59 protein-coding genes and 2 tRNA genes (1 of these 61 only partly in view) are annotated in these 54,684 nt (G+C 58.6%); 41 read left to right on the forward strand and 20 right to left on the reverse strand.

Features of this window, described 5'->3' with window-relative positions:
- Both ACIPIN_RS19530 and thiI read right to left on the reverse strand, forming a co-directional pair.
- Positions 1–258, reverse strand: a 258-nt coding sequence (locus ACIPIN_RS19530) for a GTP-binding protein (protein WP_401121054.1), incomplete at its 3' end; no start/stop codon positions are given.
- 139 nt (positions 259–397) lie between these two features.
- Entirely contained in the window at positions 398–1,852 is a 1,455-nt protein-coding gene (thiI, locus tag ACIPIN_RS19535; protein WP_401121056.1) for a tRNA uracil 4-sulfurtransferase ThiI, read from the reverse strand.
- A 330-nt stretch (positions 1,853–2,182) separates the two neighbouring features.
- On the opposite strand from thiI, the gene glnA reads away from it, so the two are divergent.
- The 6 genes from glnA (at position 2,183) to ntrC (ending at position 8,550) form a co-directional block, all read left to right on the forward strand.
- Positions 2,183–3,589 (forward strand): glutamate--ammonia ligase, encoded by a 1,407-nt coding sequence (gene glnA, locus ACIPIN_RS19540; RefSeq protein ID WP_401121058.1) that lies wholly within the window; start codon positions 2,183–2,185, stop codon positions 3,587–3,589.
- A gap of 132 nt (positions 3,590–3,721) precedes the next feature.
- Complete coding sequence (locus ACIPIN_RS19545) at positions 3,722–4,285, forward strand: chorismate mutase (protein WP_401121060.1); 564 nt, start codon at positions 3,722–3,724, stop codon at positions 4,283–4,285.
- A gap of 102 nt (positions 4,286–4,387) precedes the next feature.
- On the forward strand, positions 4,388–4,891 hold the full coding sequence (locus ACIPIN_RS19550; protein ID WP_401121063.1) for a DUF4124 domain-containing protein: 504 nt from the start codon (positions 4,388–4,390) through the stop codon (positions 4,889–4,891).
- A complete protein-coding gene (locus tag ACIPIN_RS19555; RefSeq protein ID WP_401121065.1) occupies positions 4,888–5,514 on the forward strand; it encodes a DUF4124 domain-containing protein in 627 nt (208 codons plus the stop codon). The genes ACIPIN_RS19550 and ACIPIN_RS19555 overlap by 4 nt, the downstream gene beginning before the upstream one ends.
- A 517-nt stretch (positions 5,515–6,031) precedes the next feature.
- Entirely contained in the window at positions 6,032–7,117 is a 1,086-nt protein-coding gene (gene glnL / locus ACIPIN_RS19560; RefSeq protein WP_401121067.1) for a nitrogen regulation protein NR(II), read from the forward strand.
- Positions 7,114–8,550, forward strand: coding sequence for a nitrogen regulation protein NR(I) (gene ntrC / locus ACIPIN_RS19565; RefSeq protein WP_401121069.1), 1,437 nt, complete (start codon positions 7,114–7,116; stop codon positions 8,548–8,550). Before glnL ends, ntrC begins: the two co-directional genes overlap by 4 nt.
- Positions 8,551–9,109: 559 nt before the next feature.
- Here the strand turns inward: ntrC and ACIPIN_RS19570 are convergent.
- Positions 9,110–9,550 (reverse strand): hypothetical protein, encoded by a 441-nt coding sequence (locus ACIPIN_RS19570; RefSeq protein ID WP_401121070.1) that lies wholly within the window; start codon positions 9,548–9,550, stop codon positions 9,110–9,112.
- On the opposite strand from ACIPIN_RS19570, the gene ACIPIN_RS19575 reads away from it, so the two are divergent.
- Positions 9,549–10,004, forward strand: coding sequence for a tRNA (cytidine(34)-2'-O)-methyltransferase (locus tag ACIPIN_RS19575; RefSeq protein ID WP_019691309.1), 456 nt, complete (start codon positions 9,549–9,551; stop codon positions 10,002–10,004). The genes ACIPIN_RS19570 and ACIPIN_RS19575 overlap by 2 nt on opposite strands.
- 132 nt (positions 10,005–10,136) lie before the next feature.
- Here ACIPIN_RS19575 and secB read toward each other — a convergent pair whose 3' ends face one another.
- The 3 genes from secB to ACIPIN_RS19590 are packed head-to-tail and all read right to left on the reverse strand — an operon-like array spanning position 10,137 to position 11,345.
- Entirely contained in the window at positions 10,137–10,619 is a 483-nt protein-coding gene (gene secB / locus ACIPIN_RS19580) for a protein-export chaperone SecB (protein WP_401121072.1), read from the reverse strand.
- A gap of 56 nt (positions 10,620–10,675) precedes the next feature.
- Positions 10,676–10,930: a glutaredoxin 3 gene (grxC, locus tag ACIPIN_RS19585; protein ID WP_401121074.1), complete on the reverse strand. Its 255-nt coding sequence runs from the start codon at positions 10,928–10,930 to the stop codon at positions 10,676–10,678.
- Between the two features lies 1 nt (position 10,931).
- Entirely contained in the window at positions 10,932–11,345 is a 414-nt protein-coding gene (locus ACIPIN_RS19590; protein ID WP_401121076.1) for a rhodanese-like domain-containing protein, read from the reverse strand.
- Between the two features lie 152 nt (positions 11,346–11,497).
- On the opposite strand from ACIPIN_RS19590, the gene gpmI reads away from it, so the two are divergent.
- From gpmI to ACIPIN_RS19615, 5 genes are all read left to right on the forward strand, one after another.
- Positions 11,498–13,027 (forward strand): 2,3-bisphosphoglycerate-independent phosphoglycerate mutase, encoded by a 1,530-nt coding sequence (gene gpmI, locus ACIPIN_RS19595; RefSeq protein ID WP_401121077.1) that lies wholly within the window; start codon positions 11,498–11,500, stop codon positions 13,025–13,027.
- Between the two features lie 265 nt (positions 13,028–13,292).
- A complete protein-coding gene (locus ACIPIN_RS19600; RefSeq protein ID WP_401121079.1) occupies positions 13,293–14,585 on the forward strand; it encodes a murein hydrolase activator EnvC family protein in 1,293 nt (430 codons plus the stop codon).
- Positions 14,586–14,619: 34 nt separating this feature from the next.
- Positions 14,620–15,939: a S41 family peptidase gene (locus ACIPIN_RS19605; RefSeq protein ID WP_401121081.1), complete on the forward strand. Its 1,320-nt coding sequence runs from the start codon at positions 14,620–14,622 to the stop codon at positions 15,937–15,939.
- Position 15,940: 1 nt separating this feature from the next.
- Positions 15,941–16,741 (forward strand): divergent polysaccharide deacetylase family protein, encoded by an 801-nt coding sequence (locus ACIPIN_RS19610; protein ID WP_401121082.1) that lies wholly within the window; start codon positions 15,941–15,943, stop codon positions 16,739–16,741.
- Between the two features lie 106 nt (positions 16,742–16,847).
- Positions 16,848–18,101, forward strand: coding sequence for a trypsin-like serine peptidase (locus tag ACIPIN_RS19615; protein ID WP_401121085.1), 1,254 nt, complete (start codon positions 16,848–16,850; stop codon positions 18,099–18,101).
- Here the strand turns inward: ACIPIN_RS19615 and ACIPIN_RS19620 are convergent.
- The 7 genes from ACIPIN_RS19620 to ACIPIN_RS19650 form a co-directional block, all read right to left on the reverse strand.
- Positions 18,082–18,837, reverse strand: coding sequence for a substrate-binding periplasmic protein (locus tag ACIPIN_RS19620; RefSeq protein WP_401121087.1), 756 nt, complete (start codon positions 18,835–18,837; stop codon positions 18,082–18,084). The two genes, ACIPIN_RS19615 and ACIPIN_RS19620, sit on opposite strands and share 20 nt — an antisense overlap.
- A gap of 66 nt (positions 18,838–18,903) precedes the next feature.
- On the reverse strand, positions 18,904–19,674 hold the full coding sequence (hisF, locus tag ACIPIN_RS19625; RefSeq protein ID WP_123424013.1) for an imidazole glycerol phosphate synthase subunit HisF: 771 nt from the start codon (positions 19,672–19,674) through the stop codon (positions 18,904–18,906).
- Positions 19,675–19,684: 10 nt separating this feature from the next.
- Positions 19,685–20,422 carry a 1-(5-phosphoribosyl)-5-[(5-phosphoribosylamino)methylideneamino]imidazole-4-carboxamide isomerase gene (gene hisA / locus ACIPIN_RS19630; protein ID WP_262112468.1) on the reverse strand — a complete coding sequence of 246 codons (738 nt, stop codon included), beginning with the start codon at positions 20,420–20,422 and terminating at the stop codon, positions 19,685–19,687.
- A 42-nt stretch (positions 20,423–20,464) separates the two neighbouring features.
- The gene (locus ACIPIN_RS19635) at positions 20,465–20,722 is read right to left on the reverse strand and encodes a DUF2164 domain-containing protein (protein WP_071552372.1); all 258 of its coding nucleotides are present in this window, start codon (positions 20,720–20,722) and stop codon (positions 20,465–20,467) included.
- The gene (gene hisH, locus ACIPIN_RS19640; RefSeq protein WP_123582057.1) at positions 20,722–21,360 is read right to left on the reverse strand and encodes an imidazole glycerol phosphate synthase subunit HisH; all 639 of its coding nucleotides are present in this window, start codon (positions 21,358–21,360) and stop codon (positions 20,722–20,724) included. The genes ACIPIN_RS19635 and hisH overlap by 1 nt, the downstream gene beginning before the upstream one ends.
- Positions 21,360–21,953 carry an imidazoleglycerol-phosphate dehydratase HisB gene (gene hisB, locus ACIPIN_RS19645; RefSeq protein ID WP_019691294.1) on the reverse strand — a complete coding sequence of 198 codons (594 nt, stop codon included), beginning with the start codon at positions 21,951–21,953 and terminating at the stop codon, positions 21,360–21,362. Before hisB ends, hisH begins: the two co-directional genes overlap by 1 nt.
- Positions 21,954–22,180: 227 nt before the next feature.
- Positions 22,181–23,842 (reverse strand): OFA family MFS transporter, encoded by a 1,662-nt coding sequence (locus ACIPIN_RS19650; RefSeq protein WP_401121092.1) that lies wholly within the window; start codon positions 23,840–23,842, stop codon positions 22,181–22,183.
- A gap of 274 nt (positions 23,843–24,116) precedes the next feature.
- Between ACIPIN_RS19650 and ACIPIN_RS19655 the strand changes: the two genes are divergently transcribed.
- The 5 genes from ACIPIN_RS19655 to ACIPIN_RS19675 all read left to right on the forward strand — a co-directional run bounded on the left by ACIPIN_RS19655 (position 24,117) and on the right by ACIPIN_RS19675 (position 28,341).
- Positions 24,117–24,515: an acetyl-CoA sensor PanZ family protein gene (locus tag ACIPIN_RS19655; RefSeq protein ID WP_401121094.1), complete on the forward strand. Its 399-nt coding sequence runs from the start codon at positions 24,117–24,119 to the stop codon at positions 24,513–24,515.
- Positions 24,516–24,597: 82 nt separating this feature from the next.
- A complete protein-coding gene (locus ACIPIN_RS19660; RefSeq protein WP_401121096.1) occupies positions 24,598–26,829 on the forward strand; it encodes an AsmA family protein in 2,232 nt (743 codons plus the stop codon).
- Complete coding sequence (gene mutY, locus ACIPIN_RS19665) at positions 26,826–27,893, forward strand: A/G-specific adenine glycosylase (RefSeq protein WP_401121098.1); 1,068 nt, start codon at positions 26,826–26,828, stop codon at positions 27,891–27,893. The genes ACIPIN_RS19660 and mutY overlap by 4 nt, the downstream gene beginning before the upstream one ends.
- Positions 27,890–28,162 carry an oxidative damage protection protein gene (locus ACIPIN_RS19670; RefSeq protein ID WP_401121100.1) on the forward strand — a complete coding sequence of 91 codons (273 nt, stop codon included), beginning with the start codon at positions 27,890–27,892 and terminating at the stop codon, positions 28,160–28,162. The genes mutY and ACIPIN_RS19670 overlap by 4 nt, the downstream gene beginning before the upstream one ends.
- A 103-nt stretch (positions 28,163–28,265) precedes the next feature.
- Positions 28,266–28,341 (forward strand) — tRNA-Phe (locus tag ACIPIN_RS19675).
- Positions 28,342–28,421: 80 nt separating this feature from the next.
- Here ACIPIN_RS19675 and ACIPIN_RS19680 read toward each other — a convergent pair.
- Positions 28,422–28,877 carry a carboxypeptidase regulatory-like domain-containing protein gene (locus ACIPIN_RS19680; protein WP_401121102.1) on the reverse strand — a complete coding sequence of 152 codons (456 nt, stop codon included), beginning with the start codon at positions 28,875–28,877 and terminating at the stop codon, positions 28,422–28,424.
- A 242-nt stretch (positions 28,878–29,119) separates the two neighbouring features.
- On the opposite strand from ACIPIN_RS19680, the gene ACIPIN_RS19685 reads away from it, so the two are divergent.
- The 3 genes from ACIPIN_RS19685 to ACIPIN_RS19695 are packed head-to-tail and all read left to right on the forward strand — an operon-like array spanning position 29,120 to position 30,998.
- Entirely contained in the window at positions 29,120–30,085 is a 966-nt protein-coding gene (locus tag ACIPIN_RS19685; RefSeq protein WP_401121105.1) for an alpha/beta fold hydrolase, read from the forward strand.
- Positions 30,086–30,122: 37 nt separating this feature from the next.
- Complete coding sequence (locus ACIPIN_RS19690) at positions 30,123–30,539, forward strand: hypothetical protein (protein ID WP_401121108.1); 417 nt, start codon at positions 30,123–30,125, stop codon at positions 30,537–30,539.
- A gap of 6 nt (positions 30,540–30,545) precedes the next feature.
- Complete coding sequence (locus tag ACIPIN_RS19695; protein WP_401121111.1) at positions 30,546–30,998, forward strand: hypothetical protein; 453 nt, start codon at positions 30,546–30,548, stop codon at positions 30,996–30,998.
- 78 nt (positions 30,999–31,076) lie between these two features.
- Here ACIPIN_RS19695 and gabP read toward each other — a convergent pair whose 3' ends face one another.
- The gene (gene gabP, locus ACIPIN_RS19700; RefSeq protein WP_401121113.1) at positions 31,077–32,468 is read right to left on the reverse strand and encodes a GABA permease; all 1,392 of its coding nucleotides are present in this window, start codon (positions 32,466–32,468) and stop codon (positions 31,077–31,079) included.
- A 555-nt stretch (positions 32,469–33,023) separates the two neighbouring features.
- Here gabP and ACIPIN_RS19705 point away from each other — a divergent pair.
- The 7 genes from ACIPIN_RS19705 (at position 33,024) to ACIPIN_RS19735 (ending at position 39,187) form a co-directional block, all read left to right on the forward strand.
- Positions 33,024–33,797, forward strand: coding sequence for an ABC transporter ATP-binding protein (locus ACIPIN_RS19705; RefSeq protein WP_401121116.1), 774 nt, complete (start codon positions 33,024–33,026; stop codon positions 33,795–33,797).
- A 13-nt stretch (positions 33,798–33,810) separates the two neighbouring features.
- On the forward strand, positions 33,811–34,566 hold the full coding sequence (locus ACIPIN_RS19710; protein WP_401121118.1) for an ABC transporter substrate-binding protein: 756 nt from the start codon (positions 33,811–33,813) through the stop codon (positions 34,564–34,566).
- A gap of 78 nt (positions 34,567–34,644) precedes the next feature.
- Positions 34,645–35,340, forward strand: coding sequence for an ABC transporter permease (locus ACIPIN_RS19715; protein WP_401121120.1), 696 nt, complete (start codon positions 34,645–34,647; stop codon positions 35,338–35,340).
- Positions 35,337–36,026, forward strand: a complete 690-nt coding sequence (locus tag ACIPIN_RS19720; protein ID WP_071552393.1) for an ABC transporter permease — start codon at positions 35,337–35,339, stop codon at positions 36,024–36,026. Before ACIPIN_RS19715 ends, ACIPIN_RS19720 begins: the two co-directional genes overlap by 4 nt.
- Positions 36,007–37,236, forward strand: a complete 1,230-nt coding sequence (locus ACIPIN_RS19725) for a methyltransferase (protein ID WP_401121123.1) — start codon at positions 36,007–36,009, stop codon at positions 37,234–37,236. The genes ACIPIN_RS19720 and ACIPIN_RS19725 overlap by 20 nt, the downstream gene beginning before the upstream one ends.
- 311 nt (positions 37,237–37,547) lie before the next feature.
- Complete coding sequence (locus ACIPIN_RS19730) at positions 37,548–38,789, forward strand: nucleoside deaminase (RefSeq protein WP_401121125.1); 1,242 nt, start codon at positions 37,548–37,550, stop codon at positions 38,787–38,789.
- A gap of 322 nt (positions 38,790–39,111) precedes the next feature.
- Positions 39,112–39,187, forward strand: a tRNA-Thr gene (locus tag ACIPIN_RS19735).
- A gap of 59 nt (positions 39,188–39,246) precedes the next feature.
- On the opposite strand, the gene ACIPIN_RS19740 is transcribed toward ACIPIN_RS19735, so the two are convergent.
- Positions 39,247–40,305 carry a tyrosine-type recombinase/integrase gene (locus ACIPIN_RS19740; RefSeq protein WP_401121127.1) on the reverse strand — a complete coding sequence of 353 codons (1,059 nt, stop codon included), beginning with the start codon at positions 40,303–40,305 and terminating at the stop codon, positions 39,247–39,249.
- A gap of 3 nt (positions 40,306–40,308) precedes the next feature.
- Positions 40,309–40,545 (reverse strand): helix-turn-helix domain-containing protein, encoded by a 237-nt coding sequence (locus ACIPIN_RS19745; protein ID WP_401121129.1) that lies wholly within the window; start codon positions 40,543–40,545, stop codon positions 40,309–40,311.
- An 88-nt stretch (positions 40,546–40,633) separates the two neighbouring features.
- Between ACIPIN_RS19745 and ACIPIN_RS19750 the strand changes: the two genes are divergently transcribed.
- From ACIPIN_RS19750 to ACIPIN_RS19780, 7 genes are all read left to right on the forward strand, one after another.
- Complete coding sequence (locus ACIPIN_RS19750) at positions 40,634–40,870, forward strand: hypothetical protein (RefSeq protein WP_401121131.1); 237 nt, start codon at positions 40,634–40,636, stop codon at positions 40,868–40,870.
- 11 nt (positions 40,871–40,881) lie between these two features.
- Positions 40,882–43,551, forward strand: coding sequence for a toprim domain-containing protein (locus ACIPIN_RS19755; protein ID WP_401121134.1), 2,670 nt, complete (start codon positions 40,882–40,884; stop codon positions 43,549–43,551).
- 470 nt (positions 43,552–44,021) lie between these two features.
- Complete coding sequence (locus ACIPIN_RS19760; RefSeq protein WP_401121137.1) at positions 44,022–44,315, forward strand: hypothetical protein; 294 nt, start codon at positions 44,022–44,024, stop codon at positions 44,313–44,315.
- 12 nt (positions 44,316–44,327) lie between these two features.
- Positions 44,328–44,579 (forward strand): hypothetical protein, encoded by a 252-nt coding sequence (locus tag ACIPIN_RS19765; protein ID WP_401121139.1) that lies wholly within the window; start codon positions 44,328–44,330, stop codon positions 44,577–44,579.
- Positions 44,580–44,641: 62 nt separating this feature from the next.
- A complete protein-coding gene (locus ACIPIN_RS19770; RefSeq protein ID WP_401121140.1) occupies positions 44,642–44,920 on the forward strand; it encodes a hypothetical protein in 279 nt (92 codons plus the stop codon).
- Positions 44,917–45,153 (forward strand): hypothetical protein, encoded by a 237-nt coding sequence (locus tag ACIPIN_RS19775; protein ID WP_401121142.1) that lies wholly within the window; start codon positions 44,917–44,919, stop codon positions 45,151–45,153. Before ACIPIN_RS19770 ends, ACIPIN_RS19775 begins: the two co-directional genes overlap by 4 nt.
- A 647-nt stretch (positions 45,154–45,800) precedes the next feature.
- Positions 45,801–46,037: a hypothetical protein gene (locus ACIPIN_RS19780; RefSeq protein ID WP_401121217.1), complete on the forward strand. Its 237-nt coding sequence runs from the start codon at positions 45,801–45,803 to the stop codon at positions 46,035–46,037.
- On the opposite strand, the gene ACIPIN_RS19785 is transcribed toward ACIPIN_RS19780, so the two are convergent.
- From ACIPIN_RS19785 to ACIPIN_RS19795, 3 genes are all read right to left on the reverse strand, one after another.
- Positions 45,989–46,249, reverse strand: coding sequence for an ogr/Delta-like zinc finger family protein (locus ACIPIN_RS19785; RefSeq protein ID WP_401121144.1), 261 nt, complete (start codon positions 46,247–46,249; stop codon positions 45,989–45,991). The genes ACIPIN_RS19780 and ACIPIN_RS19785 overlap by 49 nt on opposite strands.
- An 80-nt stretch (positions 46,250–46,329) precedes the next feature.
- Positions 46,330–47,172, reverse strand: a complete 843-nt coding sequence (locus ACIPIN_RS19790) for a phage portal protein (RefSeq protein ID WP_401121147.1) — start codon at positions 47,170–47,172, stop codon at positions 46,330–46,332.
- Positions 47,108–49,165 (reverse strand): terminase large subunit domain-containing protein, encoded by a 2,058-nt coding sequence (locus ACIPIN_RS19795; RefSeq protein ID WP_401121150.1) that lies wholly within the window; start codon positions 49,163–49,165, stop codon positions 47,108–47,110. Before ACIPIN_RS19795 ends, ACIPIN_RS19790 begins: the two co-directional genes overlap by 65 nt.
- Positions 49,166–49,328: 163 nt before the next feature.
- Here ACIPIN_RS19795 and ACIPIN_RS19800 point away from each other — a divergent pair, with 163 nt between their 5' ends.
- The 7 genes from ACIPIN_RS19800 to ACIPIN_RS19830 all read left to right on the forward strand — a co-directional run.
- A complete protein-coding gene (locus tag ACIPIN_RS19800) occupies positions 49,329–50,252 on the forward strand; it encodes a GPO family capsid scaffolding protein (protein ID WP_401121153.1) in 924 nt (307 codons plus the stop codon).
- A complete protein-coding gene (locus tag ACIPIN_RS19805) occupies positions 50,253–51,278 on the forward strand; it encodes a phage major capsid protein, P2 family (protein ID WP_401121155.1) in 1,026 nt (341 codons plus the stop codon).
- A complete protein-coding gene (gene gpM, locus ACIPIN_RS19810) occupies positions 51,275–51,979 on the forward strand; it encodes a phage terminase small subunit (RefSeq protein ID WP_401121158.1) in 705 nt (234 codons plus the stop codon). The genes ACIPIN_RS19805 and gpM overlap by 4 nt, the downstream gene beginning before the upstream one ends.
- Positions 51,980–52,077: 98 nt before the next feature.
- Positions 52,078–52,539 (forward strand): head completion/stabilization protein, encoded by a 462-nt coding sequence (locus ACIPIN_RS19815; RefSeq protein WP_401121160.1) that lies wholly within the window; start codon positions 52,078–52,080, stop codon positions 52,537–52,539.
- Positions 52,536–52,982 (forward strand): phage tail protein, encoded by a 447-nt coding sequence (locus ACIPIN_RS19820; protein ID WP_401121162.1) that lies wholly within the window; start codon positions 52,536–52,538, stop codon positions 52,980–52,982. The genes ACIPIN_RS19815 and ACIPIN_RS19820 overlap by 4 nt, the downstream gene beginning before the upstream one ends.
- Complete coding sequence (locus tag ACIPIN_RS19825) at positions 52,969–53,652, forward strand: phage virion morphogenesis protein (protein WP_401121164.1); 684 nt, start codon at positions 52,969–52,971, stop codon at positions 53,650–53,652. The genes ACIPIN_RS19820 and ACIPIN_RS19825 overlap by 14 nt, the downstream gene beginning before the upstream one ends.
- 10 nt (positions 53,653–53,662) lie before the next feature.
- On the forward strand, positions 53,663–54,684 hold the 5' portion of the coding sequence (locus tag ACIPIN_RS19830) for a DUF2586 domain-containing protein (protein WP_401121167.1). It continues 94 nt past the right edge of the window; the window shows 1,022 of its 1,116 coding nt (coding positions 1–1,022); its start codon is at positions 53,663–53,665; the stop codon falls past the right edge of the window.

Raw genomic sequence — 54,684 nt, forward strand, 5'->3', positions numbered from 1 at the left:
TTCAACTTCACCGCCGAAGTCGCCGTGGCCCGGGGTGTCCACGATGGTGATGGGGTAGCCGGTCCAGTTGCTGGCGGTGTTTTTCGCCAGAATGGTAATACCGCGCTCTTTCTCCTGGTCGTTGGAGTCCATCACGCGCTCGTCGTTGACCTCGTTGCGCTCCAGGGTCCCGGATTGACGCAAGAGCTTGTCTACCAGGGTGGTTTTACCATGGTCAACGTGAGCAATGATGGCGATGTTGCGTAGATTTTCGATCACTTGTGTATCTCGATCAGAGGATTCGGTGTGCTGACAAGTCTTGGCAGCGATTTACAATAGAGTCAGGCCTTGCCGTTACAGCTTGACGGCGGCGTCGGGGGGCCGGTGACGCAGGCCACAGGCAAACAGCCCCGGGCTCTTAGCTCGGTCGATAAACGCGCACATTGGCATGCCCCTCACTGAGCAAATGGTGGGCATGCAGGCGACTCATCACGCCTTTGTCGCAATACAACAGGTACTGGCGAGTAGGGTCCAGTTCCTTGAAACGAGCGTTCAGAGCATAAAACGGCATCGCTTGTACCTCGATGCCAGCAAGCTCAAGCGGATCGTCTTCGGCGGCATCCGGGTGACGGATGTCGATGATGATCTGACCGGCCAGCGCTTCACTGACTTCTTCAACCTGCACATCCTGGCCCAATTCGTCGATCACCCGATCGATCGGCACCAGTTTGGCGTTCTCGAGCGCACGCTCGAGCACTGCCATATCGAATTCTTTCTCTTCATGCTCCACGCGCGGACGCTTGGCGTGGGTCTTGGGGTTCACCGAAATGACCCCGCAGTACTCCGGCATGTGCTTGGCGAAATCGGCGGTGCCGATTTCGTTGGCCAGGTCGATGATGTCCTGCTTGTGACTGGCGATCAGCGGGCGCAGCACCAGCTTGTCGGTCACGCAGTCGATCACGGACAGGTTCGGCAGCGTCTGGCTGGAAACCTGGGAAATCGCTTCGCCGGTGACCAGCGCCTCGATGTCCAGCCGATCAGCGATCCGGGACGCAGCGCGCAACATCATACGCTTCAATACTACGCCCATATGACTGTTATCGACTTTGCCGAGAATTTCTCCCAGCACTTCCTCGAACGGCACACTGACAAATAACACGCGTTGGGAGCTGCCGTACTTCTTCCAGATGAAGTGCGCGACTTCCATCACGCCCAATTCGTGGGCACGCCCGCCGAGATTGAAGAAGCAGAAATGGCTCATCAGCCCGCGGCGCATGATCTGGTAAGCCGCGACGGTGGAATCGAAACCGCCGGACATAAGCACCAGGGTCTGTTCCAGCGCGCCCAGCGGATAACCACCGATGCTGTTGTGCTGGCTGTGAATCACAAACAACCGTTGGTCGCGAATTTCGATGCGAACTTCGATTTCCGGGTTTTTGAGCGAAATTCCGGCGGCGCCGCACTGACGACGCAGTTGGCTGCCGACGTATTTTTCGACGTCCATCGAGCTGAATTCGTGCTTGCCGGCACGCTTGCAGCGCACCGAAAAGATCTTCCCGGCCAGCGACTCACCGAAGTGCTGTTTGCACTTGGCGACGATGTCGTCGAAGTCGCCCAACGGGTACTCGTCGACCTGCAGGAAATGCGCGATGCCCGGCATGCAGCTCAGGCGCTCGGTCATGTCCTTCAAGGCTTTGGGGTCACTGACGTGCGTTTCCAGCTCGAGGTTGTCCCACACGCCGTTCACCACCACGGCCGGGTCCAGATCGCGGAGCACGGTACGGATGTTTTTGGCCAATTGACGGATGAAACGCATCCGTACCGGGCGGCTCTTGATGGTGATCTCGGGGAAGACTTTTACGATTAGTTTCATGAAAACAGCGCGCGCAGGGCCAGCCGAAAAAGGGGGGCGCGGATTATAGCGGAAATTGCTCAAGGTTTAACCAGTTAATGTGCAGAAGGTTTTCGACGCACCAAAACAGGTCATTTGCGAAATTGAGCGCTACATTAAAGGGCGAGATTTTCCGTTTTAAAGCGCTTTACACCTTTGTAAGCGTGATATTGGGGCAGAAAACCCAAGTCGGGGCACTGGCATGCAATTTGCTCCCTTGTGAGGCAGGTTGCCTTGGCAGAGTATTCGCGCCGGCATCACCCACATTCTAAGGGCACTCCTACACTCGCCCGAAGCCACCCGGAGGACACTATGTCGAAGTCGGTTCAACTCATCAAAGATCATGACGTCAAATGGATTGATCTGCGCTTCACTGATACCAAAGGCACTCAGCACCACGTGACCATGCCGGCCCGTGATGCGCTGGATGAAGCCTTCTTCGAAGAAGGCAAAATGTTCGACGGCTCCTCCATCGCTGGCTGGAAGGGCATCGAAGCCTCCGACATGATCCTGATGCCGGACGACACCACTGCCGTCCTCGACCCGTTCACCGAAGAGCCGACCCTGATCCTGGTTTGCGACGTGATCGAACCTTCGACCATGCAAGGCTATGACCGTGACCCACGTGCCATCGCCAAGCGCGCCGAGGAATACCTGAAGTCCACAGGTATCGGCGACACCGTTTTCGTCGGTCCAGAGCCCGAGTTCTTCATCTTCGACGAAGTGAAGTTCAAGTCCGACATCTCCGGTTCCATGTTCAAGATCTACTCCGAACAAGGTTCGTGGATGTCCGACCAGGACGTGGAAGGCGGTAACAAAGGCCACCGTCCAGGCGTCAAAGGCGGCTACTTCCCGGTTCCGCCGTTCGACCACGACCACGAAATCCGTACCTCCATGTGCAACGCCATGGAAGAAATGGGCCTGATCATCGAAGTTCACCACCACGAAGTGGCGACTGCCGGCCAGAACGAAATCGGCGTCAAGTTCAACACCCTGGTAGCCAAGGCTGACGAAGTTCAGACCCTGAAGTACTGCGTACACAACGTGGCTGACGCCTACGGCCGCACCGCGACCTTCATGCCTAAGCCACTCTACGGCGACAACGGTTCGGGTATGCACGTTCACCTGTCCATCGCTAAAGATGGCAAGAACACCTTCGCTGGCGAAGGTTATGCCGGCCTGTCCGACACCGCTCTGTACTTCATCGGCGGCATCATCAAGCACGGTAAGGCCCTGAACGGCTTCACCAACCCGTCGACCAACTCCTACAAGCGTCTGGTCCCAGGTTTCGAAGCTCCAGTAATGCTGGCCTACTCGGCTCGCAACCGTTCCGCTTCGATCCGTATTCCTTACGTGTCGAGCCCTCGCGCTCGCCGTATCGAAGCACGCTTCCCGGATCCAGCAGCCAACCCGTACCTGGGCTTCGCTGCCCTGTTGATGGCTGGCCTGGACGGCATCCAGAACAAGATCCACCCTGGCGACGCAGCTGACAAAAACCTGTACGACCTGCCGCCTGAAGAGGCGAAAGAGATCCCACAAGTTTGCGGCAGCCTGAAAGAAGCCCTGGAAGAGCTGGACAAAGGTCGTGCGTTCCTGACCAAAGGCGGCGTTTTCAGCGACGACTTCATCGACGCTTACATCGCCCTGAAAAGCGAAGAAGAAATCAAAGTACGCACCTTCGTACACCCACTGGAATACGAGCTGTACTACAGCTGCTGATCCAGTAGCGCTCGCGCAAGCGGCGTAACGTGAAAAGGCCTCTTCGGAGGCCTTTTTTGTGGGCGAACACTTGTCATCGGGCCTACTGTTATAGGCATCATGCTCCTCCACGGAATGAAGACGAGACACCCCATGCGCCTACCTTTGTGCCTTGCACTGCTCACCGCCCTGTTTGCCAACATCGCCTGCGCTGCCACCCCGCCCCCTGCCCCGGCACCCGCTGCTCTCGCCCCGCTGCTCAGCACCATCCAGGAGCGCCTGACGATTGCCGACAAGGTCGCACTGAGCAAGTGGGACAGCGGCAAGCCTGTCGAGGATCGCCAACGGGAGCACGACGTCATTGCCGGTGCCATCGCCGACGCACCCTACTATAAATTGAGCAATGAAGCCGTCGAGCAGTTCTTCTCGGCGCAGATCGAAGCCAACAAACTGGTGCAGTACGCGCATTTGTCCGACTGGCACGCACAAGGCAAAGCCCCCAACGACCCTCGCCCTGACCTCGATGGCCTGATCCGCCCGCAACTCGACCTGTTACAAAAACGCCTGCTGCAACAATTGGCCGATTTCACCCCGTATCGTAAAGACCCACACTGCCCGTTATGGCTGGCCAAGGCCAATAAAGCCGCGGCCCAAGTGCCGCTGCGTGAGCTTGCGCTGATACGCGCCACCGCCGAGCTGTGCAGCGTCAGCCGCTGAACCTGCCTGCCGACACGCGCTGATGTGCTCTATGCTCAGCGCTTGGTCGCCAGGAATGGAACACGGCGGGACACCTGCTCAACGGCAAATGGAAAGCCTGTAATGCGCTCATTGTTATGCCTGCTGGCGCTGATCGCCCTGCCCGCCACCGCGCAGATCTACCGGTACACCGACGCCAGCGGCAATACCGCCTACAGCAATCAGCCGCCCGATGGCGTGAAGAGCCAGGCCGTCGAGTTGCCGCCACTCAACAGTGTCGAACGCCAACCGCCGATAGCGCCTGAGCAAACGACCCCACGCGCTGACAAAATCTCCGCCTATTCGGTACTGGAGCTGACCGGCCTGCCCAACGATGAAGCCCTGCGCGCCAACAACGGCACCTTCACCGTTGGCGTACAAATTCAGCCGCGCCTGCAAGGGTCGCATCTGTTTCGATTGCTGCTGGACGGTCAACCGTATGGCCAGCCGAGCAACGTGCCGCACCTGCAGTTGGTGAACATCGATCGCGGCGAACACAACCTCGCGGTGCAGGTGCTCGCCGGAGAAAGCCTCGTGCAGCAGAGCCCGACCGTCACCTTCACCGTGCAGCGGGTCCACACTCCGTGAGGCGCTGGATAGGCGTCACGTGCGTATGGCTGATCACTTTGCCAGCGCTGGCCGAGGTCTACACCTACGTCGACGCCCAAGGCAATCGGGTCTTCACCGATCAGCCGCGCCCTGGTAACGCCAAGCGAGTAACACTGGCACCGGGCAATCGCATGTCCGCCAATCCCGGCGGCGCAATACCGCAAGTGGCCACAAAGAAGCCTGACGAAAAACCACTGTTTCACTACGATATGCTTCGCGTACTCGTACCGGAGCCGGACGCGTCGGTACGCAGCAGCGCGGGCGAACTGATCGTCAGTGTCACCAACGAACCCACTCTGCAACGTGGTCATCGCTATCGGCTGTTACTGGACGGCCAACCGACCGCCGATCCTGGCTCGAGCCCGGTGTTCGCCTTAAGCAATGTTGATCGCGGCACCCATCAACTGGCGGTGGAAATCCTCGACGAACACGGGCGGCTCGTCGAACGCACGGCGAATCAGCCATTCCACATGCTGCGCATCTCTCTGGCGCAGAAGCGTCAGGTCAAACCCTGCACCCTCACCGATTACGGTCGGCGTCCGGAATGCCCACTCGCAGACAAGCCTGAAGAAGAAAAAGTCGGGATTTTTTCTTTCTTCTAAACGTCGTTCAGGTTTGCGCACTATATTGGTGCAATGAGCTGCACCCTACCCATATTCCAACCCATTTTGGTTCGAAAGTACCCGCGAACGCTGGCAGAACGCCGCGCAAACGAGCGTCAATCGCCTGTTTCAGGGCCTGAACGCTTCTTTTCGGAGCCTTGGTTTGGTTTTTGCATTTTCCTCCGCATCAGCGCTTTACCCGCGCGCGCAATCCGGGATCGGCCCTGGGTTGCCCTGCTCCAAAAGAGAATAGGGCGTGCTCACCGTAAATGACGGTCGCGCAGCGCCCCACGAGGCGCAAGACTAGGCATGAGGAGTGAGGTTTGATTGCTCCAAATGAACGACGAATAACGACGGATTGCGCCTCGTGGGGCGCTGCCCTTCGGGTTGGCGCTGTGATCGCGCCATGCTGTGTTGTGGGACTTGAGAAGGGGAAGCCATTCTCTGCGTCCCACGCCTTGCCTGGCGCGATCACAGCGCCAACGCGATCCGCCATTTACGGTGAGCACGCCCTAACATGACCATCAGCGACGCACTGCACCGCTTGTTACTCGACAACCTGACCACCGCCACCATTCTGCTCGACGCCGAACTGCGCCTTGAGTACATGAATCCCGCGGCTGAAATGCTTCTGGCCATCAGCGGCCAGCGCAGCCATGGGCAATTCATCAGCGAGCTGTTTACCGAGTCGACCGAAGCCCTGAACTCCTTGCGCCAGGCCGTCGAGCAGGCGCACCCATTCACCAAGCGCGAAGCGATGCTCACCGCCCTGACCGGCCAGACCCTGACCGTCGACTACGCGGTGACGCCGATCCTGAGCAATGGCGACACGATGCTGCTGCTTGAAGTGCACCCACGCGACCGCTTGTTGCGCATCACCAAAGAGGAAGCGCAGCTGTCCAAGCAGGAAACCAGCAAGATGCTGGTGCGCGGCCTCGCTCACGAGATCAAGAACCCGCTGGGCGGGATTCGTGGCGCGGCCCAACTGCTGGCCCGCGAGCTGCCGGAAGAAAGCCTCAAGGACTACACCAACGTCATCATCGAGGAAGCGGATCGCCTGCGTAACCTGGTCGATCGCATGCTCGGCTCGAACAAGCTGCCGTCGCTGGCAATGTGCAACGTCCACGAAGTGCTCGAGCGCGTCTGCCAGTTGGTGGAAGCCGAAAGCCAAGGCTGCATCACTTTGGTGCGCGACTACGACCCGAGCATTCCGGACGTATTGATCGACCGCGAACAAATGATCCAGGCCGTACTGAACATCGTGCGCAATGCGATGCAGGCCATCAGCAGCCAGAACGAACTGCGTCTGGGCCGCATCACATTGCGTTCACGCGCCATGCGTCAGTTCACCATCGGCCATGTGCGCCATCGCCTGGTGACCAAACTCGAAATCATCGACAACGGCCCGGGGATTCCTGCGGACCTGCAAGAAACCATCTTCTTTCCCATGGTCAGCGGCCGCCCGGACGGTACCGGGCTCGGTCTGGCCATTACCCAGAACATCATCAGCCAGCACCAGGGCCTGATCGAATGTGACAGCCATCCAGGCCACACCACGTTCTCGATCTTTCTGCCACTGGAACAAGGAGCCACATCGACATGAGCCGTAGTGAAACCGTGTGGATCGTCGATGACGACCGTTCTATCCGTTGGGTCCTGGAAAAAGCCTTGCAACAGGAAGGTATGACCACGCAAAGCTTCGACAGCGCCGATGGCGTGATGAGCCGCCTGGCGCGCCAGCAGCCGGACGTGATCATCTCCGACATCCGCATGCCCGGCACCAGCGGTCTGGACCTGCTGGCACGGATTCGCGAGCAACACCCTCGGCTGCCAGTGATCATCATGACGGCGCACTCCGACCTGGACAGCGCTGTCGCGTCCTATCAGGGCGGTGCCTTCGAGTATCTGCCCAAGCCGTTCGACGTCGATGAAGCGGTGTCTCTGGTCAAGCGCGCCAACCAGCACGCCCAGGAACAGCAAGGCCTGGAAGTTGCGCCCGTCCTGACCCGCACCCCGGAAATCATCGGTGAAGCTCCGGCGATGCAGGAAGTGTTTCGCGCCATCGGGCGCTTGAGCCACTCCAACATCACCGTGCTGATCAACGGCGAATCGGGTACCGGTAAAGAACTGGTAGCCCACGCTCTGCACCGCCACAGCCCGCGAGCAGCCTCGCCGTTCATTGCGCTGAACATGGCGGCGATCCCCAAGGACCTGATGGAGTCCGAGCTGTTCGGTCACGAAAAAGGCGCGTTCACCGGCGCGGCCAACCTTCGGCGCGGGCGGTTTGAACAGGCCGACGGCGGCACACTGTTCCTCGATGAAATCGGCGACATGCCGGCTGACACTCAGACTCGCTTGCTGCGGGTATTGGCCGATGGCGAGTTCTATCGCGTTGGCGGTCATGTTCCGGTCAAGGTCGATGTGCGAATCATCGCCGCGACTCACCAGAACCTGGAAACCCTGGTGCACGCCGGGAAATTCCGTGAAGACCTGTTCCATCGTCTGAACGTGATCCGCATCCACATTCCACGCCTGTCGGACCGTCGCGAAGACATTCCGACCCTGGCCAAGCACTTCCTCGCCCGCGCCGCGCAAGAACTGGCGGTGGAACCGAAGCTGCTGAAAAGCGAAACCGAGGAATACCTGAAGAACCTGCCGTGGCCAGGCAACGTGCGTCAGCTGGAAAACACCTGCCGCTGGATCACGGTGATGGCTTCGGGTCGCGAAGTGCACATCAGCGACCTGCCACCAGAGCTGCTGAGCCTGCCGCAGGACTCGGCGCCGGTGACCAACTGGGAGCAAGCGCTGCGCCAGTGGGCCGACCAGGCATTGGCGCGCGGTCAGTCGAGCCTGCTCGACAGCGCGGTACCGAGCTTCGAGCGGATCATGATCGAAACCGCCCTCAAACACACCGCCGGCCGCCGCCGCGACGCTGCCGTGCTACTGGGCTGGGGCCGCAACACCTTGACCCGCAAGATCAAGGAGCTGGGGATGAAGGTCGATGGCGGGGATGACGATGAAGGGGATGAGGGTTAAACAACCTTTAAATCATCACTGACCGTTAGATCCAATCGCGAGCAGGCTCGCTCCCACAGGGTTCAATGGTGTTTACACAATTGTGAAACATCGAAAATCCACTGTGGGAGCGAGCCTGCTCGCGATGCTTTTGCGGGCTGCGTGCACCGCCGCAATGCACCGTGAACCGCAATCGCGCATCCCACGGGAAGCAAAATCCCGCCTCCAGCAACACGAAAACCCATTCTACAAAAACGCCAAAGCCCCGAATCACGGGGCTTTCAGCGCTGCTCGCGGGCTATTTGTTGCGACTTTTCAAAACCTGGCACGCGCCCTGCAATAGTCCAATCAGTGATTCGATTCACTACCCAGTTTCGGGGACCTTGGTACAGGCAGGCCGGGGATTCCCCTCTTTACATCCGGGGTTCATCACGCAGACCGCGACGAACCCCTTCCCGTTTTGGGGTCCTTGGTACAGGCAGGCCGGGGATTCCCTCTTTACACCGGGGCTTGCGACGCAACGCGCAACCCCCTCCCGTTTTGGGGAACCTTGGTACAGGCAGGCCGGGGATTCCCTCTTTTATTGCTCCTGGAGATGGATCTCCAACCGCCAGCGGTCATTGACCTCGCTACCAGCCCATTCACCCTTCAGGGGGCGGGCCGCCACCAGCGTCAGCAACAAGCCCTTATCACTCAAACGCACCCGCCAGTTCACGTCCTTGTCGTTAAGCTTCAACTGGCCGTTCTGCGCCTTGCCTTCGGCCTCGAACAGCAACGCGACACTGCCGTCGATGAATTCGCCGTGGGTCTTCGGTTCGTTGTTGAACCACACCACCAAACCATCCGGCTCGACCTCAACCTGCTGCAACTCGGTGGGGTCGGGCGTGGTCAGACGACCGATCATCATCCCGACCATGACACCGACAATCGCCAACGAGGCCATCACCCGAGGGAATAGCTTCGGTCGCGGGTCCACTTCAGGCGTAGAATGCCGCCCATCTTTACCTTCGGAGCCGTGCATGTTTCACGTCATCCTTTTTCAACCAGAAATTCCGCCGAATACCGGCAACGTTATCAGGCTGTGCGCCAACAGTGGCTGCCACCTGCATTTGATCGAGCCGCTGGGTTTCGAGATGGACGACAAGCGCCTGCGCCGGGCCGGCCTCGATTACCACGAGTATGCCACTTTGCAGCGCCATGCCGACCTTGCCAGCTGTCTGGAAAGCCTTGGCCATCCGCGCTTGTTCGCCTTCACCACCAAGGGCTCGCGGCCGTTCCACGACGCCAGCTTCGCTGAGGGTGATGCCTTCCTGTTCGGTCCGGAAAGCCGTGGCCTGCCAGCCGAGGTGCTGGACGCCCTGCCCGCCGAACAGCGCCTGCGCCTGCCGATGCGCGAAGGCTGCCGCAGCCTGAACCTGTCCAACACCGTGGCGGTGGCCGTGTACGAAGGCTGGCGCCAGCTCGGCTTTAAATAACACCCCATAACTAATGTGGGAGCGGGCTTGCTCGCGAAGGGGACATCAGCTTCAACATTAATGTTGACTGATATACCGCTTTCGCGAGCAAGCCCGCACCCACATTGGACTTGCTTCGACGTTCAGGAACGCTTACTGAACGGTCTGTGCGCCGTCTTGCTGCATGCGTTGCAGTTCTTGCGCGTACAGTGCGTCGAAGTTCACCGGTGCCAGCATCAGGGCCGGGAACGAACCACGGGTCACCAGGCTGTCCAGGGCTTCGCGAGCGTACGGGAACAGGATGTTCGGGCAGAAAGCACCGAGGGTGTGGCTCATCGAGGCTTCGTCGAGGTTTTTGATCAGGAAGATACCGGCCTGCTGAACTTCAGCGATGAACGCCACTTCGTCACCGTTCTTCACGGTAACCGACAGGGTCAGCACGACTTCGTGGAAGTCATTTTCCAGTGCTTTCTGACGGGTGTTCAGGTCCAGACCAACGCTCGGCTCCCACTGCTGGCGGAAGATCGCCGGGCTTTTCGGAGCTTCGAACGACAGGTCACGCACGTAAATGCGCTGCAAAGAGAATTGCGGTGCAGTTTCTTCTTCGTTAACAGCAGTGTTCTGTTGGTCAGTCATCTCAGATCCTTTCTGATCTTGGGGTCTTGTAGGGTTTGCTGATCTTAAGGGTTTAGTCAGGCCCTAAGCAGCGCGTCGAGCTTGCCGGCGCGGTCCAGGGCAAACAAATCATCACAACCACCCACGTGGGTGCTGCCGATCCAGATCTGCGGCACGGACGTACGTCCAGCCTTCTGGGCCATCTCGGCACGCACCTGCGGCTTGCCATCGACCTTGATCTCTTCGAAGGCTACGCCTTTGTTCTCGAGCAGGTACTTGGCTCGCGAGCAGAAGGGGCAGTAATCGCTGGAATAGACGACGACGTTTTTCATATCACTTCACCAGCGGCAGGTTGTCGGCTTTCCAGCTGGAGATCCCGCCGGACAGCTTGGCTGCAGTGAAACCGGACTTCAGCAGCTCGCGAGCGTGAGTGCCGGAGTGCTGGCCCAGGGCGTCGACCAGAATGATGGTCTTGGCCTTGTGCTTTTCCAGTTCGCCAACGCGAGCGGTCAGTTTGTCCTGCGGAATGTTCAGCGCGCCAACGATGTGACCGGCGGCGAAATCCTTGCTGGTACGGATATCGACGACTACGCCCTCGTCCTTGTTGACCAGCGCGGTCAGCTCAGCGGTGCTGAGGCTGCGGCCGCCGCGGCTCATCTCGCGGGCGATCAACAACGCCAGCAATACGACGAAGATACCGACGAGCAGATAGTGGTTAGTGGCAAATTCAATCAGGTGAGCAACCATCAAGGAGGTTCCAGGGCGTTAAAATGTCGGCCAGTATACACAGCCACTATGGTGGGCCAAACCCCGTCCGGCGGTGACGCCGTCGGAACTTCGCTTTAAACTGCCACTCCCTTTTTCCATCGCCTCTTTTAACTTAAGCCAGAGTGGAATCCATGACTACCACGCCTAAACCTTTGGTCCTGATTATTCTCGACGGCTTCGGTCACAGTGAAAGCCAGGAATCCAACGCCGTGTTCGCGGCCAAAAAGCCGGTCCTCGACCGTTTGTACGCCACCGTACCGAACGGCCTGATCTCTGGCTCGGGCATGGACGTCGGCCTGCCGGACGGGCAAATGGGCAACTCGGAAGTCGGCCACATGAACCTCGGCGCAGGCCGCGTGGTGTATCAGGACTTCACCCGCGTGACCAAAGCGATCCGCGATGGTGAATTCTTCGAGAACCCGACCATCTGCGCCGCGGTGGATAAAGCCGTTGCTGCCGGCAAAGCCGTGCACTTCATGGGCCTGCTGTCCGAAGGCGGCGTACACAGCCACCAGGATCACCTGATCGCCATGGCCGAACTGGCCTTCAAGCGCGGCGCCGAGAAGATTTACCTGCACGCCTTCCTCGACGGCCGCGACACGCCGCCAAAAAGCGCACAGTCGTCGATAGAGCTGTTGGATGAAGCCTTCAAGACTCTGGGCAAAGGCCGGATCGCCAGCATCATTGGCCGTTACTTCGCCATGGACCGCGACAACCGCTGGGATCGCGTGTCCCAGGCCTACAACCTGATCGTTGACGGTAACGGCGAATTCAACGCCACCACCGCCCAGCAAGGCCTGCAAGCGGCATACGAGCGTGGCGAGAGCGACGAATTCGTCAAAGCCACCACCATCGGTGAGCCCGTCAAGGTCGAAGACGGCGACACCGTGGTGTTCATGAACTTCCGCGCCGACCGCGCCCGCGAGCTGACCCGGGTATTCGTCGAAGACGGTTTCAAGGACTTCGAGCGCGCTCGCCAGCCGAAACTGGCCGGTTTTGTCATGCTGACTCAATACGCGGGCAGCATTCCTGCACCGTCGGCCTTTGCGCCGGGCAGCCTGGAAAACGTGCTGGGCGACTATTTGGCGAAAAATGGCAAAACCCAGCTGCGCATCGCCGAAACCGAAAAATACGCCCACGTGACCTTCTTCTTCTCCGGTGGTCGCGAAGAACCATTTCCGGGCGAAGAGCGCATCCTGATCCCGTCGCCGAAAGTCGCAACCTATGACTTGCAGCCAGAAATGAGCGCACCGGAAGTCACCGACAAGATCGTCGACGCTATCGAAAACCAGCGCTACGACGTGATCGTGGTCAACTACGCAAACGGCGACATGGTCGGCCACAGCGGCGTATTCGATGCCGCGGTGAAGGCCGTTGAATGCCTGGATCTGTGCGTCGGCCGCATCGTCGAGGCCCTGGAAAAAGTCGGCGGCGAAGCGCTGATCACCGCCGACCACGGCAACGTCGAGCAAATGTCCGACGAATCCACCGGTCAGGCGCACACCGCCCACACCACCGAACCGGTACCGTTCATCTACTTCGGCAAACGAGACCTCAAGGTCCGTGAAGGCGGCGTGCTGGCAGACGTGGCGCCGACCATGCTCAAGCTGCTGGGGCTTGCGAAGCCTGCAGAGATGACCGGCACTTCGATTCTGGTCTGATTACATCCCTCAAACACCACTAAACCCTGTGGGAGCGAGCTTGCTCGCGATAGCAATCTGACAGCCAACATCAATGTTGAATGTTTAGACGCCATCGCGAGCAAGCTCGCTCCCACAGTGGTTTGTGGTGTTTTCAAGAAACAAAACCTGCCTTCAAATCCTCGCCCTCTACTCCAGTTATCAAGCAGCCCGAAATGGACGTTTTTTTTGCAACGCTTGGCGGGCATACTAGGCTGTCTTTTTTCCCTTGGTGTCGCCCGCCTCTATGCTCCGCGCCCTGATTGCCCTTGCCCTGACCTGCCTGCTCCATCCGGCGTTTGCCGATGAGCGCGCGCAAACCCAACAACAGTTGGACGCCACGCGTCAGGATATTGCCGAGCTGAAAAAGCTGCTGGGCAAGTTGCAGGAAGAAAAGTCCGGTGTGCAAAAGGAGCTCAAAGGCACCGAGACCGAGATGGGCAAGCTCGAGAAGCAGGTCGATGCCCTGCAAAAAGAGCTGAAGAAAAGCGAATCCGAGATACAGCGACTCGATGGTGAGAAAAAAAAACTTCAGAGCGCGCGCATTGAACAGCAACGACTGATTGCCATTCAGGCCCGCGCGGCCTATCAGAACGGCCGTCAGGAATACCTGAAGCTGCTGCTCAACCAGCAAAACCCGGAAAAATTCGCCCGCACCATTACCTATTACGACTACCTGAGCCAGGCGCGCCTGGAGCAGTTGAAGAGTTTCAACGAAACCCTGCGCCAACTGGCCAACGTCGAGCAGGACATCGCCCTGCAACAAGCCCAATTGCTGGTACAGAAAAGCAGCCTAGACAGCCAGCGCGATGAACTCGATAAAGTCCGCAAGGAGCGTCAGCAAGTCCTGGCCAAGCTCAATGACGACGTGAAAGCCCGCGACCAGAAGCTGCAAGCCCGCGAGCAGGATCAGGCCGACCTGTCTAAAGTACTCAAAACCATCGAAGAAACCCTGGCCCGCCAGGCCCGTGAGGCGGAAGAAGCGCGACAAAAAGCGCTGATCGCCCAGCAGGAAGCCGAAAAAAAGCGTTTACGTGAGGCTCAGGCCCAGGCTGAAGCCACTGATGCCCCACGCAAACCCGCCAAGTCGACACCCGGCGCACTGGTTTCAAGTGCAGGCGAGTCCTTCGGCGGACCTTTTGCTTCAGCCCGCGGAAAACTTCCCTGGCCTGTTGATGGTCGATTGCTTGCGCGTTTTGGTGAAACCCGTGGTGATGATGCCCGAACCAAATGGGACGGTGTGATGATCAGTGCTTCCGCTGGCAGCCAGGTGCATGCTGTACACGGCGGCCGCGTGGTGTTTGCCGACTGGTTGCGCGGCGCCGGTTTGCTGGTGATCCTCGACCACGGCAATGGTTTTTTGAGTTTGTACGGCCACAACCAGACGCTGCTTAAAGCAGCCGGTGACGTGGTCAAGGCCGGTGAGTCCATCTCCACTGTCGGTAACAGTGGCGGTCAGGACACACCTGCGCTGTATTTTGCTATTCGTCAGCAGGGTCACCCGAGTGACCCCGCGCAATGGTGCCGCGCGCAAGGATAGGCGTTGAGTCACCTACATTAGGAGTTCGTTCGACATGCTGCATTTGTCCCGCCTCAATTCGCTCGCCCTGACGATCGCTCTGGTGATCGGTGCGCCGTTGGCGTTTGCCGCTCAACCGGGCCCGGTGGTTGCGCCTGCGGGCACTGCCGCGACCACCAAGGCGCCATTGCCGCTGGAAGAGTTGCGCACCTTTGCCGAGGTCATGGACAGGATCAAGGCTGCCTATGTCGAACCGGTAGACGACAAGACCCTGCTGGAAAATGCCATCAAGGGCATGCTCAGCAACCTCGACCCACACTCCGCCTACCTGGGTCCGGAAGACTTTGCCGAGTTGCAGGAAAGCACCAGCGGCGAATTCGGCGGTCTGGGTATTGAAGTCGGCGCCGAAGACGGCTTCATCAAAGTCGTTTCGCCGATCGATGACACACCCGCCTCCAAGGCCGGCATCCAGGCAGGCGATTTCATCGTCAAGATCAACGGCCAGCCAACCCGCGGCCAGAGCATGACCGAAGCCGTGGACAAGATGCGCGGCAAGATCGGTGAGAAGATCACCCTGACCCTGGTACGCGACGGCGGTGCACCGTTCGACGTGACGCTGGCCCGCGCGACCATCCAGGTCAAGAGCGTGAAGAGCCAGTTGCTGGATTCGGGCTACGGTTACATCCGCATCACTCAGTTCCAGGTCAAGACCGGCGAAGAGGTCTCCAAGGCCCTGGCCAAGTTGCGCAAGGACAACGGCAAGAAGCTCAGCGGCATCGTGCTCGATCTGCGTAACAACCCTGGCGGCGTGCTGCAAGCGGCGGTGGAAGTGGTCGACCACTTCATCACCAAAGGCCTGATCGTGTACACCAAGGGCCGCATCGCCAACTCCGAACTGCGCTTCTCTGCCACCGGCAAGGACCAAAGCGAAGCGGTGCCAATGGTCGTGCTGATCAACGGCGGTAGCGCCTCGGCTTCGGAAATTGTCGCCGGCGCCCTGCAGGATCAAAAACGCGCAGTTGTCATGGGCACCACCAGTTTCGGTAAAGGCTCGGTACAAACCGTGCTGCCACTGAACAACGACCGTGCGCTGAAGATCACCACCGCGTTGTACTTCACGCCGAACGGGCGCTCGATTCAGGCCCAGGGCATCGTGCCGGACATCGAAGTGCGCAAAGCCAAGATCACCAACGAGCAGGACGGCGAATACTTCAAGGAAGCCGACCTGCAAGGTCACCTGGGCAATGGCAACGGCGGCGCCGACAAGCCAACCAAATCCAGCGGCAAAGCCAAACCGATGCCACAGGACGACGATTACCAGTTGGCCCAGGCGCTGAGCCTGCTCAAAGGCCTGAGCATCACCCGCGGCCATTGAGATGCGCTTGCGGGTCATCCTCAGTCTGCTGTGCTGTCTGGCGAGCGCTGCCCACGCGGCGCCTGCCGAGACGGCGGCACCCCACAAGGCCTACCTGAGCCTGATCATCGATGACCTTGGGCAAAACCTGCCACGCGACCGCCGCGTGCTGGCGCTGCCCGGGCCGGTGACCACGGCAATCATGCCCGACACTCCCCACGCTGCCGAATTTGCCCGCGAAGCCCACCGCGCCGGCAAAATTGTCATGCTGCACATGCCCATGGACCCGGCCACCGGTCCGTTCGCCTGGCACCCCGAGCTTCCCATCGAAGAATTGCAAAAGCGTCTTGATGCGGCGTTCAAGGCTGTGCCCTATACCAGCGGCATCAACAACCACATGGGCAGCCGCATGACTGCTCAGCAACCAGCCATGGCCTGGCTAATGGGTGAACTGCAACGTCGGCACAAGTTCTTCGTCGACAGCCGTACCAGCGCTCAGACAGTCGCCGCCGCCGAGGCGCAGAAGATTGGTTTGGCCAGCGTCTCGCGGGATGTGTTCCTGGATGATGAGCGCACCGAGGCCGCGATCTTCACTCAGCTACAGACCGCCATCAGCCTGGCCCGCAAACAAGGCTCGGCGGTAATGATCGGCCACCCTTACCCTCAGACCCTGGCGGTGCTGGAGCGCGAGTTACCCAAGCTCAAGGCTCAGGGCATTGAGTGGATCGATATCAAGTCGATGATCGGCCTGCGTGGCAATCGAGCGACTGCGGCGCATGGCACCGATGGAAACTACCGCCCCTCCCCTGAGACGAGCCGCTGAGCCTCGACCTTCAGCTTTCTGCAACACAACAACTATCTATGCCTCCAGGTACTCAAGCACGTGCCAAGATAGAACTCGCTCTGAATTTCATCACCAAGGAATGGCTATGAAATACATAAACCCGCTAGTCCTTTACTGCCTGCTTATCGCCAGTACCTGCCTGCATGCGCGGGACCTGGGGGAAGGCGTCGTCAACGGATCGACCTCAAAAGCCCTGCAAAACAGTGATAAGCGCTACTCGCTCTGGAGTGGTATCGGACGCCTGACCTTCAGTTCCGGCGCCTCATGCACCGCCTCCCTGCTCGACACCCGAAACAGCCAAGGCAACGCAGTGGGGCCTGCGTATCTGATCACCAGCGGTCATTGCGTGCTCTACGAATACGGTACCGCACGCACCAACGAGCCCATCGTTGCGAACATCACCTTCAACTATTTTTATGACGAGCCTGACCGGCAGATCACATACCCGGTACGCACCGCTCTTTGGAGCAGCACCGTCGGCACCGATCTCGCAGTCATCAAGGTTGAGCGCTCACTCGCAAGCCTCATCAATGCAGGTGTCAAACCACTCAAACTTGCCGCTCACCAGAGCGACGAGAGTCGTGACGTGCTGAACATTGGAGCTCCCTCTGGGTTCACCGAACAAGGCCTGCGCATGAGCGTTTGCTCGGAACAATCAGCCGGTAACTTTATCGGGTATCCAGGTGTGTTTCCCCAGGCATTCAGAAATCGATGCGACGCAATCCGCGGCGGCAGCTCCGGAAGCCCGATGCTGGATCGTAGTAACAGTGATATCACCAGCATCGTCAGCAAGTACGCATTGGCTGCTGATGGAACAGACCGGCCAGAGTGCAGTTACAGTGACTCCTGTGAGGCGAGCACCTACAACTACAGTTACTCCATCAACTTTCTGCACCACTGTTTTATCAATGGTGTGTTCGACCGCAACTCGACGAACTGCTTGTTGCAGCCTGTGGACATCGCTATCGAAGAGCCCTGGAACATACGAAGCCACGTCTACGTGGAGCGGAGCACTGTTCAGGAAAGTATTTTGCCAACCTGGAATTACAGGTTTTCAATCAGCGCACCATTCTATCGATACAAAACCACACGCAACGCAAAAGATTGCCATGTACCGAATCACTACAGTGCGACCTTTGACTCCGCCTCGCCTTATATCAACCGGACCATAGGGCCTCAAACCGGCGTCCACGTGCTGTGTATCATTGGCGTCAACAGCGCAGAACAGCCCATTACCACAGCATTTTTACGAAATGCATTCACGTGGGCGGTTTACCTTATTGATCGCAGACCAACCGCTCGAAATGCACTGAACGCCATCAGAGATACCGCGCCATGATGTCGTCCACCACGCCTTCCTTGCGCAACTGATCCAGCGCGGCCTGAAGCTTGGCGACGATTTCGTCGGACACGTCTTTATTCAGCGCCAGATAAAGTTGGGCACTGTTGAAACGCAGTACGGTCTTGAGACCAGTCACACCATCCTGCCGAGCAAGGTAACGGCCGGCAGGATCACCCGTCGCCCAAAGGTCGATCTGGCCATTGACCAGTTTCTTCGCGTTGTCCTGATCGCGCAGCACCACGATGGGCTTGAGCCCCTGTTTGGCCAATGTCTCGGCAATCGCATCACCTTTGTAGGCGCCGATCTTGTATTTGCGCGCCTGCTGCAACGACTCCAGGGTGATCTTGCTGTCAGCCTTGGCCAGCATGATCCAGTCATCCGGGCCGATGGGGCCGACCCATTTGAAGAGTTTTTCGCGGTCCGGCAGTCGCGCCATGACGAACACGCCATAACCGGGTTTTTCCAGGGCGAGCTTGTAGATTCGCTCCCAAGGGAAACGTAGCGTCAGGCTGTAGGTGATTTGGGCGCGTTTGAACATCTCGCGGACGATGTCCACGGCGATGCCATTGATATTGTCTTCCTGAGCGAAATTCTTGCCGTTTTTCGCCATGTTGTACGGCGGGAAGTTTTCCGTCAGCAACACCAGGTCGGTGTCGGTTTTTTCTGCAGCACGCGCAGCGCCAGCCAGTAATAACGATGCGCTGGCGAGTACCAGAAGAAGACGTTTGAACATGACGGTTTACCGGAATCCATGGCGTGCCCAAGCTTGCCCTGAGTCCGCCATGCTGTCCACTGGCCTTTATCGAACGCAGATACCGCGTTGCGCCATGTAGGCCTTGGCTTCCGGCACGGTGTATTCGCCAAAGTGGAAAATACTCGCCGCCAGCACCGCGCTGGCATGGCCTTCTAGGATGCCGTCAGCCAGATGCTGCAAATTGCCGACGCCGCCAGAGGCGATCACCGGAATCCCCAATGCATCGCTAATGGCCCGGGTGACGCCCAGGTCGAAGCCGTTTTTCATGCCGTCCTGATCCATGCTGGTCAGCAGGATTTCGCCGGCACCCAGGCCTTCCATTTTCTTCGCCCACTCCACCGCATCCAGCCCGGTAGGTTTGCGACCGCCGTGGGTGAAGATCTCCCAGCGCGGGGTTTCGCCCGGCAGTGAAACCTTCTTGGCGTCGATGGCGACAACGATGCATTGCGAGCCGAAATGCTGCGCCGCTTCGCCGACAAACTCTGGATTGAACACCGCAGCGGTGTTGATCGAGACCTTGTCCGCGCCAGCATTGAGCAGATTGCGGATGTCTTGCACGGTGCGCACGCCACCGCCAACGGTCAGCGGGATGAACACCTGGCTGGCCATGCGCTCGACGGTATGCAGCGTGGTATCGCGGCCATCGACGCTGGCGGTGATGTCGAGAAAGGTAATCTCGTCGGCACCTTGCTCGTCGTAAAGACGGGCGATTTCCACCGGGTCACCGGCGTCACGGATGTTCTCGAACTTCACGCCTTTGACGACCCGGCCGTTATCCACGTCCAGGCAAGGAATGATGCGTTTGGCCAGCGCCATGGGTCGCTCCTCAGCCTTTGTAGGCGTCGCAGAAAGCTTGCGCTTCAGCGACGTCGAGGGTGCCTTCGTAAATCGCCCGGCCGGTGATGGCGCCGATGATCCCCGGCGCCTTGGCGTCGAGCAGCGACTTGATGTCACCCAGGTTGTGAATACCGCCGGACGCAATCACCGGAATCCGCGTGGCGGCGGCCAGTGCTGCGGTGTACGACACGTTGCAGCCCTGCATCATGCCGTCTTTGGCGATGTCGGTATAAACGATGGCAGACACGCCATCAGCTTCAAACTGCTTGGCCAGGTCGATGACCTGCACGGTGCTGATTTCAGCCCAACCGTCGGTAGCGACGAAGCCGTCTTTGGCGTCCAGACCGACGATCACCTTGCCCGGGAATGCACGGCAGGCTTCGGCAACGAACGCCGGATCCTTAACCGCTTTGGTACCGATGATCACGTAGCTCACGCCCGCTTTCACGTAGTGTTCAATGGTTTCCAGAGAACGGATACCGCCGCCGATCTGGATCGGCAGGTTCGGGTAGCGCTTGGCGATCGCGGTGACCACTTCGCCGTTGACTGGCTGGCCTTCGAAGGCGCCATTCAGGTCGACCAGATGCAGACGACGGCAACCGCCCTCCACCCACTTGGCAGCCATGCTCACCGGGTCATCGGAGAACACTGTGGAATCTTCCATGCGGCCCTGGCGCAGACGTACACAGGCACCGTCTTTGAGATCGATAGCGGGAATAATCAGCATCTGGCAAACCTTTAAATTCGATTTTTCAGCGTTGCTCGGAAATCAGTTTTTCTCGAGCGCCCACAAGTCGCTTTCGATGCTTTCGAACCTCTCTTTGAGGTGCGTCTGCACATCGAAAATCGCCCTGTTGTAATAGTGCGGAGCAATTTCGCGGGTAAACAACTCAAGAATTTCAGCCGCCTCGAACGAGCCCAGGTCGAGTTCGAAGCGGTCTTCCATGAAACGCTTGATCTTGCTGTTGGCCTCGTTCTCTTGCTCGGGTGTGAGCGTGAGGATCGGCGGCTTCTTCTTGACAGCCATTACCAGCGACCATCCCACGCAGCAAAGTTCTGCAGCAATTGCAGGCCATGGGTATGGCTCTTCTCCGGGTGGAACTGCACAGCGAAACGCGAGCCGTCGGCCAGCGCTGCGGCGAAGTCGACACCGTAGTGGCCGCCGCCCACAACCTGCCGCGGGTTACCGGCGGCGATGTAGTAGCTGTGCACGAAGTAGAAACGCGCCAGGTCTGGAATGTTGTGCCACAGCGGGTGATCCACCGTCTGCTTCACTTCGTTCCAGCCCATGTGCGGGACTTTCAGGTGTTCGCCGTCTTCATGCAGACCTTTGCCGAAGAACTTCACCTGGCCTGGAAACAGGCCGATGCAGTCGACGCCGTCGTTTTCCTCACTGCGTTCGAGCAAGGCTTGCATGCCCACGCAAATGCCGAGGAACGGACGGTCCTGGCTGACTTCACGCACCAGCGAGTCGAAGCCCAGGCGACGGATCTCTGCCATGCAATCGCGAATTGCGCCCACACCGGGGAAAACCACCCGATCGGCTTCACGAATCACGTTGGCATCGCTGGTGATCAGCACCTTGCCGGCACCGACGTGCTCGAGGGCCTTGGCCACCGAGTGCAGGTTGCCCATGCCGTAATCGATAACCGCGACCGTCTGCATTACAGAACGCCCTTGGTCGAAGGCATTTGCCCGGCCATGCGCTCATCCAGCTCGACCGCCATGCGCAGTGCGCGACCGAAGGCCTTGAACACGGTTTCGATCTGGTGGTGGGTGTTGTGCCCACGCAGGTTGTCGATGTGCAAGCTGACATTGGCGTGGTTGACGAAGCCTTGGAAAAATTCCTGGAACAGGTCGACATCGAAGCCGCCGACAGTAGCGCGGGTATACGGCACGTGCATCTGCAGGCCTGGGCGGCCGGAGAAGTCGATCACCACGCGCGACAGCGCTTCATCGAGCGGCACGTAGGCGTGGCCGTAACGACGGATGCCTTTTTTGTCGCCGATAGCTTTGGTGAAGGCTTGACCCAGCGTGATACCGACGTCTTCCACCGTGTGGTGATCGTCGATATGCAGGTCACCCTTGCACTCGATATCCAGGTCGATCAGCCCGTGACGGGCGATCTGGTCCAGCATGTGCTCAAGGAAGGGAACACCGATATTGAATCGGGCCTTTCCGGTGCCATCCAGGTTGATCGAGGCTTTGATCTGGGTTTCCAGAGTGTCGCGCTCGACAGACGCCTTACGTTCGGCCATCACCAGCTCCGCAAAATCATTGGGCGAAAAAGGCAACCATTATAGGGGCGCGGACGCCAAACAGAAACACGCGAGGTGATATCCCTGACGGGCTGAACCCAACACCGCCGGGGATATACCTGTCATGACATGTAGGAGCCAGGCTTGCCCGCGATGGCGGTATGTCTGGCACACCGCGTTATCGTTCATCGCGAGCAAGCTTTGCTCCTACAAGGGGAGCGAGGTGTTTAGTGGAACAGGACGGCAGTCTTCTGCAACGTCACCCAAACACCCCACGCCAGCGGAATCCCCACCACCAGCCATGCAGCAACGGCCAACGGCACGCTACCCGAGGAAGCTTTCCACTCCAGCACGGTGGTGCTGTTCGCACCTTTGTCGTGGCCCAGCGCCTGTTCGGCGGCCAGCTCTACATCGGTCATGAAGTACTTGTCCGCCACCGGACGCACCAGCAGGTTGCAGAGGAAACCCAGCACCAGCAGGCCGGCGAGGATGTACAACGTGATGTCGTATGCCGCAGCACGCTCAACGCCGATGCTCAACTGATACTCACGCAAGTAGTTGACCAACACCGGACCGAGCACGCCAGCCGCCGCCCAGGCAGTCAACAGGCGACCGTGGATCGCACCGACCATCTGCGTACCGAACAGGTCCGCCAGATACGCCGGAACCGTTGCAAAACCACCGCCGTACATCGACAGGATGATGCAGAACGCCGCAACGAACAGGGCGATGTTGCCCAGATGACCAAGGTTCGGAATCAACGCGTACAGGGCAAAACCCAGGGCGAAGAACACGAAGTAGGTGTTTTTACGACCCAGGTAATCGGAGAACGATGCCCAGAAGAATCGGCCACCAATGTTGAACAGACTCAGCAAACCGGTGAACCCGGCAGCGATTGCTGCAATCGACGCCAATTGCGAAGCGTCCAGTTGACCGAAGGTCAGGTCGTTGCCGAGCAATTTACCGGCAAACACTTCCTGCAACAGCGGCGACGCCATGCCGAGGATGCCGATACCCGCCGACACGTTCAGGCACAGCACCAGCCACACCAGACGGAACTGCGGAGTTTTCCACGCGACGTTAACGTGCACGTGACGGTGAGTGATCATCGCGTTCGCAGCTTTTTTCGCCGGTGCGGTCCAGCCTTCAGGCTTCCAGCCGGTCGGCGGAACGCGGTACGACAGCGCACCGCCGATCATGAACACGAAGTAGATCGCAGCCATCACCAGGAAGCTCTGCCAAACGCCCACGCCGGTCGGCGAAGCGAAATGGCCCATCAACGCAGCGGCCAGCGGAGCACCGACCATCGCGCCACCACCGAAGCCCATGATCGCCATGCCGGTCGCCATGCCGCGCTTGTCCGGGAACCACTTGATCAAGGTCGAAACCGGCGAGATATAACCCAGCCCCAGGCCAATGCCCCCGATAACACCGGAGCCGATCCACATCAGCCAGATCTGGTGGGTATAAATCCCCAACGCGGAAATCAGCAGACCGCCGCACCAGCACAGCGCCGAGACGACACCGGCCTTGCGAGGACCTGCATGTTCCAGCCAGCCACCCCAGATCGCTGCCGAGCAGCCGAGGAAAATAAAGAACAGCGTGTAAATCCAGCCGAGCATGGAGATCGGCCAGTCACACTGGGACGAGAAAATCTGTGCGATGAAGCTCATGTCCGGCCCGCAAGCCACCGGCGCGGTCACGCCCAGGGCTTTGGACAGCGGCAACCAGAACACCGAAAAGCCGTAGGCCATGCCGATGCAGAGGTGGATGGCCAACGCGGCCGGTGGAACCAGCCAGCGGTTGAAACCGGGCTTGGCGATGATCCGCTCCTTGGACAGGAACGCAGACTGGGCGGGAACAATGCCCGCCTCGGTACTCGTGCTCATTTGTGTTTCCCCCAATTATTAGTATGGTTCGCCAGACACTCGTTACCCTCGGCCTTGTTGCACGCAGGCATGACCGTTTTATTGAGTAGAGCTCCGTTCGGACGCGACAACAGGTCGCAGAAAGACCGACGAACGGGCAAAGGTTACCATTTGCCCGTGACAGAAAAACCAAACTGATATCGCCTTTTATGTGACATCCGTTCCGATCACGCACTAAAAAACCGTTTCACCCGTTGGCGGGCAATGCCCGGACAACCCTTTCACAGGAAACCTTATGCCCATCGTCGTCGAGTCGCTGAACGAACCCAGCTATCAGGATCAGCAGGATCTGCAGAAGATCTACCACGACGCCCCGCATTGGCTGCTTGCTCCATTCAGCGATGAGCTGCAACTGATTGAAAACAGCCTGCGCGACGGCTCGCTGATCGCCGGACGCTTCAATGACCGACTGCTCGGCGCGGCACGCCTGCATCGGCAGCAGGACGTCTGGTACCTGTCGCAATTGTGCGTGCGAAAAATCACCCGCCGCCGTGGCGTGGCTGAACGCCTGGTCAGCGAAGCGCAAAAAATGGCCGAGCTCGCGGGGGCAAAATTGCACTTGCAGGCCCCGGCCGGGCACCTCGAAGTCCAGGCACTGGCTGCCAAGCTCAAACTGCCACTGGACGTGCTCTAGAGCGATCGCTGACCAGTCGTCAGTTTCTGGGCGCTATACTCCCCGGCAAAATTTGAATTCGACTAACTACAAGGACTCGCCCATGAAAGCGTTCGGCAAAATCCTGGGTCTGGTACTTCTCGGGCTGTTGCTGATCATTGTGGCGCTGGGCTTTGCCCTGACCCACTTCTTCGATCCCAACGACTACAAAGACGAGATTCGCCAAATTGCCCGCGACAAGGCCCACATTGAGCTGACGCTCAACGGCGATATCGGCTGGAGCCTGTTCCCCTGGCTTGGCCTTGAGTTGCACGAAGCCAGCGTCGCGACGCTGGCCAACCCGACCCAACCGTTTGCCGACCTGCAAATGCTGGGACTGTCCGTACGGGTGCTGCCGCTGCTGCGTCGTGAAGTGCAGATGAGCGATGTACGCGTCGAGGGCCTGAACCTGCGCCTGAACCGCGACAAGGATGGCCACGGTAACTGGGAAGACATTGGCAAGGTCCCGCCCGTCGCTGCCAAGGCTGATGCGCCAGCTACCAGCAGCGCCAGCGAACCGACCGCCGAAATACCCGCCGCCCCGGAAAAACCGGCCCAACCGGTTCGACTCGACATCGACAGCCTGACCGTGAACAACGCTCGGGTTGAATACAACGAAGAGCGGACCGGCAAGCAGTACAGCGCCGAAAGCATCCAGCTGAGTACCGGCCCGGTGCACGACGCAACCAACATTCAGGTCAAGCTGACTGCGTTCCTGGCCAGCAACCAGCCTGACGTGCGAGTGCGCACCGAGCTCAACGGCGAGCTGCGTTTCGAACGCGCCCTGCAGCGCTACAAATTCGAAGACATGAAGCTTTCCGGCGAAATCACCGGCGAACCGCTGCAAGGCAAGAGCGTGACCTTTGCCGCTCAAGGCCAACTGCTGCTGGATAAAGCGGCGAACGTCGCCGAATGGACCGGGATCAAGATCTCCGCCAACCAGTTGCGCGCCTTGGGCGAACTGAAGGTCAACGACCTGGACAAAACCCCGCAGATCAGCGGCGCTGTGTCGATTGCCCAATTCGACCTGGCGAAGTTTACCGACAGTATCGGTCAGAAACTCCCGGCCATGGCCGAGGGCAGCCTGAGCAAAGTCGAACTGGTCAGCCGTCTGGCAGGCACCCCGACCAGCGTGGCGTTGGACAATATCAACCTGAAAGTCGACGACAGCAGCTTCAGCGGGCGTATCGCCGTCGAGGATTTCGCCAAGCAATCGTTGCGTGTGCAGCTCAAGGGCGACACCTTCGACGCTGATCGCTACCTGCCGCCAAAATCCGCCGAAGCCAACAGCGCTACGGTGGCTCGCCAGTCTGAAGTCAGCAGCACCGAGGCCGACGCGCTGGCCGGTGCCGGCAGCACACCGTTGCCAAACGCCCCCACCAAAGGCGCCTGGAGCAGCGACAAACTGATTCCCGCGGAACGCCTGAGCAAACTGGATCTGGACGCCGACCTGACCTTCGGCCAACTGATTCTCGACAAGCTGTCGATCCAGAATGCCGCGCTGAAAGCCACTGGCCAAGGCGGCCTGCTGACTCTGGAAAACCTGCGCGGCGATCTCTACAACGGCAACTTCGTCGCCAAGGGCACGCTGGATGTACGTCAACCCGTGCCGTTGCTGAGACTGCAAACGCAGATCAGCAAAGTCCCGGCGGAGAAGATTCTCGAAAGCCAAGGGAAAGCCCCGCCGGTCAAAGGTCTGGTCACGCTCAACAGCAACCTGACCGCCAGCGGTAACAGCCAGAAAGCGCTGATCGACAGCCTCAACGGCACGGCCAGTTTCGTGCTCAATAACGGCGTGCTGCTCAACGCCAACCTTGAGCAACAGCTGTGCAAAGGCATCGCCACCCTGAACCGCAAAACCCTCAGCGGCGAACCGCGTGGCAAGGACACACCCTTCCAGGAGCTCAAGGGCAACCTGACATTCCACAATGGCGTGGCCAGTAATCCGGACCTGAAAGTGCGCATCCCGGGCATGACCGTCAACGGTAACGGTGACGTCGACCTGCGTGTGCTGGGTATGGACTACCGCATCGGCATCATTGTCGAAGGCGACAAGAGCGACATGCCGGACCCGGCTTGCCAGGTCAACGAACGCTACGCCGGCATTGAGTGGCCATTGCGCTGCCGTGGGCCGCTGGAGCTCGGTGCCAAGGCCTGCCGCCTGGATAATGAGCGTCTCGGCCAAGTCGCGGGCAAGCTGGCCGGCGACAAGCTCGGCGAAAAAATTGAAGAAAAACTTGGCGATAAAATCAGTCCAGAACTGAAAAATACCCTCAAGGGGCTGTTCAAACGATGAAAGCCGAGCAGTTCTCAACCGCAGTGCTGGACTGGTACGACCGCCACGGCCGCCACGACCTGCCCTGGCAACAGGGCATCACTCCATATCGGGTGTGGGTCTCGGAAATCATGTTGCAGCAGACCCAGGTCAGCACCGTGCTGAACTACTTCGACCGGTTCATGGCGTCGTTGCCAACCGTCGAAGCCCTGGCCGCCGCGCCGGAAGATGAAGTGCTGCACCTGTGGACCGGGCTGGGTTACTACACCCGCGCGCGCAACCTGCAAAAAACCGCGAAGATCGTCGTTGCCGAATACGGCGGCGAGTTTCCACGGGATGTGGAAAAACTCACCGACTTGCCGGGTATCGGCCTGTCCACCGCGGGCGCCATCGCCAGCCTGAGCATGGGCCTGCGCGCGCCGATCCTCGACGGCAACGTCAAACGCGTGCTGGCACGCTTTACCGCGCAAGAGGGCTACCCCGGCGAGCCGAAGGTCGCCAAACAGCTGTGGGCCACTGCCGAACGCTTTACACCCCACGACCGCGTCAACGCCTACACCCAGGCGATGATGGACATGGGCGCTACTCTCTGCACCCGCAGCAAGCCGAGCTGCCTGCTTTGCCCGCTGAAAAAGGGGTGCGAAGCGCACATGCTCGGCCTGGAGACGCGCTACCCGATCCCCAAACCGCGTAAAACCGTGCCACAGAAGCGCACGCTGATGCCGATGCTCGCCAACCGCGACGGCGCCATTCTGCTTTACCGACGCCCTTCCACGGGCTTGTGGGGCGGTTTGTGGAGCCTGCCGGAACTCGACGACCTCGGCGATCTGGAGCATCTGGCACTGCAACACTCGCTGGAACTGGGCAAGCACGTTGAACTGCCGAGCCTGGTGCACACCTTCAGCCATTTCCAACTGGCAATCGAACCCTGGCTGGTTCAGGTCCAGGAGGCTGGCCATCACGTGGCCGAGGCCGACTGGCTCTGGTATAACCTCGCCACCCCGCCGCGCCTGGGCCTTGCCGCCCCGGTGAAAAAACTGCTGAAGCGCGCGGCCGACGTATTGAACGCAGGAGAGTCGTCATGACCCGCACCATCATGTGCCGCAAGTACAAAGAAGAATTGCCTGCCCTGGAGCGCGCTCCATTCCCGGGCGCCAAAGGTCAGGACATTTTTGACCACGTCTCGGCCAAGGCCTGGGCCGACTGGCAAAAACACCAGACCCTGCTGATCAACGAAAAACGCCTGAACATGATGAACACCGAAGACCGCAAATATCTTCAGGGCGAGATGGACAAGTACTTCTCCGGCGAGGAATACGCCAAGGCCGAAGGCTACGTTCCGCCTGCTGAATAATCCCGCGAAAATGGGGGTTGGATCGTAAGCGACGGTAATAATTAAATATTTTTTGAAAACTTGCTTGACGCCCCCCTGAAAAACCCGTTTAATGCGCCCCGTTGCCCAGATAGCTCAGTCGGTAGAGCAGGGGATTGAAAATCCCCGTGTCGGCGGTTCGATTCCGTCTCTGGGCACCAAATACCGAAAACCCTGAATCGCAAGATTCAGGGTTTTTTTATGCCCGCGGTTTAGTGGCGCTACGCAAAAGCCGTCATCCCTAACTATTACTATTCCCCTTCCAGTGGAAGACCAGATTGCGTGCAGCACCTTTGCCGACGTCGGCGGTATCACGCAGCACTTCACCATTACGCGTCGCGACTACGGTGTACTTGCCAGCGGGTAGCTGAACGTAAACCAGAGGACCAGCCTGGGTCAGGGTCAGCACGGTTTTCCCTGGGGCGCTCTGAATGACCAGATCTACGTCGGGAACATATTTATTCTCTTTCCCGGTGGAGAAGGTCATGTGCAGGTTGTAGCCCTTGGTTTGCTGAATGGCCTTTGACTCATCCTCGCCGATACCGCCAGACAGGTAGTTGATCCCGTTTTGCTGTTGCTGCTGGACTTGCACGGCTGAACTGTCGATCGGCTCAAGGCTGGCGGCCCGCAACATGACTGGAGACACCAGTAAGCCGACAGCGGCGAGGGGCAGTATGAATGAATGGACGTACCTCATGATGACGACTCCCGGGTTCCACAGAACCCTATCCGTTACACCATTTTTGATTGCTGACCGAGGATCAGGGTTTTAGATCGATTTGAACTTGAACCCATTACGAATCGGACCAAACACTCAGTACGCCCGCATCAGATCCTCCGGTAAGTGACGCACTGCATCGCGCGCGCCGACTCCAAAACGTTGCACAACGCCAGCGTTGAAGTTCATTCTTGGGCTCGTCATCGCCAGGGCTCAGCCCCATGAATCTACAAAGCGTACCCTCCACGCTCAGGCCAGAATCGTCAGCCACACAAACGCAAAGTGAGCCCTTCAAGGAACCTGCCGCCGACGGCTTCATCCTTGGCGGCCTCACCTGGCGACACGCCCTCGTGGACGCAATGCGACCGGTAGTCATCATCAACGCCGCCACCTCCGTCCGCTGCCGACACTACTCGCGCTTCGCCGATTACCTGTTCGCCAACGGCTTTGACGTCATCACCTATGACTACCGCGGCATCGGCGAGTCTCGTCCGACATCGCTGAAAGGGCTTAAGGCTTCATGGAGCGACTGGGGCGTGCTGGATTTCGAAGCAATACTCAAACGCGCTCAGCGGGAGTTTCCCGGCCAACCCATCGACGTGGTCGGCCACAGCTTCGGCGGCTGTGCGGCGGGGTTGGGCGCTTCAGGGCACGTGATCCGGCGCCTGGTGACCGTCGGCGCGCAGTTCGCCTACTGGCGCGACTATGCGCCTGCCCATCGTTGGCGGATGTTCGGCAAGTGGCACCTGCTGATGCCGCTGATGACGCTGGTTTGCGGCTACTTTCCCGGCAAACGCCTCGGCTGGCTGGAAGACACGCCCGCCGGTGTGGTTCGCGACTGGAGCACGCCCACTGCCCGCTACGAGGGGCGTCCCAGCGGTCGCGCCATCCACGCCAGAAACGGCCGTCTGCCCTTCGCCAACGTCACCGCACAAACCCTGGCTATCAGCCTCAGCGATGATCCCTACGGCACAATTGCTGCCATAGAACGCCTGCTCGGCTACTTCACCGGCAGTACAAACACCCACCTGCGAATCGACCCGCAAGACATCGGCGAAGAAGAAGTCGGACATTTCGCCTTTTTTCGCAGCCCATACCAAGCCACACTATGGCCCATTGCATTGTCATGGCTGCAAAACGGCGAGCTGACACCCGACACCCCCGGGCGGCGAGTGCCATGCAGCTGAGTGGCCTGCCCTCTCAACGAAATACGGAACGACGCCCATGGCATCCGCGAACAAACAGCACAAACGCGCTACCCGCGCCAAAGCGAAAGCCAAGCAGAACCGCACTCAACGGGCCGCCGCACCAGTCGAGCTGGACCCGAACGACGATCGCATCGACTTCGAATCGGTGGACCTGACCGAACTGTTCAAAAAAATGATCGATGCCGAAAAAACCAGCCAGCAAACGATGTGCGCGGCCTTCCTGGAAGACCCGCTGCTGGAGCTGGTGTACGAACAGGAAGGCGAGGAAGGCGCGATGGACTTCATCCTCGCCGCGCTGATCGAGTATCGCCAATGGTCCACCGAGGCGGACGAAGCCGGCGCCCTGGCGTGGATCGAATCGCCAGCCTTCCAGGCTGACTACGTGGCGGCGTCCGACGCCATCGCGGCCCAAACCCAACAGAAATCGAACTGAGTTCCCATGGCATCCCTGAACAAGCAACAGAAACGCGCCAAACGCGCCAAGATCAAAGCCAAGCAAATCAATATTCACGGCAGAAAACCCGCCGCACTGGACGATGACCTGGGCGAAATCGGCGAGCCGATCCCGGAATACACCCTGGTGATGTTCAGCAAAATGCGTGATGCGGAGGCCATCAGCCGCAACGACATGCTGCTGACCCTGCTGTCGAACCTCAGCGAGATCATCAGCGACCATCCAGAGCTGCTGGACATGGAAAACGCCGAGAACGAGGCCATGGCCGCCACTCACCTGGCCGCCGACATGCTGATCGACTACCGCATGTGGACCGACGGCGTGGACCGTGAGACCGCGCAACTCTGGCTCACCGAGCCGGAGTTCATCACCGACTTCGGGAATGCGCTGGACAGCTATCGCGAGTCGCTGGAAGAGCCTGAGGCAAAAGCCGAATAACACATCCCAAAAGCTTGCAAAAACAAAAACGGCCGCATGTCATCCCTGACAGCGGCCGTTTTTATTACGCGGGGCGAATCAGCTCAACACTACCGCGCCACGTTGTTCCAGTTTGCGACGGCGAGCCACAAACAAACCGGCAGCCACCACCAAAAGGCTCAACAGCCCCGTGGCAAGGATTTCCACACGATGGGCATCCTGAAACAGCATGATGGTCAGGGCCGCCACGATGAATACGATCACCGCGTAGGTCAGGCCCGGGAACAGCCACATGCTGAAGGCGATTTTTTCGCCGCGTGCCATGCGCTGTTTGCGCATGCGCAGTTGCGAAATCGCGATCACCAGGTACACCAACAGCGCAATAGCACCGGAGCTGGCCAGCAGGAAATCGAACACCGCAGCCGGGGCCACGTAGTTGGCGAACACCGCGAGGAAGGCTGCGGCGGTGGACAGGATCACTGCCCAGTACGGCGTGCCGCTCTTGTTGGTGCGCTGGGAAACGGCCGGTGCATCACCACGCTTGCCCAGAGAGAACATCATGCGGGATGAGGTGTACAGCGCCGAGTTCAGGCAGCTGGTCACAGCAACCAGCACCACGATGTCGACGATCAGCTTGGCATTCGGGATGCCCATACGCTCAAGCACGGTCTGATAGGAACCGACGCTCGCCAGAACCGGGTCGTTCCATGGCACCAGTGCGACAACAATGAAGATCGACACGAGGTAGAACAAGCCAATCCGCCAGATCACCGAATTGGTGGCCTTGGAGATTTGCTGGCCAGGGTTCTTCGACTCCGCGGCCGCGATAGTCACGATCTCGGTGCCCATGAAGGAAAACATGGTGGTCAGGATGGCGCCCAGTACGGCGCCCATGCCGTTTGGCAGGAAGCCCTGGGTGTCGAACAGGTGCGAAACGCCGCTGACCTGGCTGCTTGGCAGGAAGCCGAAGACCGCCATGACACCGAGGACAATGAAACCGATGATCGCCAGGACCTTGATCAGAGCGAACCAGAATTCGAACTCACCGTAGTTCTTCACGCTGAACAGGTTGGTCACTGTCAGCAGCAAAGTGATGATCAGGGTAAATGCCCAGATGGCCACGTTTGGGAACCAGGCATGCAGGATAGTCGCGGCGGCGTTGGCCTCTAGCGGGATTACCAGAACCCAGAACCACCAGTAGAGCCAGCCGATGGTGAAACCGGCCCAGTGACCGATGGCGCGATCGGCGTAAGTCGAGAAGGAGCCTGTGTCCGGAGAAGCAACGGCCATTTCGCCAAGCATGCGCATGACCAGCACTACCAGCATACCGGCGGCAGCGTAGGCCAACAGCACGGCCGGGCCTGCGGCGGCGATGGCGTGACCCGAGCCAACGAACAGGCCGGCACCGATAACACCGGCAATCGACAACATGGTCACATGGCGCGGTTTGAGCCCCTGTTCGAGGCCGTTAGAGCTTTGGGTACTGCTCATTGAAACTACCTTTGTAAGGAAAAGCGATTGCGTCCATCCCGCTTGGCGTCCTTCTCGTAAAAAGAAGCCAACGGGGCGTTCTGGATTCTGCACGCAATAATTGCGCCAAAATGTTTCACGTCGCCCGTTTCCGGGGGCTGTACGGCGACTGACCAGTCATCGCAAGTCATTGAAATTAATGGCACTTCGCCAGAACGTTACCCTGCCACACACTTCACAAACGAATTAACGCACCAGAAACACACAGAAAATACGGCTAGCGCACAATAAAAGGGCAGATCCGGAACGTTTGTCCGGTTAGCGCTTCCAACACCCGGCCAAAGCTGGCACCATCGCGCCTTTTTTTACGCGACACCCGCGCAGACATGGCTTGAAACGGGCGTTCGGTTGTTGATGGCGCGCCAATCTGCTGCGCTGATGCAACAACCGCTCACACACTTCCCGTCGACGCCCCGTGGGGCTGTTGGTCGCTATTCGAACGCTATGCTAGCGTGGCACCTCGCCGGGAACGCCGACCAACAGCACAAGCACAACAGAACACACTGAGGACCGCACATGGCTGAGGCCACGCCCGCGCTTGAAATCCGCAACTTGCACAAACGCTACGGAACGCTTGAGGTGCTTAAAGGCGTCTCGCTGACCGCACGCGACGGCGATGTGATCTCGATCCTGGGTTCCTCCGGTTCCGGCAAGTCCACTTTCCTACGCTGCATCAACCTGCTCGAAAACCCGCACCAGGGCCAGATTCTGGTTGCCGGCGAAGAGCTCAAGCTCAAGCTTGCGAAAAACGGCGAGCTGGTAGCCGCCGACGGCAAGCAGATCAACCGCCTGCGCAGCGAAATCGGTTTTGTATTTCAAAACTTTAATCTGTGGCCGCACATGAGCGTGCTCGACAACATCATCGAAGCTCCGCGACGCGTACTCGGGCAAAGCAAGGCCGAGGCCATCGAAGTAGCAGAAGCCTTGCTGGCCAAGGTCGGCATCGCCGACAAACGTCATGCCTATCCTGCGGAGCTTTCCGGCGGCCAACAACAACGCGCCGCCATCGCCCGCACTCTGGCGATGCAACCCAAAGTCATTCTGTTTGATGAGCCGACTTCCGCGCTTGACCCGGAAATGGTTCAGGAAGTACTAAACGTGATCCGCGCCCTGGCCGAAGAAGGTCGCACCATGCTGTTGGTCACCCATGAAATGGGCTTCGCCCGTCAGGTGTCCAGCGAAGTGGTGTTCCTTCACCAGGGGCTCATAGAAGAGCAAGGATCGCCCCAGCAGGTGTTCGAAAACCCGCTTTCGGCGCGCTGCAAACAATTCATGTCCAGCAACCGCTAACGGAGCTACCTACATGCAGACTTACAAAAAACTCCTCCTGGCCGCGGCCGCCACACTGGTGTTCTCGGCCAACGCGATGGCCGACGAAAAGCTGAAAATGGGCATCGAAGCGGCTTACCCACCGTTCAACAACAAAGATGCCAGCGGCCAGGTGGTCGGTTTTGACAAAGACATCGGCGACGCCCTGTGCGCCAAGATGAAGATCGAGTGCGAAGTCGTCACCTCTGACTGGGACGGCATCATCCCGGCATTGAACGCCAAAAAGTTCGACTTCCTGGTTTCCTCGCTGTCGATCACCGAGGAGCGCAAGCAGGCTGTTGACTTCACCGACCCGTACTACTCGAACAAGCTGCAGTTCATCGCGCCCAAAAATGTCGACTTCAAAACCGACAAGGACTCGCTCAAAGGCAAGATCATCGGCACCCAGCGCGCCACCCTGGCCGGCACCTGGCTTGAGGACCACTACGGTGACGACATCACCATCAAGCTGTATGACACTCAGGAAAACGCCTACCTGGACCTGACCTCCGGTCGTGTCGATGCCATCCTCGCCGACAAGTACGCCAACTACGATTGGCTGAAAAGCGACGCAGGCAAAAACTACGAGTTCAAAGGTGACGCCGTTGTAGAAAGCGACAAAATCGGCATTGCCGTGCGCAAGGGTCAGGACGAACTGCGTAACAAGCTCAATGCCGCGCTGAAAGAAATCGTCTCTGACGGCACGTACAAGAAGATCAACGACAAGTACTTCCCGTTCAGCATCTATTGATTCTGACTGGCCTGACCGGCGCCACTCTCTGACGGTGCCGGTCCTTGGCAAAGCCTGCCGCGATTTGAAAAGAAATCCATGACTATCGATCTCTACGGATTCGGCCCGGCGCTCGCCGCTGGCGCGCTGATGACCGTCAAACTGGCTCTCTCGGCGTTGTGCCTGGGGTTGGTGCTCGGTCTGCTCGGCGCCTTGGCCAAGACTTCCCCTTACAAGCCGTTGCAATGGCTTGGCGGCACTTACTCGACCCTGGTTCGCGGTATCCCGGAATTGCTCTGGGTGCTGTTGATCTACTTCGGCACGGTCAACCTGATGCGTGCCTTGGGCGAGTTCTTCGGCAACCCCGATCTCGCGCTCAATGCCTTCGCCGCTGGCGTGATAGCTCTGGGCCTGTGCTTCGGCGCCTATGCCACGGAAGTTTTCCGTGGAGCGATCCTGGCGATTCCCAAAGGTCACCGTGAAGCAGGCATGGCACTGGGCCTTTCGAAGCTCCGGATTTTCACCAGGCTGATCCTGCCGCAGATGTGGCGCATCGCCCTGCCGGGCCTGGGCAACCTGTTCATGATCCTGATGAAGGACACCGCGCTGGTGTCGGTAATCGGCCTGGAAGAAATCATGCGTCATGCACAAAACGGCGTGACCATGACCAAGCAGCCGTTCACCTTCTATATGGTCGCGGCCTTCATGTACCTGGGCCTGACGATTCTGGCCATGACCGGCATGCACCTGCTGGAAAAACGCGCCGCTCGCGGCTTCGCGAGGAGCACGCAATGAACTGGGAAGTCATCATCAAATGGCTGCCGAAACTGGCACAGGGCGCAACCCTGACCCTGGAGCTGGTGGCCATCGCCGTCGTCCTCGGTTTGCTGCTGGCGATTCCGCTGGGCATCGCCCGCTCGTCGCGGCTGTGGTACGTGCGTGCACTGCCTTACGCGTACATTTTCTTCTTCCGTGGCACACCGTTACTGGTGCAGCTGTTTCTGGTCTACTACGGTCTGGCGCAGTTCGATGCCGTCCGCGCGAGCGCGATGTGGCCGTACCTGCGCGATCCGTTCTGGTGCGCCACCGCCACCATGACCCTGCACACCGCCGCCTACATTGCCGAGATCCTGCGCGGGGCGATCCAGGCCATCCCGAAGGGCGAGATCGAAGCGGCTCGGGCGCTGGGCATGTCGCGCCCCACGGCGCTGTTCTACATCATCCTGCCGCGTGCCGCGCGCATCGGCCTGCCGGCCTACAGCAACGAAGTAATCCTGATGCTCAAGGCCAGCGCCCTGGCCAGCACCGTGACCTTGCTCGAACTGACCGGCATGGCTCGCACCATCATTGCCAGAACCTACTTGCCGGTGGAGATCTTCTTCGCGGCGGGCATGTTCTACCTGTTGATGGCCTACATCCTGGTGCGTGGCTTCAAGCTGCTGGAGCGCTGGTTGCGCGTCGATGCCTGCCAGGGACGTTGATCGGCCGGTGCTGACGGGCGAGCAACTGCTCGCCCGCTTCAAGGCGCTGGACAGGTTTCTGACCGAACACCAGGCACTCTGGCGACCGCGTCCGTTTACTCATCGGCAATTGCCGTGGGAAGCGGACTATCCAGAACTGGCGAATTGGCTACGCCAGCGTTCACTGGAAGACGCGGAAAACAGCCACAACCATCCTGAGCGTCTTCTGGCACCCGCGCCTTTTCCAGAGCTGGCAGCGCAGTCCATTGCCCTCAGCGCAGTAGGCGACCTTCCTGCTCATACGACTGAGCCTTCGACCCGACGCCTGAGCGTCGACGTGCCCGGGCGTAAATGGCAGCAGATCGAAGCCTTTGCCGGCTGCCTGCAATTTTCTGCAACACCCCTGCATTGGCTCGACTGGTGTTCGGGCAAAGGTCATTTGGGACGACGCCTGCTGCAAGTCGGCCAGCAACTGACCTGTCTGGAGTACGACCCGGCGCTGATCGCCAGCGGTCAGGCGCTGAGCCAACACCATCACCTCGCGGTCAATCATCTCCAACAAGACGTGATGGCAACCGATGCGGCTGCGAGTCTGAGCGCCGAACACACACCCGTCGCCCTGCACGCCTGCGGCGATTTACATGTACGGCTGATGCAACTGGCCAGCGCGGCCGGCTGCAAACAACTGGCCATTGCACCCTGCTGTTATAACCGCATCAGCGCCCGCCAGTACCAACCGCTGTCCGGCGCGGCTAAAGGCTCCAGCCTACAACTTTCCCTCGACGATCTGGCCCTGCCTCTGAGCGAAACCGTCACCGCCGGTGCCCGCGTCCGACGTCAGCGCGATACATCCATGGCCCGCCGCCTGGCCTTCGACCTGCTGCAACGGCAACTGCGCGGTTGTGACGACTACCTGACAACACCATCGCTGCCCAGCGCCTGGCTGGATAAACCCTTCGCCGATTACTGCCACAACTTGGCTACGCTGAAAGACTTATCCACAGTCCCGGCGCAGGATTGGTCGGCGCTGGAAGCCGCTGGTTGGGAACGCCTGGCGCAGGTGCGTAATCTGGAGCTGCTGCGTGGCCTGTTCCGGCGCCCGCTGGAACTGTGGCTGGTACTCGACCGAGCACTGTTTCTCGAAGAGCAGGGTTATACCGTCCGTCTGGGGTTGTTCTGCGAAACCCCACTGACACCGCGCAATCTGATGCTCCTCGCCGAGCGTCGATAACCCCCTCCATTTCGATCAACAGCCTGTGGATAAGTCTGTTGATGAAACTTGCCGAAAGCCTTTGGATCCATGGCTTTTAGGCCATAAAAGCGACTGGTCATTTTTTGTTCATATTAAAAAACAGGCGAAAAAACAGCCAGTTGCGATTTATTGAGAACTGCTCCACAAAATAAGCCGTAAACGCAGCGAAGCCACCTCCCGTTGTGCATAAGCATTAAGCCGAATGGTCATAACCAACCTCCGTAGCTTGAACTATCGTTGCCAGGCGTCAGAAATCTCTGGCACTCAGGACAGCAAGGAGCTGGGACACAATGACCACATTGAAAAGTGCACAGGAAGCAGTCGATACCGTCGCCAACCAGGCCATTCTCGCGGCCATTCAAAAAACTTTCGCCGTCGGCGGGGCCATCATCAACAACGCCACTGGTGAAGTCATCGCAGCCCTTCACAACAACGTGTTAATGCCTTTTCCGGGAAGCGGCACCACCTACTTCCTACCCCACGACCCAACCGCTCATGGCGAGCGACAACTGGTGGACTGGTACTACGAAAAAGCGGCATCACTGAAGCTTCCGCCGCCCAACAAATTGACCATCGTGACCACTCTGGACCCGTGCGCCATGTGCGCCGGCGCTCTGCTCACAGCCGGATTCAACGTCGCAGTGAGTGCGATCGATGACTACGCGGGGGTCAACTACAACAGCCAGTTCACCTTCCCGTCGTTGCCACCGCAGATTCGTCAGCAAGCGCAAAAAACCTGGGCCTATTACGCGGTCGCCGCTCCTGTCAGCCGCCCCTATCAAGGCTCGATGAGCCCAGTGTTCGGCGGCCAGACCATCGACTCGGCGGCGTACTACCTCACCAGCTCGATCTTCTCCGCCAGCGTCGACACGGTGCGCAAAGCGAGCAACAACAGCGGCCTTGAACCTTCGAAACTGAAAAACCCGGCCACGCTGCCGGCGAACAGTCCGGTACGCCAGGCATTGACCAAATTGAGTCCGTACGCCTTGACGGTAACCTCAACCAATCCGCGTGACCCCGGCGCGGAACTGGCGCCCCCCCTGCTGAAAACGGCCCAGCAAGCCAACGTGTTCAACTCTGTGGCCTTGCTTGATCCCTTCGGCAACCTGCTGGTGTGCCTGGGCGGCGTGGAAAACCAGTCGCCGATTCGCACAGCATTCATGGAAACCACCCGCAGCTATGCGGTCATGCGCTGGACCCTGATGAACGACCCGGACCCGGCGGTACGTGCCCAGGCCGAGCAGTACCTGACGCACCCAAAATACGGCACCTTCGTCTTCCTCTACGCACCGGACCCAATCACCCCACAAGCCGTGATGACCCTCGGCGCATACGGCTCGACCATGGAAGGCCCGGTGCCGCAAAGCTATCCGTCGAATCTGCAATACGTGTTGCTGCCAGGAAACACCACGGCTCAAGCGCTATCGCAATTGGCCCAAGACCTGCCGCCGTTCTATACCCAGAGCGTGCAGGTGGCTCCCGCCCAAGTCCTGAGCCAGGCCTTGATCAACGCTGTCAAAAGCGGCGTGTAACTGGCTGACGCCCTCCGCATGACCAGGCCCGTCGAGCACTCGGCGGGCCTCTACGCCAGCACATATTCTGATTGAAGATCGCTACATTCCGGAACCTGACCCGTGGCGACAACGTCACGATTGAAACCATGTCATTCGTCAACAAAAGCATCCCTGCGGGCGACACGTTTAACAACACGCGATAACCGTGGGCTGATCAAGACGAGCCCTGGAGCGCTCAAGCGCACACAGGAGCGAGAACCTTGCCAGAGGCCCGCTGAAAAATAGTCAGTAATCAGGGGTTTACAGAACCCAGCCAATCGCTATAATCGTCGCCCAACACGCCGGTATAGCTCAGTTGGTAGAGCAACTGACTTGTAATCAGTAGGTCCCGGGTTCGACTCCTGGTGCCGGCACCACATTCAAAGCCCCGCAATGCGGGGCTTTGCTGTTTCTGGGACTTGTTTAAGCCCCCGCTTCACTTCTTCGAAATGTCCACAAAGTGTCCACACCCAGCCGCCAAAGGGTTGAGATTGACCACTTCCGCAAGGTGGCCAGGGCTGAAGTGTGCGTACTTCATCGTCATTGCCAAAGAGGCATGCCCTAGCACCCGTTGCAACGTCAGGATGTCCCCGCCGTTCATCATGTAGTGACTGGCGAAGGTATGACGTAACACATGGGTCAACTGGCCAGCTGGCAGATCCAATGCCACCGCATCAACGGACTCGCCAAACTTCTTGTAGCAATCACCAAAGGGCATCGCCTTTTTGATTTGCTTTTGCAACTCTTCAGAAATCGGCACAGCTCGATTCTTTGACGACTTCGTGCGAGTGAAGTGAATGCGGCAGTCACGGACCTGTCGGGCAGTGAGGCTTTCCGCTTCTGACCATCGGGCCCCTGTCGCCAAGCACACCCGAGCCACTGCACCAGCTGCGATTGATCGACTATCCAGATCTGCCAGCAACGGCTTGATCTGCTCAGCAGTGAGATAAGCCATCTCTGTTTCGTCAAATTTCAGCGCCCGAACTTTGCCCAGTGGGTTTTCTCCCTTCCACTCACCGAGGCGTTCCAGCTCGTTGAATACGGCTCGCATGTAGGCCAACTCGTGATTCAATGTATTGGCACTGGGGGCTTTAGCCTCCTCCCCTTTCTTCCGACCACTCCCCGCCTTTTCGCGGTTGAATTTCCCGGCCAGTCGATCGGTCCGATACTTCGTGAAATGCGTTGTGGTGAAGTCTTCCGCACATGGGTCGCCCATCCGCTCAGCCATCGCGATCAAAGCACGCTGGCGCTCTTCACCACGTTTCAGTGTCCGTCCATGCGAGTCGAACCAAAGATTGACCAACGCACTCAACGGGCGCTCATCCCTCTTTTTCCGCTTTTCAAACTCGCCCCGCGCACCATCTCCCATGATCCGATTTTGATAGACCAGGGCTTCGTTCTTGGTTCGAAATTTCTTCCGGATTCGCGGGCCGTCACGGCCTTCAGGCCTGCAATCAACCTCATAACGACCGTCTTCCAGCTTTTTGATTGTCATGGGTTAAACCGGGCTGACCTGGCCACAAGCAGGGGCGGTGTCGTCAGTGATCAGCCAGAGGGCGTACTTCTTGAAACTCGGATGATTGGCAATCTTTAGCAGTGCAGGTGCTCCGACCTCAATAAACCCTGCTTCGTACTTCCGGTAGGTGCTTTCGCTGAACCCCATCACCTCACAGAACTCCTTCTGGGTCAGATTTTCTGCTTTTCGTATCGCTTTGAATTTCGCCGGAAAGTCCATAAACCCCTCTTGACATGTTCCTTCAAAGGAACAAATAATGTTCCTCGCAAGGAACATTTATCCCAAATATTCCCAAGAGGGTAGCAGAATGCAGATCAACATCGACACGCCTTACGTGACCATCAGCGAGCTGGTGCGACGTTCTGGACAATCGGATTCAGCCATCCGCAACGAGATCGAGCTCGGGCACTTCCTGACCCGTCCAAAGCAACCAGGTTCAAAGTCTGCGGTACTGGTAAACATGGTTCACTTGGCCATTGAGGCCGCCGAACAAGCTGAGCGCGTGCGCGGTGGAAAGCCCAAATCAAAAGCCGGTGAAGCGTAAGGAGCCGGCAAATGCAATTCGAAGATATCTACCGTCTAGAAGTGGTCGCGGCCCTGGAGCTTGACCATGAACTGGACTTCAAAGACATCGGCGACAAGTACCTGCAGAAAGGCATTTGCCCAGGCTGCGGGGAACGAACCCTGTACATCGCCCGCAAGCAGCCGTACCAGCTCAAGTGCAATCGTCTGAACCAGTGCCAGCACGAGGAAAAAACTCGTGAGCGCTACCACTACTTGTTTGAAAACCTCAGTGAGCGGTTCCCCAAGACTGAGCAGAACCCGAACGCCACGGCCGACGCTTATCTGCTGCGTAATCGCGGCTTTGATATCAGCAAGATGAAAGGCTGGTACGAACAGGCTCGGCGCAAGATGGACGACGGGCAATGGGCTGATACCGTCCGCTTTCCGCTCTGTGATGGCTACTGGGAACGCATCATCGACGCCACCATGGTTGCCGCCAACAAGGGCGACAAGGCCGGTATCAAGTCCAAGATGAGCTACAAGTCTGGCGGCTGGATGCCACCAAGCATGGCCATCGAGAACGGTGACAGCGTCTACATCGTCGAGGGGATTTTCCACGCCATTGCTTTGCACCTCGCTGGCTACAAAGTGATTGCGTCGATATCGGCCAACAACTTCCCCTGGGATGTGATCGAGGCCAACAGAGGAAAGAAGGTCCGCTGGATCATTGCCCTGGACGACGACAAAGCCGGTCACCTGGTGATTCCCAAGTACCGTCGCCAACTGCTCGCCATGGATGAAATTGCTTGGGTCGCACTTGCCGGCCGCGATCGGGACTGGGACGACGTTTATCGTGATGGTCAGCTCGACGATGTGTTTATGCAGGAAGCCAGTTATCAGGGCCGGCTGTTCATAGCCCCGAACCCGGCTAAACGAGCCTTTCTGCTTCACCTGAAAAAACCTCTCAGCTTCTTTCTATTGGAGTTTGGCGACCGGCTGTACACGGCAAAGGTGAACACCGACGAATTCAACAAAGAACTCAACAAAGACCATGAGGGCGGAACGGTCCCCAAAACCAGAGAGGAGCTTTTCGACAAGTATTGCGACATCAAGCAGGTGGCCAACTGCGTTCCGCACTTTGAATACATCCAACGTGATGCACTCAGCGGGGATCAGCAGTTCTTCTTTCAATTCAACTTTCCGAACCCGGCTCAGAACTGCAAAGAGCCCTTGGCCCCCAACTCAATCGGGGATCCGCGGAGCTTTTCTAAATCGCTCCTGGAGCGCACGCCAGGCGGCAACTTTGAGGGCGGTGAAAAAGTCCTGGCCATGCTGCGCAGCAAGTGGCTGGAGAACGCACTGACGGTCCGATCGCTGCCCTTTGTAGGCTACGACGCCACCAGCAAGACCTACTGCTATCAGACATTTGGTTATCACAAGGGACGTGAGTACATGGCCAACGATCACGGCTATCTGGAGATTGGAAAAACTGGGTTAAAGACCTCACTGAGCAGCCTTTCGCTCACACGGGGAGCCGATTTTGACCCCGACTGGTTTGCGGACTTTATCGAGGTCAATGGCCTGAATGGTCTGGCTGCACTTTCGTGGTGGACAGCAACCCTTTTCACTCAGCAGATCCGCACCAAACAAGAGTCATGGCTTTTCTTTGAACTTACCGGTGACGCAGGTGCGGGTAAGTCCAGTTTGTTGCGGTTCCTGTGGCGCCTTTTTGGTCGGGCAAATTACGAAGGGATGAAGCCCAACGCTAACGGTGCCAGTGCTATCGGACTGACCCGTGCGCTTTCTCAGGTCAGCAACCTACCGGTGGTGCTGATCGAGTCCGACAGTCAGATTGTCGATGCTCAGGGCCGCACCACGGTAAGTCAGTACAACTGGGAAAACTGGAAAGCGCTGTTTGACCATAACGCTACTCTCCGCACCGTGGGCGTTAAGTCATCGAGCAATGACACGGACAGCCTGATTTTTCTTGCGGCGCTCTGCATATCTCAAAACGCCAGTGTCGATGGCTCTGAAGCAATCCTGACGCGGATCGCTCACATGCATGCGACCCGCGCCGGTCACACACCTGCACGCAAGGTTGTGGCCACTCGCTTGAACTCGATTCCCGTAGAAGCGCTTTCCGGTTACTTGCGCCGGTGCCTGGAACAGGAAACAACTTGGTTGGAACGCTACTTTGAAGCCTTCGCTGAATACGAGGCGAGGCTTCAGGCGAATCCCGTAATCCAGCATCAGCGCATCGTGCATTGCCATGCACAGCTGATGGCCGCCGCCAAAGCCACTCAGGCGTTGTTCCCGGGCTGGAACGATCAGCTGTTGGAGCAGCTGTTTAAGCACGTCGAAAACCGCGCCATCGATCGGCAGCAGCGTGTCAGCAGCGAAAACCCTACAGCGGCCAGGTTCTGGCAGATCTATCACTACCTAAATGAAAAAGTGGTGACGATCAGCGACCAGGACGGTGTGAGGGAAGTCATTCAGCAGACGTTGAATCACAGCCAAGATCGAACGTTGATCGCTATCAACATCGAGCACTTCCACAACGCCTGTCGGCTTGCGGGTCAAGAAGTCATCCACGCGGCGCAGCTCCAACGCGCCCTGCCGCAAAGCAGCTCACACACGTACGTAGAGATTCGCAAAGTTCGGTCGGTTATCGAGAAGCGCCCGCTCAACTGCTGGATCTTCCGCAAGGGGGGTAAAGAGTGATGACCGGCCGGGGGATAGAAGTCCGTATCCGTGGGGGTATAGGGCGGTTTGCTGAAATGCGTGTGTCGCCAATGATGAGCCGGAACATCCGGAACATTATTAATATTTATAAAAATATCTATATAAAACAGATAGATAACAAACATCGCTCCATCACTCTCAGCCGGAACATAGCGGAACACGCCGGAACATTCTTTGTTGCTCTGTTCCGGAAATGTTCCGGCTACAGGTTTTCCCGGAACATCGCTGCAGCCCTTATGAATAAAGGCTTACAGCTCATTCGTGAAAAAAATTGTTCCGGCATGTTCCGGCTGCGGGCACTGCTTGGCCGACGGCCCAAACCCCAAGTAAACCGGACCTCACAGCCATTCCACTTTTAGATGTTCCGGATGTTCCGGGGTACACGCGGGCACACACGACATTTTTTCAGGCGCGGAGCCTGAACCGCCCAATAGAAAAGGAGCAACACCATGCAACTACAGATCATCACCGGCAGCGCAGGCAGCGGCAAAACCACCCAGCTGCGAGCTATCCAGGACGAATTGAAAGACCAGGGCACCGATGTCGTGATCTATCACGGCGCCAGCTGCACGACCCCTTTTTTCATCAACCACCTCTGCAATCAAGCCATGGCCGGCGTGACCCACTTCCTGGCCGACGACTGCACACAGTTCCAGATCAAGGCCGTCACAGATCTGAAAGCACGGGGCATTCACTCCGGCATTCCGTCTGGTTTCGTGGTGCACCTGGTGCGCCAAGCCTAAAGGAGAGCCGCCATGATCATTCGCTACAGCGCCAACACCCTGGCGGGGCAGCTGCCATTACCCACTGACTATGTGGAGCAGCGCACACCCGAGGAGCTGGCTGAGCTGGCAGCCGCCGCGCATTGGCGGGACCACCCGGAAGAAACCCCGACATTCGTCACCGTCGTGCACATGCAGGACGTCGACGGTCACGACTTGGGGTTGTTTGAGGTGCGCTGTGAACAGCGCCCAGTATTCACGGCAAGCCTATTGCGGCAAGCCTGATAGAGACGGTGTCGAGGAGTTCGCACCTCCCCGACACCAACCACCACAAAAGGAGCAACACCATGCAAGCACAGCACCCAAGCAGCAGTGAAATGAAGGCTACCACAGCACCGCAACAGGCCGCTCGTAGCGTCTTTAAACCATCCCGTCGAATGCTGGCCACCGCTGTGGTCGGCGCAGCACTGATCGGCTACCAGATCCATAAGACGCCAGACGCCCTCGTACACCTCCGGAGTGTCGCTGGCCTGGCCCAAGCCACGGGCGACCTCACTGAGCAAGATGCCGCCGTTGTCGCGGAACTGCTCGCCGATCGCCAACACCTCAATGGAGCGCGAGCATGATTATTGACAGACAATTTATCGCCGTGTCAGACGATCAGCAGCGACAGGCTCGCCAACAGTTAGAGCTACCAACCGACTTTCACCTGGTAGAAGCCACACGCCTGCTGTATCACAACACCGGTAATGGCCTGGTGCAGATTCCGCTGCCAGGTGGGCAACTGGTCGCTGCTTTTGAAAACTCGAACGGACAGCGACGCTACGGAGTGGTCAAAATCGATGGCCTGACCAGCTAAGGCCTGAAACATTTAGCGGCTAAAAAACTGACAACTCAAACGAACAGGGCGCCTTCTCGGCGCCCTTTTTCGTACCGTCCCACAACCTCAACCCGACAACCATGACGGATCAATATCGTTATATCGAACAATGAAAGCTATAACTTCCGCTAGATAATAATCGCTAAAATGCAATCAAAAACCCTACCAGGGCGCCAACAACAAATAGCAAATGCAATCATTATATCGAAGCAAGTGATCTGTAATTAACCATCACTTGCTATCTGAGCTCTCGGCACAGCATCACTATACCGAAGCGCCTTTGACGCTTTGACGCTTTGACGCTTTGACGCCATAGCGTATTAGCGACTATGACCCTTTTGTACCGTTGGCCATTTTCACTTATGTACATACGTACATAATTAACAAATTCGTCATTTCGTTATTCCGTTAATTCTTTACTACCGGAATGGCGGCGGCATAACCACAGGCCAAACCCCTTCCTATGCTGGGCGTGACCACACATCGAAACGTGCCAGAAGCCCCTCCATAAAAATAAAATGCCGGTTATTGAAAGTTTTACAAGACCTTAAAAAAAGGCTTGACGATTCAAAATGTCGCTAACTAAACTTCGGCCAATCAAACCCATCCAAACAGGAAGTTTCAAAATGATTGACGCGGAAGCCAAAATGACAGAATTGATTGACGACGCTCACAGCCTCGGCAATAAATTCATATTTATGATGGGTGCGTCGGGTTCAGAACACCGATTTTCTGAGCGTGCTAGAAGTGGCTTTATCGATATAAGCGCTGATCTAATTGAGCAATTCGACGAATTCGAACTGAAGTTGAAAAGCTACAGAACAGGTTGCGCACCCAGCTGCTCAAAAAGTTCTCGCTGTTGAGAACGAGACAGGTGGCGGAGCCGATCAAACATCAGGCGATCAACCGCTTGAGCTGAAGGGCTCAAGGTGTGGGAAAAGGTCAGATTAGCCACCCAGGTGTGACCGCACGCAGCATCACCACATTGGCAGTAGAGCTTGGCAAATTCTTTCGACAGTTCATCACGCGAAGCAATCCGCCCTTTGCTGCCACATTCCTTGCAATACACCCGCATAACGCCCCTTCCCCAAGGTTCCTTATAAGGTACTATTTTGCCACAACATGTAGTGCTTTACTCACACCCAAGCCCCTACATCATGTATTCGAAGCTGATACGGGTGTTTCCCGCCAGCTAATCCACCGGTCCTCCCGCAACGTGTCGTTGAGCTGGTTGAACAGCTGGCAGATCGGCCGAATCTCGTTGCTGGTGTAAACCCGATCAATCTTTTCGATATCGCCGAACCCCGCGCTGTTTTCCGGAATGATCCCGGCCAGCGCGGGGTTCATCCGCCAAGCGGCAATCACGTCGTTGCGGGTGATGTTCTTCACCTTTTCCAGCTCGTCTTTCGCCTGGAAGTCCCCCACGGGAATGATCTGGATCGCCTCTTTCGCACCGCCCGGGATGTTGACGAACATCGAGCGGAAGTTACCTACACCTTTGCTGGCGGTGATCTGGGCCTTCAGCTCGTCCTCGTCGTCTTCGCTCAGGTTCGGGTCGTTGGTGTAGAAGATGTAGCCCGCATGGGCGCCGTTACTGTAGTAACGGCGGCGGAACAGAGTGGCGGCCTCGTTGAGCAGCAGCGCCTGCATGCCGCCCAGGTAGTCGGGCACGCCGTAGATGTTTTGTTCCACGTCGTAGTTCATGACGTGCTCGATTTCGTCCTGCTCGAACTCCACTTCCTTGCCGTCCGGCAGCAACATCACAAAACCACCATCCACTTTGACCCGCATGTTGATTGTTGGCAGATGCTCCATTTCCAGCACCTGGCCAAAGGCGTTGCGGTTGCGTAGGAAGTACGACTCGCCAAACACCATAAAGTCGAGCCCTGCACGGCTCATGGTCGCGATCGAGCATCCTTCTGATGGGATGAACTCACGCAGCAATAGGTTGCGCTTGAACCCGGGAATCGCGCCGTGGTGTGCGTTGGCGCGCAGCAACTTGGCCAGCCCCTGTCGCGACACCGGCGGTGTGTAGATCCGGCCGTCGTGCGTGGCGAACACGCCCAGGTACTGCCCGATGTTTTCGCTCAATACCTGTTCGGGTGCGCCGAATGAAAACATCCGTGCTCGCCCGGGGGCTGTGGTTGCCGGTGTTTGCTGTCGTTTTCTTCGCGCCATTGTTTGCTGATCCAGTCATTGAGTAGCGGCTACGCCGCTGCTTGTTGGTGTTGAGGGGTTCGTGGGCCAGGGCGTGCATGATTGCCCAAGCAATATCGGCGTGGCCTGAGGCGTCGGTACGCGATGCGCTGTAGGTGACCTGGCCGCCGCCCGTGGTGCCGCGCTTGATCGTCAGGAACGCCTGAGCGATGTCGTTCCAGCCAGCATCCCATTCGATGCGGCTGCCCTGAATCGTGTCCTGTGCCTTGAGTACCAGGGTGTTTTTCGTTTCCAGGCTGTAGTGGATCGAGGTCGCACGCGGGTAGAAGTCGCGCACCAGGTCAAACACGCCGTAGCCGATACCGGTGGTATCGATGCCGATGTGCTGCACGTTGAAACGCTCGGTAAGCTTCTTGACCTGCTCGGCCTGGAATTTGAACGACTGCCCACGCCAGCTGTGCTTTTCCAGAATCCGGAACTTGGCGCCAGGCTCCAGCGGCGGGGCGATGACCACACAGCTGGCATCGTCGCGGGTGCGGCTGGGGTCGTAGCCGATCCACACGGGGCTGTTGCCGAATGGGCGCGGATCGTCGGGGTCGTAGTCAGTCCACAAGGACAGGTCGGAGTAACAGCGCTCCAGGTCGGACAGGGAAAAGGCGCTCTGCGTGCTGTCGATGAACTTGCACATGAACAGCTGCTCGAACTTGTCGCCGTCAAACTCCAGTTGCAGTTGCTCAAGGTCGAACCGATCGCACCCCCCGGCGATCGCGTCCAGGATGGTGATGACCTGGCGCCATTGACCATCCGGGCAGCGGGCTCCAGCGGCGATTTGTTTTTCACTGGGCCATGGGTCTTTAGCGCTTTTGTGTTTGCCGTTGCGAAACTTCTCGCCGGACCAAAACGGGTATGCCTGGTGCGATACCGCGCTGGGGGTTGAAAAGTAGGTCTTGCGCCACTTCTTATGCGTGGCCATGGCACTGGCGACGGTGTTCAGTTTTTCGAAGTCGCGAATCCAGAAATATTCGTCGATGTAAACGTGACCATGGTGGCCCTGGGCGGTGCTGCTGTTGGTGCTGAGAAAGCGCAACTCGGCCCAGGGCTTGCCGTCTTTGCTCAACACAATCGGGTTGCCGGTCAACTCCAGGCCGAACCACTCTTGCGCGAACGCGATGATGTAGCTGCGGAAAATTTCGGACTGGGCACGGCTGGCCGACAGGAAAATCTGGTTGTCGCCGGTCAGTACGGCGTCCATGAACGCTTCACCGGCGAAGTAGTAGGTCAGGCCCACCTGGCGGCTTTTGAGGATGTTCCGGATGCGACACGTCAGCGGGTTCTGTTTGGCCGCGAACAGCTCTTTCTGATAGCCGTACATCTTGCTGATGAACTTGTCGAGAAAGTCCACTTCGGTCAGTTCGCTGACGTCGTTTTTAACTTTCTTCTCGCGCTTCTTGCCGCCCTTGTCGCCTCGCTCTCGACGTTCGCCGCGCTGGCCTTGGCGCTCGCCCTGGTGTTCCGCCGGCGCATCGCCGATCGACGCCGGCGACGGTTTGGCCGATTGCTTCAACAGCCGATCGCGAACGGTGGTCAGTCGGTCGAGCTCGTCCAGTTCGCCCTTGGTCAGGGTCGCGGCTTTTTCCAGGATGAGGGTGATTCGCCGGCCGACCGCCGTCAGCGGTTCCTCGTCCGAAAGCATCTCGTCCCAGCCGCCTTTGGCGATCCAGTAATAAACGATACGGATGTTTGGCAGCTTGAGCTGAGCCTGAATTTCTCGCGGCTTGCAGCGGCGCAGATAAAGGCGTTTGGCGGCTTCTTTGACTTCGATTGAATAGAGCATGGGCCGCAGTCTATGCGGCGAAAACGCGCAAAACGCGGGGTTAAATTCCGCCAACCTCCTAGATCGTGAATATAGGAGGAATGCAAAAGCAAAGCGTTTGTTTGGCCGCTGTCGGCTCCCTATCGTGGCGGCTCAAACCACCGATTGAGCGCAGTTAACGCCCATGCCCCGTTCCCTTGTTTCGCTATGGAAACGTGTCGCCACCAGCGGCACCACCGCCGATGGTCGCGAGATCCTTCCCCAGGAACTGCGTGATGTCGCCGAGACCTACAAACCGTCGAAATACACGGCGGTAATCTGGAGTGAACACGAACGGTGGATGGGCTCCCACGGCACCGTTTATGCCGTGCGCCTGGTTGAAGAAGGCGAAGATCTAGAGCCTGGCCAAATTGGCTTGGAGGCGCAGCTCAAGCCCAACGACAAATTGCTGTCGCTGAACGACCAGGGCGAAAAGCTGTTCACCAGCATCGAAGTCACCCCCAACTTTGCGGGCTCGGGCAAAGCGTACCTGACCGGTCTGGCCGTCACTGACTCCCCGGCCAGCCTGGGCACTCAGGAACTCTATTTTTCCCGCAAGACCAGTAAGGCCGCCTATTTCGCCGACGCGGTGGAACTTGGCTCCCTGACGGACACAGAGCCAAAAAGCGAGCTGGGCAAGCTGACTGCGATGGTCACCAGCCTGTTCAAGCGACTCGGCCTTCAAGAATCCCCCGCAAACCCGCCCCCCCAAACAGAGAGCAAACCCCCAATGGATGAAGCTACAGCCAAAGCGCTGGCGGCACTGGTCGAACAGTTGCTGCTGGTCACTGCCGGCATTCAAACCTTGATCGAGCCTGCGACGACTGACGTAGTGGTTGAGCAGGAACCGATCGACAACGTCGAAACCTCCGTTCAGGACATTCTCGACACCGCCGAAGAAGAGCGCGAATTTTCCCGTCGCGGCAAGGGTGTATCCACCAACAAAGCGCTGGCCATGGCCATTGCCAACCTGGACAAGAAATTCAACACGCTGCTGAACACCCCAAAAGGTCGCCAGGTTCCGCACACCACCGGCGCGACTCACAGCCAAAAGCGGAGAACCTTGTAAATGGGCGCTTCTCTTAGCAGTCACGCCCAGGAACAGTTCGCCCTCATGCAGGACGACCTGGCCGAGACGTACAACGTCCAGGATGCGTCCCGTCAGTTCGCCGTCGAACCGAGCATTGCCCAGGAACTGAACGACAAAATCACCGAGAAATCCGACTTTTTGAGTCGCATCAACGTGGTGCCGGTCAGCGAAATCAAAGGCCAAAAGGTGATGATCGGCGTAACGGGCCCCGTGTCCAGCCGCACCAACACCAAAACCACCGATCGTGAAGCCAAGGACTTTAGCGACCTGTCCGGCCTGGACTATGAGCTGTTCCACACCGAGTCCGACGTGGGCCTGTCGTTCGCCAAGATCGACAGCTGGGCCAAGTTCCCCGACTTTGCTGATCGCTACAGCGCGGCCGTGCAACGTCAAATCGCCCTGGACCGCATCATGATCGGCTGGCACGGCACCCACGCGGCGCCACAGACCGACATCATCGCTAACCCGATGCTGCAAGACGTGAACAAAGGTTGGTTGCAAATCGCTCGTGAGCAGATCCCGGCCCAGGTACTCAAGGAAGGCGCGGCGGCGGGCAAAATCACCCTCGGCACCGGTGGCGACTACGCGAACCTTGACGCCCTGGTGCATGACGTCAAACAGATGATTGACCCGGTGTTCCGCGATGCCGGCGACCTGATCGCGATCATCGGCAGCGACCTGTTGGCCAACGACAAAGGCAAGCTGTACGCCAAGCAGGGCGACACCCCGACCGAGAAAGAGCGCATCGAGGGCGCCCAGGTAATCGCGACCTATGGCGGCTTGCCGTCCTTCGTGATCCCGCACTTTCCGGCCACCGGCGTGGTCGTCACCAGTTGGGACAACCTGTCGCTGTACTTCCAGGACAGCAGCTGGCGCCGTCACCTGATCGAAAACCCGAAGCGCTCCCGCGTCGAAGATTACAACGGCCGTAACGAGGGCTATGTGATCGAGCAGCTGGAGAAGTTCGCGGCCATCGAAGCCGGCAACCTGGAGCTGCTGCCGTGAGCATCGCCCTGACCCACAAGCGGCGTGTTCTTGCGCTAGGCCCGGCGGCAGTGGCAACGGTCGAGCCTTACAGCTCCAGCGCTGCCCTGGCCAGTCCCGCCAATGCGCAAAAGCACCTCAAGCTGATGGAAGGCGCGTTGGCGATCGATCTGGAACGCCTGAGCGCTATCAACAATCACGAAAGCCGTCAGCAGCTCAAGCGTGACGAGCTGCTGCCCAAGTACATGGACTACGTCGAGCGTTACCGCGATTCCGGGTTGAATCACCCGAATTCGGTACTGACACAAGTCTTGGTCTGGCTGTTCGACACCGAGCAGTTCGAACTGGGCCTTGAAGTCGCGATGTTCGCCATCGAGCAAGGCCAGTCGATGCCGGAGCGCTTCAAGCGTGACATCCCGACCTTCGTTGGCGATGCGGTTGTTGAGTGGGCCGACAACGAGCAGAAGTGCGGGCGCAGTCCCGAGCCATACCTGAGCGACATGCTGCCGTTCGTGGATGGTGAATGGGATCTGACCGAACAGATTCCGGCCAAGTACCACAAGTTGATTGGCATCCGCGCAATGGACGCCAAGGACTGGGAAAAGGCGATCCGTCACTTTGAGCGCGCAACAGAACTCTACGCCAGCATCGGGGTGGACACGCGCCTGAAAGGGTCTCGCAAGGCCTTGGAAAAACAACGGGCTGAACAAGCCGCCGAATAACCCGACTACCCCCCCAGCGGGGAACTGTGGACGTGAGTCGGCCATTTATGGCCCGCCCCACGAGAAACAGTTTCCCCGCCCTATTTGAGTGGCCAGCAATGAGCTTTTCCGGGAAACCCACCACCTTTGTGGAACAAGCGATCGAGAACGACGGCTTTTGGCCGGACCTCTCCGTGAGCGAGTTCCAGAAGGGCTACCGTCTGCCGGCGGAGTACCTGGTTGAGCTGCTGGTCACTGACCTGACCACGGCGATGGTCGAGGTCAATCGCGACCTGGCCAAGTGCAAAGGCAAATGGCAGGCCGCTGGCATCACCAGCGTGGAATCTGCTGACCCTATGGTGCTGCCCGAGCGCACATTTCACACAGCGACGTACAAGCGCGCCGTGTATTGCCGCGCCAAGGCCAGCCTGTTGACTCAGTTCGCCACGATCACCCGCCGCGAACTGGCAGAAAACACCGGCAAGGAACTGCCCGAACGATCGGAAACCTTTCTGGCCTTCAGTCAGCAATCCGTGCGCTCTCTGCAAGGCCGTGGCCGCATCACGGCGGCGCTGCTGTGATCAAGCTTAAAGCCCTGACCGCCTACTTGCTGGAACGCCAGCTGGTGCTGCCGGAACAGCTCGACAGCTGGACCGAGCAGGTCAGCCTGGAACTGATCTGGAAGCCCGACGTGGACGGCATGCGCATGGGTGACATGCGCTACAGCGCCACCATCGCGCTGGAGCGTTTCGCCGACCATCCCGGACGTCTGATGGCGTTGGTGGGCAGTTGGTTGGAGAACCACGATCAGGACCGCAGTGAGCTGCCGCAGGCGAAGTTCGATATCACGATGCTGGATAACGACCTAGCCGACGTGGATATCACCCTGGAGTTCATCGAGCCGCAATACCTGGCCGAAGACCCCGCCGGCGAGATCGAGGCGTTCGGCAAGACCTGGGCGTTTGTGCCGTTTGACCTGTGGGTGGCCGAGCGCGGCGAGGTTTCCAGCCATGGCCGGCCGTAGCACCGTCGAGCTCGACGCACGCGGTTACCTGGGTGTGCGCGAGCAACTGGCCTTGCTCAGCCTGCCGCCGCAGCTGCGCCGGCGTCTGCTGAACAACGTCACCAAGCGCGTACGGACGATGAACCGCAAGCGTGTGCGTGATCAGCAGAACCTGGACGGCTCGCCCTTTGAGGCTCGCAAGGGCTCCAGCAAGGGCAAAAAGAAGATGGAAGCCGGCTTGGCCAAGCTGATGGTGGTCACTCGCGTCAGCGCCGACGAAGCCGAGCTGGGCTGGCGTAACGCGCTGACCCGCTGGGTCGCCGCGCAGCAACACAACGGCGTGAGCGAGCGCCGCACGGCCGCGCAGATGCGCCGCTGGAACAGGACGCCCCCGGGTTTGGCGGCCACCGAGAAACAGGCCAAGCGCTTGCGCCGGTTGGGCTTTCGGGTGCGCCAGGCGGGCAAAAAGACCCTGACCCGGCCGTCAGTGGCGTGGATTCAGGAGCACGTGAACTACGCCAAAGCGGGGCTGCTGATCCGCATTTTGAACGACGAACGAACCGAATCAACGGGCGCGCAGAGCTGGGAAATCACTTTGCCAAAGCGCCAGATCATCGGCGTCAGCACCGACCGGGATACCAGCGAGCTGGTTAACCAGGTGCTGCAACAAATCCTTAATTCACCCCGCTAAGAGGCACTGCATGGCACTCGGTCAAGTCACCGTGAACAATCTCAATCTGGGCCAGGGTGCCGTCACTGAGATTGAACGCTATTTCCTTTTCATCGGTCCCGCCGAAAAGAACGTCGGCAAGCTGATCCCCCTGAACACCGACAGCGACCTGGACGATGCCCTGGGCATCAAACCCAACGACCTGAAAACCCAAATCAAGGCCGCATACCTCAACGGTGGCCAGCGCTGGGCGTGCATGGCCGCACCGATCGGCTCCGAAGGCAACTGGTCCGAGGCGCTGGAAAAAGCCCAACAACAGGGCGTATCCGTGGAAGCCGTCGTGGTGACCAAACCGGCGACCACACCGGGTGAGCTCTCGGCCTTGCATGACGCGGCCATGGCGCTGAACAACACCTACGGCCGCCGTGTGTTTGTGATGGCCTCGGTTGCCGGCATCACACCGGAACAAACCTGGGCGGAATACCTGGCTGAACAGAACAAGCTGGTGGCCGGTCTCGCTGCACCCCGTGTACTGGTCGTGCCGCAGCTGCACGGCAATGACCTGGGCGTTTTGGCCGGCCGACTGGCCAACGCCGCCGTGAGCATCGCCGACAGTCCGATGCGCGTGGCCACCGGTGCCGTGCTGGGCCTTGGTCCGATTCCGATCGACAAGGACAAGGTGCCGCTTCCGTCCTCGATCCGCGCCGAGCTGGACAAGGCCCGTTTCTCGGTCTCGCAGACCTATCCCGATTACCAGGGCGTGTACTGGGCCGACGGCAACATGTTGGACACCCCCGGCAGTGACTTTCAGGTGATCGAGTACCTGCGCATTACCGACAAGGCCGCGCGCCAGATCCGACCGTTGCTGATCCGCCGCGTCGCCGATCGTCGCTTGAACAACACCCCCAACAGCATGGCGGTCAACACCAACCAACTGATGGCACCGCTGCGTCGAATGGCCAAGTCCTCGACCTTCAACGGCGAGGTGTTCCCCGGCGACATCGAGCCGCCGAAAGACGGTGACCTGGTGCTGGTCTGGCACAGCAAAACCGT

Origin of the sequence: Pseudomonas sp. NPDC087697, assembly GCF_044743155.1 — a bacterium.
Lineage (GTDB): Bacteria > Pseudomonadota > Gammaproteobacteria > Pseudomonadales > Pseudomonadaceae > Aquipseudomonas.

Coding starts and splice junctions, on each gene's coding strand:
- ACIPIN_RS19550 (WP_401121063.1), top strand. CDS start 4,388: ATGCGCTCATTGTTATGCCTGCTGGCGCTGATCGCCCTGCCCGCCACC.
- ACIPIN_RS19620 (WP_401121087.1), bottom strand. CDS start 18,837: ATGTTCAAACGTCTTCTTCTGGTACTCGCCAGCGCATCGTTATTACTG.
- ACIPIN_RS19805 (WP_401121155.1), top strand. CDS start 50,253: ATGGGCGCTTCTCTTAGCAGTCACGCCCAGGAACAGTTCGCCCTCATG.
- glnA (WP_401121058.1), top strand. CDS start 2,183: ATGTCGAAGTCGGTTCAACTCATCAAAGATCATGACGTCAAATGGATT.
- mutY (WP_401121098.1), top strand. CDS start 26,826: ATGAAAGCCGAGCAGTTCTCAACCGCAGTGCTGGACTGGTACGACCGC.
- ACIPIN_RS19635 (WP_071552372.1), bottom strand. CDS start 20,722: ATGGCTGTCAAGAAGAAGCCGCCGATCCTCACGCTCACACCCGAGCAA.
- ACIPIN_RS19785 (WP_401121144.1), bottom strand. CDS start 46,249: ATGCGGGTGTATTGCAAGGAATGTGGCAGCAAAGGGCGGATTGCTTCG.
- thiI (WP_401121056.1), bottom strand. CDS start 1,852: ATGAAACTAATCGTAAAAGTCTTCCCCGAGATCACCATCAAGAGCCGC.
- ACIPIN_RS19610 (WP_401121082.1), top strand. CDS start 15,941: ATGCGCTTGCGGGTCATCCTCAGTCTGCTGTGCTGTCTGGCGAGCGCT.
- ACIPIN_RS19800 (WP_401121153.1), top strand. CDS start 49,329: ATGCCCCGTTCCCTTGTTTCGCTATGGAAACGTGTCGCCACCAGCGGC.
- ACIPIN_RS19600 (WP_401121079.1), top strand. CDS start 13,293: ATGCTCCGCGCCCTGATTGCCCTTGCCCTGACCTGCCTGCTCCATCCG.
- gpmI (WP_401121077.1), top strand. CDS start 11,498: ATGACTACCACGCCTAAACCTTTGGTCCTGATTATTCTCGACGGCTTC.
- ACIPIN_RS19545 (WP_401121060.1), top strand. CDS start 3,722: ATGCGCCTACCTTTGTGCCTTGCACTGCTCACCGCCCTGTTTGCCAAC.
- grxC (WP_401121074.1), bottom strand. CDS start 10,930: ATGAAAAACGTCGTCGTCTATTCCAGCGATTACTGCCCCTTCTGCTCG.
- ACIPIN_RS19680 (WP_401121102.1), bottom strand. CDS start 28,877: ATGAGGTACGTCCATTCATTCATACTGCCCCTCGCCGCTGTCGGCTTA.
- ACIPIN_RS19745 (WP_401121129.1), bottom strand. CDS start 40,545: ATGGACTTTCCGGCGAAATTCAAAGCGATACGAAAAGCAGAAAATCTG.
- ACIPIN_RS19685 (WP_401121105.1), top strand. CDS start 29,120: ATGAATCTACAAAGCGTACCCTCCACGCTCAGGCCAGAATCGTCAGCC.
- ACIPIN_RS19740 (WP_401121127.1), bottom strand. CDS start 40,305: ATGACAATCAAAAAGCTGGAAGACGGTCGTTATGAGGTTGATTGCAGG.
- hisF (WP_123424013.1), bottom strand. CDS start 19,674: ATGGCGCTGGCCAAACGCATCATTCCTTGCCTGGACGTGGATAACGGC.
- ACIPIN_RS19670 (WP_401121100.1), top strand. CDS start 27,890: ATGACCCGCACCATCATGTGCCGCAAGTACAAAGAAGAATTGCCTGCC.
- ACIPIN_RS19605 (WP_401121081.1), top strand. CDS start 14,620: ATGCTGCATTTGTCCCGCCTCAATTCGCTCGCCCTGACGATCGCTCTG.
- ntrC (WP_401121069.1), top strand. CDS start 7,114: ATGAGCCGTAGTGAAACCGTGTGGATCGTCGATGACGACCGTTCTATC.
- ACIPIN_RS19720 (WP_071552393.1), top strand. CDS start 35,337: ATGAACTGGGAAGTCATCATCAAATGGCTGCCGAAACTGGCACAGGGC.
- glnL (WP_401121067.1), top strand. CDS start 6,032: ATGACCATCAGCGACGCACTGCACCGCTTGTTACTCGACAACCTGACC.
- ACIPIN_RS19765 (WP_401121139.1), top strand. CDS start 44,328: ATGATCATTCGCTACAGCGCCAACACCCTGGCGGGGCAGCTGCCATTA.
- ACIPIN_RS19655 (WP_401121094.1), top strand. CDS start 24,117: ATGCCCATCGTCGTCGAGTCGCTGAACGAACCCAGCTATCAGGATCAG.
- ACIPIN_RS19575 (WP_019691309.1), top strand. CDS start 9,549: ATGTTTCACGTCATCCTTTTTCAACCAGAAATTCCGCCGAATACCGGC.
- ACIPIN_RS19775 (WP_401121142.1), top strand. CDS start 44,917: ATGATTATTGACAGACAATTTATCGCCGTGTCAGACGATCAGCAGCGA.
- ACIPIN_RS19615 (WP_401121085.1), top strand. CDS start 16,848: ATGAAATACATAAACCCGCTAGTCCTTTACTGCCTGCTTATCGCCAGT.
- gabP (WP_401121113.1), bottom strand. CDS start 32,468: ATGAGCAGTACCCAAAGCTCTAACGGCCTCGAACAGGGGCTCAAACCG.
- hisH (WP_123582057.1), bottom strand. CDS start 21,360: ATGCAGACGGTCGCGGTTATCGATTACGGCATGGGCAACCTGCACTCG.
- ACIPIN_RS19660 (WP_401121096.1), top strand. CDS start 24,598: ATGAAAGCGTTCGGCAAAATCCTGGGTCTGGTACTTCTCGGGCTGTTG.
- hisB (WP_019691294.1), bottom strand. CDS start 21,953: ATGGCCGAACGTAAGGCGTCTGTCGAGCGCGACACTCTGGAAACCCAG.
- ACIPIN_RS19815 (WP_401121160.1), top strand. CDS start 52,078: ATGAGCTTTTCCGGGAAACCCACCACCTTTGTGGAACAAGCGATCGAG.
- ACIPIN_RS19590 (WP_401121076.1), bottom strand. CDS start 11,345: ATGGTTGCTCACCTGATTGAATTTGCCACTAACCACTATCTGCTCGTC.
- ACIPIN_RS19705 (WP_401121116.1), top strand. CDS start 33,024: ATGGCTGAGGCCACGCCCGCGCTTGAAATCCGCAACTTGCACAAACGC.
- ACIPIN_RS19730 (WP_401121125.1), top strand. CDS start 37,548: ATGACCACATTGAAAAGTGCACAGGAAGCAGTCGATACCGTCGCCAAC.
- ACIPIN_RS19770 (WP_401121140.1), top strand. CDS start 44,642: ATGCAAGCACAGCACCCAAGCAGCAGTGAAATGAAGGCTACCACAGCA.
- ACIPIN_RS19710 (WP_401121118.1), top strand. CDS start 33,811: ATGCAGACTTACAAAAAACTCCTCCTGGCCGCGGCCGCCACACTGGTG.
- ACIPIN_RS19750 (WP_401121131.1), top strand. CDS start 40,634: ATGCAGATCAACATCGACACGCCTTACGTGACCATCAGCGAGCTGGTG.
- ACIPIN_RS19690 (WP_401121108.1), top strand. CDS start 30,123: ATGGCATCCGCGAACAAACAGCACAAACGCGCTACCCGCGCCAAAGCG.
- ACIPIN_RS19695 (WP_401121111.1), top strand. CDS start 30,546: ATGGCATCCCTGAACAAGCAACAGAAACGCGCCAAACGCGCCAAGATC.
- ACIPIN_RS19825 (WP_401121164.1), top strand. CDS start 52,969: ATGGCCGGCCGTAGCACCGTCGAGCTCGACGCACGCGGTTACCTGGGT.
- ACIPIN_RS19755 (WP_401121134.1), top strand. CDS start 40,882: ATGCAATTCGAAGATATCTACCGTCTAGAAGTGGTCGCGGCCCTGGAG.
- ACIPIN_RS19570 (WP_401121070.1), bottom strand. CDS start 9,550: ATGCACGGCTCCGAAGGTAAAGATGGGCGGCATTCTACGCCTGAAGTG.
- hisA (WP_262112468.1), bottom strand. CDS start 20,422: ATGCTGATTATTCCCGCTATCGATCTCAAAGACGGTGCCTGTGTACGT.
- ACIPIN_RS19760 (WP_401121137.1), top strand. CDS start 44,022: ATGCAACTACAGATCATCACCGGCAGCGCAGGCAGCGGCAAAACCACC.
- secB (WP_401121072.1), bottom strand. CDS start 10,619: ATGACTGACCAACAGAACACTGCTGTTAACGAAGAAGAAACTGCACCG.
- ACIPIN_RS19725 (WP_401121123.1), top strand. CDS start 36,007: ATGCCTGCCAGGGACGTTGATCGGCCGGTGCTGACGGGCGAGCAACTG.
- ACIPIN_RS19795 (WP_401121150.1), bottom strand. CDS start 49,165: ATGCTCTATTCAATCGAAGTCAAAGAAGCCGCCAAACGCCTTTATCTG.
- ACIPIN_RS19780 (WP_401121217.1), top strand. CDS start 45,801: ATGATTGACGCGGAAGCCAAAATGACAGAATTGATTGACGACGCTCAC.
- ACIPIN_RS19715 (WP_401121120.1), top strand. CDS start 34,645: ATGACTATCGATCTCTACGGATTCGGCCCGGCGCTCGCCGCTGGCGCG.
- ACIPIN_RS19650 (WP_401121092.1), bottom strand. CDS start 23,842: ATGAGCACGAGTACCGAGGCGGGCATTGTTCCCGCCCAGTCTGCGTTC.